The following is a 53472-nucleotide window of genomic DNA, read 5'->3' as shown; positions in this document are numbered from 1 at the left end:
AAAACCCCTCCTTTCTTGCTAATAAATTCTTCGTTGTATTTAATTACCCATAGAAGTTATTTTAACATAAAACGCAAAAGTTTTCCACAATCTGTGGAAATGAATTCACATTGTTCTTTGAAGTTTTCCACAGATTGTGAGTAAAGCGGTTTTTCTGTGATTTATTAAGGTTTTTTTATAAAATAAGAGTGGATAACTCTGTGACTTGAAAGAATAAAAATAACAGCCTTATTTAAAGCTATCAATAATTCTTTGATATTCTTCTTGACTTGAAAAGTGAATACAGATTTTTCCAGATTGCGATTGCTTAGAAAATTGGAGTGAGATTTCTGTACCGAATATCTTTTTTAATCTGTTTTCTTCTTCTTTGAGAAAAAGTTGGTACTTGTTTTTTGCTGAAGTCTTTTTTTGATGTGGATGCAATTGTTTTTCTAGCTGTCGAACTGAAAGTTCTTGAGATAGGATTTTAGTGAACCACTGATTTTGCTCTTTTTCTGATAAGTTGATAAGTAAACGAGCATGTCCTTGAGAAATTCTTCCTTCTTTTATCGCTTCCATAATATTAAGAGGTAAGTTTAATAAACGGACAGAATTTGTAATATAAGGACGTGATTTTCCCATTGTTTGAGCGATTTCTTTGTGTGTCAACCCTTTGTCAATTAAATATTGATAAGATTGTGCTTCTTCTATAGGATTTAAGTCTTCTCGTTGTAAATTTTCAATAATGGCTTGCTTCATCATTTCATCATCTGTTACTTCTTTTATAATAGCTGGTATATTAGTTAAGCCTGCTAATTTAGCAGCTCTAAAACGCCTTTCACCAGCTAATAATTCATAACCAATTATTGGAGATTTTCGTACAATGATGGGCTGAATAATCCCATGTTCTTTTATAGAATTAGCAAGTTCAGCAATTTTTTCTTCTGAAAATTCTTTTCTTGGTTGATAAGGATTTGTTTGGATGTCATTGAGTGTAATATATTGATATTTTTCCATGTTTATATAGAATAACACACCTTTACAATTCTGTAAAGATGTGTTAATAAAGTGTCAATTATTTGAATCTAAATCTTTTGTAGATTTTGTCAGCTTAATAGTAGTTGTTGTTTCTTTTCCATTACGATAAAATGTAATTTTTATATCATCACCAATTGAATGTTTGTATAAAGCAGATTGTAAATCACTTACTGAGGAAATGTCTTTGCCATCTACTTTTGTAATAACATCATATTTTTGAAGCTTTCCTGCTGCAGGCATCCCAGCTTGAGCTGAACGTACAACAACCCCACTAGTTACTTTGGATGGGAGTTTTAAGCGTGATAAATCTGAATTAGACAGATTAGTGATGTCGATCATTTGGATTCCTAGAGCTGGTCGTGTAACAGTTCCGTTTGCTTCTAATTGATTGATAATATTAATAACATCATTAGATGGAATGGCAAAACCTAATCCCTCAACAGAAGTTCCACCGTTGCTAGCAATTTTACTTGAAGTAATACCAATTACTTGTCCTTGGATATTTACAAGTGGACCACCAGAATTCCCTGGATTGATAGCTGTATCAGTTTGGATAGCTTGTGTTGAAATAGTTTGACCGCTTTCAGATTTTAAAGACACATTACGATTTAAGCTAGAAATAATTCCTTGTGTCACAGTATTAGCATAATTTGATCCGAGTGGACTTCCAATCGCAATAGCTGTTTCACCAACAGTTAATTTACTAGAATCTCCAAACTCAGCAACTGTTTTTACTTTATCAGCACTAATACGAACAACAGAGATATCAGAATAAGTATCTGAACCTATAATTTCTCCAGGAACTTTATTCCCATCAGCCAAACGAATATCAACTTTTTTAGCACCATTAATAACATGGGTATTGGTCACTAAGTAGGCGTATTTTCCGTCTTTTTTATAAATAACCCCAGATCCTTCACTAGCCACTTGTTGAGAATTATCGTTATTAGTATTTGAATCATCATTTCCAAAAACACTATTTTGAGAATTATTATTAGCATAGGTAATAACAGATACAACTGCATCCTTTACTTTGCTTACAGCTTGTGTTGTAGAATTTGTATTTTTATAAGCAGTAGTAACTTTGTTAACCTTAGTTGTTGTAGAACTATTTGTTGATAATTTTGATGAGGTTAAGTTTCCAAATAAACCACCAATAAAACCTATAGCTAAGACCATGAAAAGCCATAATAATTTTTTTGTAAAATTTGAAGAATTTTTCATATCTTCCTCCTAGTTATTTCAATTACTGAAAGTATAAATAATTTATCTTAATTATAACTTAAATGTTTAACCTTATCCACAAATTGTGGATAACTTTCAAAATCTGTGACTTTCTTAGTAATTTATAAGGTTTTTGAAAGAAAATTTAAAGTTTTATCTTGTGAATAAGATGTGAAATAACTGTGGATATGATAGAATAGAAATATGAAAATAAAACTTGTAACTGTTGGAAAATTAAAAGAAAAATATCTTAAAGATGGGATTGCAGAGTATGCAAAACGCTTAAAACATTTTACTAAATTTGAGTTGATTGAACTTTCAGATGAAAAAACACCTGATAAAGCAAGTTACTTAGAAAATCAAAAAATTCTGGAGAAAGAAGGGAATCGTATTTTATCGAAAATAACTGATAAGGAATTTGTGATTGCTTTAGCTATTGAAGGTCAACAATTTCCGTCAGAAGAATTTAGTAAGATATTGAGTGATATAACCATTCGTGGAATTTCAAATATTACTTTTGTGATTGGAGGAAGCCTTGGCTTAGCTAATACTGTTAAAAAAAGAGCTAATTTATTGATGAGTTTTGGAAAATTGACTCTTCCTCATCAATTGATGCGATTAGTTTTAGTAGAACAAATTTATCGAGCATTTATGATTCAACAAGGAAGTCCTTATCATAAGTAATCTTGACGTTGTGGACTTTTTTTGTTAAAATGATAAAGCATTGGTCTCATAGCTCAGCTGGATAGAGCATTCGCCTTCTAAGCGAACGGTCGCAGGTTCGAATCCTGCTGGGATCATATAAGTTTAAAGGCACGAGAGAAGCGTGCCTTTTTCTATATCTGTGTAAAAAGTCTTTTGAGATGTAAAAATGTGTTTTTTGGAGATTTTTTCAATTTGGTTTTAAAAATTTTGTATAATTACTTTGTAAGATTTCTTACAAAAAACAAACATTAAGGAGAATTTATGAAAAAATTTTTTAGCAAAAAGGAAATAACTAAAGTGGAAGTTGAATCATTTAAAGAACTTACTGATGAACAGTTAAATAAAATTGTTGGTGGAGATAGTCGAATAAGAATGGGATTTGATTTTTCTAAACTTTTTGGTAAATAAATATTTAGGAGTAAGTATAGTGAAAATAGAATTTATACACTGGATTATATTCTCAATTATAGAAGCTGTTTCTGTTGTATATTGTTATAAGAAAATAAGTAGAGTGAATAAAGTGAATATTCACTTTACTTTATTATGTTTAGGAATTGTATTTTTGACTGATTTTACTACAATAATACATTATTCGGTTAGATATATAATGTTTTTTATTCAACCATTATTTTTTTATTTATACTTTGTTAAAGTAAAAAAAGTTAAAAAACATTCGTCTTTATTTTTAGCACTATTTTTATCTTTAGCTGTATCAGGTTCTGAAACCTTCTTTTCAGTCATTATTTCTTCTGTCACAGGTGATGAGTTTGTTGATAGATACTGGGGATTGTTCTATATTTTTATCAATATTATTTCTTTAATTTTTATTTTAAAAACTATTGATTATTTTAAGTTTAATTTTAAATATTTTAAAAAGGTTGATTTCAAAGATAAGATTGTACAATTAAATTTTTATCTATTATTTATTCATCTTTTATTAAATGTATCGCATTGGCTTAGTAACATGAAAAATTTAAATAGTTTTTCTAGTATGATTGCTACAATTTGCTTTTTAATGTTTATGTCAATTTTATTCTACTTACAATCTATTCGCGAAAAATATGAAAAAGAAGAACAAATTAAGCAAAAAGAACAGGAACAACTGCAATTACAAAAATATACAGATGAAATTGTTAATCTGTATAATGAAATTCGAGGTTTTCGTCATGATTATGGTGGGATGTTGGCAAGTTTTCAATCAGCTATTCATACAGGTGATATAAAAGAAGTGGAGCGAATCTATCAGGAGGTTCTCGTAAATGCTAATTTACAGCTTCGTTCTGATAAATATACGTATTTTGATTTAAATAATGTTGGAGATTCAGCACTTAGAAGTGTTATGACGCAAACATTATTTAAGGCACGAGATTACAATATAGAATTAACATTTGAAGTAAAAGATTTTGTTAAACCTTTGCCAATTAAATTGTTAGATTTAGTTAGAATGACAAGTGTCCTTTTAAATAATGCAATAGAGGGAGCGGCAGAAAGTTATCAAAAAACGATGAATGTTTCTTTAGTAGATCTGGATACAGAAACGATCTTAGTTATTCAAAATTCACGTAAGAAAAGACCTCTAGATTTGGAAGAAATTTACCAAACTGATTTTTCAACAAAGGGTGTGGGACGCGGTTTAGGTTTAAGTAATATTAAAGAAATTATTAATAACTATGAAGGAATTATTCTGGATACTAAAATCGAAGATGAATATTTTATACAAGCAATGAGAGTAAGGAAAGAAGGTCTATAATGAAAGTACTAATATTAGAAGATGAAATTACACATCAAGTTAGAATGGAAACAACATTGGCAGAAATAGCTAAGGAAATGGGGATTCCGATAAAAGTTAAAATAACTGGAAAAGTAAGAGAATTTAAAGAATATATTGAAAACGATGAAGTAAATCAATTATATTTTTTAGATATTGATATTAAAGGTGAAGAAACAAAAGGGTTAGAAATAGCCAAATTTATACGGCATCACAATCCTTATGCCATTATTGTTTTTGTTACAACAAAATCAGAATTTGCTACTATGACGTTTAAATATAAAGTATCTGCATTGGATTTTGTTGATAAAAATTTGAATGATGCTGCTTTTAAAAAACATATAAAAGACAGTATTGAATATACAAAAGCAACGTTGATTGAAAATAAAGATATGGTTGATTATTTTGAATATAGTTTCCGTGGTGGCGAAGTTAGAATGCCTTTTAATGATATTTTATATATTGAAACGACAGGTTCTTCTCATAAATTAAGAATTGTTGGTAAAAACTTTTTTAAAGAATTTTATGGTACGATTGCAGATATTCAGGAAAAAGACGAGAAAACACAGCGCTTCTTTTCACCTCATAAATCTTATCTAGTTAATATTGGGAATATTAAAGGTTATGACAAAAAAACGAGAGAAATTATTTTTTATGAAGATCACCGTTGTCCGATTACTCGAATGAAAATTGGAAAGTTGAAATCTATTTTAGAGGAGTCAAAAGGATGAATAAAAACTAAATTTTTAAATAAAAACTATTGACAAAGTTTTCCAAACTGGTATAATAGTATATGTTCTGTGAAAGAGCATATATGGTCCGTTGGTCAAGGGGTTAAGACACCGCCTTTTCACGGCGGTAACACGGGTTCGAATCCCGTACGGACTATATTATCCGGCATAGCTCAGTTGGTAGTAGCGCATGACTGTTAATCATGATGTCGTAGGTTCGAGTCCTACTGCCGGAGCTACGAAGCATTCATAAAGGATGCTTTTTTATATTAGTAATATATAATAAAACCCAAACTGTCTTTTTGTTCAGTTTGGGTTTTTAATTATAACAATTTTTTCTTTCGTATCTTATTATAAATAATAAAGAATGAAATTCCAGATAAAAATGCTATACTACCTTCTTTTAGGCCATTCGGGATAAATGTCAATTTAATTTTTCCCTCTCCTTTTTTTACATTAACCTTCATAAAGCCATTCTGTGCTCTTGAAATTTTGATTGTTTTCCCATTTTGCGTTGCAGACCAACCTTTATCATAAGGAATGGTGAAGAATAAAGAACTATTTCGTTGAGCTTGATAATATGCTGTTATTGTATTATATTTTGTTGTTACTGATACTTTTTGTTGTTGAATCTTGTTTATTGCTTGTTGAAAACGATTTGTATCAAGAGTATAAAATTCAGGACTATCAAACGAAACTTTTGAATTATCTGGAAAAGTTACTTTTACAGTTATGGTTTGCTTTTGATTAAAGTATCCAAGATTAAAAAAAGGAAAGACATTATTAGTACCATAATGCATTTTTTGATTGTTGTTTACAGTTATATCAACTGATTTTTTGTTGTCATTTGAGAAAGTTAAGTTTGGTAAAGTTAAATAAACTTGACTATTTGCTGGAACTTCTAAAGTATAAGAGACACTGGCAAAAGAATCATGACCATTTTTATCTACTTCTGCAACTATTCTATTTCCAACCTGTTTAACATTATGATTACTTGTAGGAGTTAATCGGTGATAGTATTTTAAATTTAATCCAGAAAGTTGATTGAGAAAACGAGTTTGATTATCTAACGTTAAATGATTAAACTTTACATCTTTGTAAATTGAATTTGTTAGAAATGCTAGTGAATTAGCATTTCTATTTTCATAGAGTGTTAAATTATCTTTAGTCTTAATAGACGAAAAACCATATTTCTGAGGATTATTTGTTGAAATATTATATTTTACTCCTAATAAGCTATCCATAATAATACTATTATTTTGATAACGTAAATTTAAATTCGTTCCAGATGATTTGAAACCGAGTTTATCAAGAATAGAACTAGCTGCAGTATTACGAACAGAAGAAAATTGAGAGATACCATTATAATTGTACTTCATGCTGTCATTTCCAGTTTGAATAGACAATTTTTCGGTTCTAAAGAAATTTAAGTTTTTCTTTTTACTATATTTAACGAGTGAATCAATAGATGTTAAATCTTGTTCATAAGCATTCCTACTTGCAAAGATCCATTCCTTTGCAATTCCTTCCATTTGATAAAAGCTATTTAAACTAAGTTCAAAACAAACAAATAATAAAGTAGAAACTGTAAATATTTTAGAAGGGATATATTTTTTTGTATAAGCCCAAAAAATTAAAAGATAGGCGACTAAAAACTCTAATGTTAAGATAAAATTAACGGAACCTAAAAATTTGTAATGTTTCTTAAAAATAAAAGTAGAAATAAACCCAAATCCTAAGATAGAAAAACTAACTAGAATATTTGTTAGTTTAAATTCCTTTAGACGTTCTAAACTTTCTGCAGCTAAGAAGATAATGACAATGGAAAATGTCCAAGAATAACGATGTAGAAACATATTTGGCGCATGCATACCTTGCCAAAATAAATCTAACGGTTGTAAAGAAAAGCTAGCTACTAAAATTGTAATTAAAAGAAAATAAGCAAGTTTCACGTGAAACTTAATAGATCGTAATGTAAAAAATAGAACTGCTAACAATAATGGAATGAGACCAACATAAATCATAGGAATAGAGCCATATTTAGTTGTGTCAAAAGCTCCAATGAAGTTTTTGGCAAAAATATCTAAATACCAACTTTTTTCAGTCAGTAAGGTTGTCACTTTTGTTAATTTTTCACCATGAGTTTTTAAGTCTAGAAAAGTTGGTAAAATCATGATAAGACTCGTTATCCCAGCTAAAATTGATACAATTGTAAAGTCCAGGAAAGATTTAATCCTAGTTTTAAAATCCCATGAAATTTGAACAATATACCATAGAATAAGAAAGAGAACCATCATGTATCCAAAATAATAATTTTGAATGAAAAGAATTGACAGAGATGTAAAGTAAAGAACATAACCTTTTTGGAGTATCAAATAATGTAAACCAAGTAAAATAAGCGGAATAATGATGAAAACATCTAACCAAGTTTTTATTTCAAGTTGACTAACTGCAAAACTCATTAAAGAATAGGATGTTGACAGTATTAAAATATAATAAGGACAAATTTTTTTGAATATATTTTTAATGCTTATGAAACAAGTCAATCCCATCGAACCAAACTTTATCAGAGTAAATAAATATACTGCATCTGGCATATTTTTTAAATTGAAAAAGTAAACTAAAGGTGATAAAAAACTTCCAAGATAATAGCTAGATAAAGCATAAAAATTTAATCCAAGTCCACTTGTAAACGTGTAAAAAATACTGTCTGTACCATGCAAAATATTTCTTAAAGTAACATCGAAAATGACATACTGATGAAAACCATCTCCCAAAAGTGGAGAAGTGTCACTTTTCCAATAAATTCCATTTATAAAATAAGTTAAAAACAGGATAAAAAATGGGATAAAAAACGCAAATAGATAATAAGGTTTAAGAAGTTTTTTGATTTTTTTCATAGGTTATTATAAATAATAAAATGCTAAAAATTAAGGAACTGAATCTTTTATCAGCTCCTACTGTCGAAAAGGTTTAATCTTTCCAAAGGTTCTTGACTTTTTCTTGTACTTCTTGATTTTCTAAAAATTCATCATAAGTTTCGTCAATACGATCAATGACACCATTTTTAGAAAGAACAATAATGTGATTAGCAAGTGTCTGGATAAATTCATGATCATGACTAGCAAAAATAATAGATTCTTTAAAGTTTTTCAGACCGTCATTTAGGCTAGAAATAGATTCTAAGTCTAAGTGGTTGGTTGGATCATCTAATATCAAAACGTTTGATTTGAGAAGCATGAGTTTTGACAGCATGACACGAACCTTTTCCCCACCTGACAAAACATTGACAGGTTTGTTAACTTCATCACCAGAGAAAAGCATACGCCCTAAGAACCCTCGAAGGAAAGTATTGTCATCATCTTCTTTACTTGCAAATTGACGGAGCCAGTCAAGAATAGATTCCCCACTAGCAAAGTCTTTGCTGGTGTCTTTTGGTAGATAAGATTGACTAGTTGTAACGCCCCACTTTACAGTTCCTTTATAGTCAATATCTCCTATAATAGCTCGAATCAAAGCAGTTGTTTGAAGGTCGTTTTGTCCAATCAAGGCTGTCTTATCTCCAGGACGCAGAATGAAGCTGATATTATTAAGAATAATATCGCCGTCAATCTTGACAGAAAGATTTTCGACTGTCAAGAGGTCGTTTCCGATTTCACGTTCTGCTTTGAAGTTAATAAATGGATATTTACGGCTTGATGGGACAATTTCTTCCAATTCAATTTTGTCAAGCATTTTTTTACGAGAAGTTGCTTGCTTAGATTTTGAAGCATTAGCAGAGAAGCGAGCAACGAATTCTTGCAGTTGCTTGATTTTTTCCTCAGCTTTAGCATTGCGGTCTGCTAAGAGTTTAGCAGCTAATTCACTAGATTCTTTCCAGAAGTCATAATTACCAACATAAAGTTTGATTTTACCGAAGTCTAAATCAGCCATATGGGTACATACTTTATTAAGGAAGTGACGATCGTGAGATACAACAATAACGGTGTTTTCAAAATCAATCAAAAAATCTTCTAGCCAAGAGATGGATTGGATATCAAGACCGTTTGTTGGTTCATCTAGTAACAGAACGTCTGGTTTACCAAATAGAGCTTTAGCAAGAAGAACTTTTACTTTATCTCCATTTGATAATTCGTTCATATTTTGGTAGTGGAGGGTTTCAGGAATATGAAGATTTTGTAGCAATTGAGAAGCTTCGGTTTCGGCTTCCCAGCCACCTAATTCAGCAAATTCACCTTCTAATTCAGCTGCTCGGACACCATCTTCATCAGAAAAATCAGGTTTCATATAAATGGTATCTTTTTCTTTCATAATATTATAAAGATGCTCATTCCCCATGATAACTACGTCAATAACTCGATTTTCTTCATAGTCAAAATGATTTTGTCGAAGGACTGAGAGACGTTCATCTGGTCCGAGTGAGATATTTCCAGTAGTTGGTTCGATATCGCCAGCTAAGATTTTTAAAAAAGTTGATTTTCCTGCACCATTAGCACCGATTAAACCATAAGTATTTCCTTTTGTAAATTTGATATTTACATCATCAAATAATTTTCGATCACTAAATCGTAGTGAGACATCCGATACTGTAAGCAATATTTTTCTCCTAACTCTGTAATTAGTTTCATTTTACTAGAAAATTTGACTTTTTTCAAATGATTCAGGGATAAAATATTACATTTTAGAATATAGAGAAGTAAGAAAAAATAAATAGATTTATAATAAATTTATAAATTTTTAGGAGGAAAAAATGAAAATTTTATTAATAAATGGTTATCAAAAGCATGATTTCTGTAAAGGAGAATTAAATTTTAGTTTGTATAATGTTATGTTGGAAAATTTACGACACAAACATGATATTCAGTTATCGTCAGTTGAGGACTACAACGTAATAAACGAAAGAAATAAATTTTTGTGGGCAGATTTGATTATTTTTCAATTTCCTATTTATTGGTTTAATGTGCCTGGAAAGTTAAAGCTGTATATGGATGAAGTTTTTGAATATGGTCAATTTTATTCGTTTGCAGATACTTATGGTCAAGGTGGTTTAATGAAAAACAAGGAGTACATCTTATCCACAACTTGGAATGCACCAGAAGAAGCGTTTAATAATCCGACTACATTTTTTGATGGAAAAGATGTTGATGATATTTTGATTTCATTTCATAAGACCATGGAATTTTGTGGTTTAAAGAAAAGAAAAACACTATCTTTCCATAATGTTGTAAAAAATCCTCAATTTGAATCTTACAAACAAACAGTGGAAGATTATTTTTTAAAAGAATTGTAAATATGATGTAAAGGAATAGTAAAGTGTTAGTTGTTTTTAATTTTAAAAATCAGATGTCAATCAAGCAACAATTAGAATTGTTAGAGAAGTTCAATCAACCAATAAACAAGCAGCATCAATTGATTATAGCTCCTATTATACCAAATTATGATGAGTATCATTTTGACATCGCAGTTCAAAATTTGTCAATTAAAGGAAGAAATGTAGGTGATTTATCACCTAAACATTTAAAACATTACAATATAAACTATGCTTTTGTAGGCCATTTAGAAAGGCAAAAGTGTTTAAATGAAACAACAAGAATTATTCGATCAAAGCTTGACAATGCTTTACAGAAAGATATTGTCCCTATTATTTGTGTAGGAAATCATGAAAATCCTATTTTTGAATGCGCAACATATTTAGATGGTTTGAATCTTCAGGATAAACATATTATCATAGCTTATGAAATATTAAGTGCAACATTAAAAGGAAAAAAGGATTATTCATTTACAAAAGTTGAAGAAAGTTTCCAAGATTTAAAAGATTATTTAGATAATTCAAGTGTAAAGCTTGGGTTTACATATCAGTTGATTTTTGGTGGTGGTGTAAACTGTAAAGATATTGAACAGATTTTAACCATTGGATTTGATGGTATTCTTATCGGAGATAGGATTGAAAGTTTGGTTGAAACACACCAATACTTACTAAAAGATACTCTTGTATTGATGTAAAAAACAAGGAGAAGAAAAAATGAAATCAATTTTAGTAACAGGTGGAGCTGGATATATTGGCTCTCATACTGTAAAGGCACTTTTAGATGCTGATTATGATGTGCATGTTTTGGATAATCTAGCATCAGGTGTCAGGGATGCGGTGGATGTAAGAGCGCACTTTAAAGAACTGGATGTTTATGATGAGCTGGCATTAAAAGATTATTTACAATCTCATAAAATTGATGCTGTATTGCACTGTGCAGGGGAAATAGTTGTTAGTGAAAGTATTGAAAATCCTAGTAAATATTTTGCGGCTAACGTAGCAGGCATGAACCATGTTTTAAAAGTATTATCAGAAGTAGGCATCAATAAGATGATTTTTTCATCAACGGCTTCAGTTTATGGAAATAATTGTATGGATAAACCAGCAAATGAGGATACGCTATTAAATCCAGTAAATCCTTATGCAGAGACAAAACTGATGGGAGAACGTATGATTTATTGGATGGCCAATCGTTATAATTGGAAATATGTTATTTTTCGTTATTTTAATGTTGCTGGTGCTGCTATGGATGCTTCAAATGGTTTGAGAGTTAAAAATCCGACACATATCATCCCTAATATTAATAAAACGGCTCTGGGACAAAATGATGCTTTAAAAATTTTTGGCGATGATTATGAAACGAGAGATGGTTCATGCATCCGTGATTATATTCATGTTTTAGATTTAGCTCAGGCACATGTAAAGGGACTTGACTATTTGTTTACAGATTCGTCAACGTCACAGATATTCAATCTAGGAACTGAACATGGTTACACTGTCAAGGAGATATACAATACTGTAGAGCAAATTTTACAGAAAAAAATTCCTCATGAAATTGTCGCACGTCGTGTCGGTGATCCAGCAAGTGTGTTAGCAGATACTGCTAAAGTAAGAGAATTTTTAAATTGGCAAGCCTGTTATTCTTTGAAAGATATTATATTATCTGATTATAATTGGCGTGTGAAAGCTGGCAATTCCATTGTCGAATAATTTTTAGAAGTGTAGAAATAGTTTCTACACTTTTTTCTTGAAAATGGTATAATATTATCAAGAAAATTCAAGGAGAATGTGATGTCAAAACCTATTATTTTAACAGGAGATCGTCCAACAGGGAAGTTACATATTGGTCATTATGTAGGAAGTTTGCGAAATCGTGTTTTATTGCAGGATGAAGGGAAATATGAATTATTTGTATTTTTAGCTGATCAACAAGCTTTGACGGATCACGCTAAGGATCCTAAGACAATTGTGGAGTCAATCGGGAATGTGGCATTAGACTATTTAGCTGCTGGCTTAGATCCTGAAAAGACAACTATTTTTATTCAAAGTCAAATCCCAGAGTTGTCAGAACTGTCAATGTATTATATGAATCTGGTATCACTAGCTCGTTTAGAACGTAACCCAACTGTCAAGTCAGAGATTGCTCAAAAAGGATTTGGTGAAAGTATCCCGACTGGTTTTTTAGTTTATCCAATTGCACAAGCAGCAGATATCACTGCTTTTAAAGCAAATTATGTTCCAGTAGGTAATGATCAAAAACCAATGATTGAACAGACTCGTGAAATTGTGCGTTCTTTTAATCATACTTATAGTTGTGATGTCTTGGTAGAGCCTGAAGGCATTTATCCTCAAAATGAAGCTGCAGGGCGTTTACCAGGGCTTGACGGGAATGCAAAAATGTCTAAATCTTTAAATAATGGTATCTATTTATCTGATGATATGGATACTCTACAAAAGAAAGTGATGAGCATGTATACGGATCCTGACCATATCAAGATTGAAGATCCTGGTAAAATTGACGGTAATATGGTTTTTCATTATTTAGATGTATTTGGTCGTCCAGAAGATATGCGAGAAATTACAATAATGAAAGAACACTATCAACAAGGTGGACTGGGAGACGTGAAAACAAAACGCTATTTATTAGAAATTTTAGAGCGTGAATTAGGTCCAATTCGTGAACGTCGTGTTGAATTTTCAAAAGATATGGGAGAAGTCTATACTATGTTACAAAAAGGTAGTGATAGAGCACGGCAAGTAGCTAGTCAAACACTTTTTGAGGTAAAGTCTGCTATGGGAATTAACTATTTTCAATAAAAATGAGCAAAACTATCACCTAACGTGATGGTTTTTACTTTTTACTAAAATAGAGATTGACAAATACAGATAGAATGGTATCATATTAACAATAAATACGAGCTATGCTCAATAAATAAAGAAAAGAGGAATTTGTGGATGTCTAACTGGGACGTTAAATTTTTGAAAAAAGGTTTTACTTTTGATGATGTATTACTCATTCCTGCTGAGAGTCATGTTTTGCCAAATGATGCTAATTTACAAACAAAATTGGCTCAAAATTTGACACTCAATATTCCAATTATCACTGCAGCAATGGATACTGTTACAGAAAGTAAAATGGCCATTGCTATTGCTCGTGCTGGAGGTCTTGGTGTTATTCACAAAAATATGTCTATTGAGCAACAAGCAGATGAAGTTCGGAAAGTTAAACGTTCGGAAAATGGAGTTATCATTGATCCATTCTTCTTGACTCCGACTCATACGGTATCAGATGCAGAAGAATTGATGGAGCGTTATCGTATCAGTGGAGTTCCTGTTGTTGAAACTCTTGAAAATAGGAAGCTAGTTGGGATTATTACAAATCGTGATATGAGATTTATTATGGATTATAATCAACCTATCTCTGCGCATATGACGAGTAAAAATCTTGTGACAGCTCCTGTTGGAACAGATCTTGAAACGGCAGAACGGATACTTCATGAACATCGCATTGAAAAATTGCCGTTGGTTGATGACTATGGTCGTTTGTCCGGTTTGATTACAATTAAAGATATTGAAAAAGTAATTGAATTTCCAAATGCAGCCAAAGATGAGTATGGTCGTCTTTTGGTTGCTGGTGCAGTAGGAGTTACTTCTGATACATTTGAGCGTGCAGAAGCTTTATTTGAAGCAGGGGCAGATGCCATTGTCATTGATACAGCACACGGACATTCAGCGGGAGTACTTCGGAAAATTGCTGAGATTCGTGCACATTTTCCAGAACGAACGTTGATTGCAGGAAATATTGCCACTGCAGAAGGTGCGCGTGCGTTATACGATGCTGGAGTTGATGTTGTGAAAGTTGGAATTGGTCCAGGTTCAATTTGTACCACTCGTGTCATTGCTGGAGTTGGTGTACCTCAAGTGACTGCGATTTATGATGCTGCACAAGTTGCCCGTGAATACGGGAAAACAATTATCGCAGACGGTGGCATCAAATATTCTGGAGATATTGTAAAAGCTCTGGCTGCGGGAGGTAATGCAGTCATGCTTGGTTCAATGTTTGCTGGCACAGACGAAGCACCAGGTGAAACGGAAATTTTCCAAGGTCGTAAGTTCAAAACTTATCGTGGAATGGGTTCCATTGCTGCTATGAAGAAAGGCTCAAGTGATCGTTATTTCCAAGGTTCTGTCAATGAGGCAAATAAGTTAGTTCCAGAAGGAATTGAAGGTCGTGTAGCTTATAAAGGCGCAGCAGCAGATATCGTTTTCCAAATGATTGGGGGGGTTCGTTCTGGTATGGGCTACTGTGGAGCAGCTAATCTTCAAGAACTACATGATAAAGCACAATTTATCGAAATGAGCGGAGCTGGTTTGAAAGAAAGTCACCCTCATGATGTTCAAATAACGAATGAAGCTCCAAACTATTCTGTTCAATAAAATTATAAAAGCTCTGCACTATATGATGTAGAGCTTTTATAATTAACTAAGTTGACATCGTTGTAAATTTTAATAACATACACTTTACATGTTTTTTTTTGTTAAATTTCCTTCGTGAATTGAGAAAATTTTAATATCAGAAGGCATGTTTTGTAAATGTTCTAGAGTTGTTGTGGTGATAAATGTTTGGATATTTTGGGAAATAGATTCAAGTAGATTAAGTTGACGGTTATTGTCAAGTTCACTCATGACATCGTCAAGTAGAAGAATTGGTTTTTCTTTAGTAACAGTTTCCATAAGCTCAATTTCTGCCAATTTGAGAGATAAGACTACGCTTCGATGTTGTCCTTGACTACCAAAATTAGCATTCATATCATTGATATAAAAAGCAATATCATCTCGATGGGGACCAACTCCAGTAGTTTTTTTAAATAAATCTCTGCTACGACTTTGTTTTAATGCAATTCGAAAAGCTTCTTCTAGTTTATTGAAATCTGAAAGTCGAATAGAAGAGCAGTATTTAATAGTTAAATTTTCTAAATTATTTGAGAGTTCCAAATGTTTTTGCTGACCAAAGTATTCTAATTTTTTGAGAAATTCTATTCGATGCTGCATAATGCGGCAACCAAACTCTACTAACTGATCATCCAAGACAGTTAAAAAAGTCTCATCTATTGTTTTTGCTGTCTTTAAATAAGTATTTCTCTGTTTTAGAACATGATGATAATGTGATAAATCAGATAAATAAATTGGTTTAATTTGCCCCAACTCTATATCAACAAATTTGCGTCTAAGGGCTGGAGCTCCTTTAATCAATTGTAAATCTTCTGGAGCAAACAAAACAATATTCATATTTCCAATGTAATCTGATAATTTGCTTTGTTTTAGATGATTAACCTTTGTAATTCTTCCTTTTGGTGTCAAGTCAATCTCTAAAGAAATCTTTCCAGTTTGCTTGACAAGTTGTCCAGATACTTTTAAGGTGTCTTTAGAAAAATAAATTAAATCTTTATCTGAACGAGTTCGATGACTCCGTGTCAATGCAAGAAAATAGATAGCTTCTAAAATATTTGTTTTTCCTTGAGCATTTTGACCTAGAAAAATGTTGAGTCCAGGATGAAAGTCTATTTCAGTTAGCTCGTAATTGCGAAAATGTTGAATTTGTAAGTTTTTTAACCACATATTTAAATACCTGGGAAGCGGATAGGAGCTTTTTTATTAGATTTATTGGCTTTTTGATTTACTGTTGCTGGTTTACTTTTTTTGATACTTTTGTTCATTTCTTTTACAAGAGCACCGACTCGTCTTTTTTCTAAAAGCTCTTTTTCGTGCTCAATTCTTTCCTCCTCATTTGGTGCAGTCAATAGTATTTCTAATTTTTGATTTGGAAGAGTGATGATATCGCCAATACGAATTTTCTTTCCGCGACGAGTTTCGAGATCTCCATTAAAATAAACTTGATTTTCTTGAAGAAAACTTTTAATAGCACCACCACTTTGAATGATTCCAACTTCTTTTAATAATGCTTGTAAAGTAATATATTCATCAAATAATTTGTATTTCATAATTCACCTCAATCTTTGTCATTATATCATAATTGGGTGAAAAGATGATATTAAAATTATTCAAACGTATCATGAAGAAAACGTTTTAAGATGAAAGAATAATACTTGAATGAGAAATTAAGCACTGTTTCGTGATATAATAGAGGTCAATAAAAAAAGAAGATGAGGGACGATATGGAGTTGGTTTCTGGAGTAGATCTCCATTTTATAACATCCAAAAAATTTAAAACCAATCGAATAAAAATAAGATTTTCAGCTCCAATGTCTATGGATACGATAGCGGGACGCGTACTGGCTGCAAATATGCTCGAAACAGCTAACGAAATTTATCCCACGTCACAGATCTTTCGTGAGCGATTAGCAAATCTTTATGGTGCGAACTTTTCAACAAGACTATCACGAAGAGGACTCATTCATTATGTAGATTTAGATATTTCCTTTGTTAGTGATGCATTTTTAAGTCGTAAAAATACATTAACAGGAGAGATACTTAATTTTTTAAAAGATAGCTTGTTAAAACCTTTAGTAGATGGAAGGGCTTTTAATCGAACTGTTTTTGAAGTTGAAAAGAAGAATGTACTTAACGATTTAAAAGCTGAAATTGAGGATCACTTTTATCACGCTCATCAAGAACTGAATAAATTATTTTATACAAAGCAAGACATGCAAATTCCTCATTTTGCCACATTAGATTTGGTTGAAAAAGAAACTCCAAAAAGTAGCTTTGCAGTTTTTCAAGACATGCTTCAAAATGATAAGATTGACATATTTTTTATAGGTGATTTTAATGAGATTGAAGTCTATGAACATTTAAAGATGTTTGGTTTACACCCTCGTCAACCTGAGTTACACTTACATTATCATCAAGAATTTTCGAATGTTTTAAAAGAGGGATTGAAACAAAATGATGCTCATCAATCCATTATTGAATTAGGATATCATTTTTCAGTTCAATATGGAGATAGGAATCATATCCCTCTTGTTGTATTGAATGGACTTTTAGGTGGTTTTGCTCATTCAAAATTATTTGTTAATATTCGTGAGAAAGAAAGTTTAGCTTACACGATTTCAAGTAGTATTGATATTTTTTCAGGTATGATGCGTATTTACGCTGGAATTGACAGGAAAAATAGGACTAAAACAGTCAGTTTAATTTATCGACAAATTGCAGATTTGAAAAAGGGACGTTTTACAGATGAAGACTTAAATCAGACTAAAAAAATGCTTCGAAATACGATGCTCCTTTCTTTAGATAGGCAAAATACATTGATAGAACGAGCTTATATGGCGTCTGTTTTGCAGAAAAGATTTATGTCAATTGATGTTTGGTTAAATGCTTTAGAAACAGTCACTAGAGAAGATATTATCGTCATTGCAAAACAACTCAAACTACAAGCAGTTTATTTCATGGAAGGAAAATAATGCAAATTTTAAAAATGGAGAGAAAGGATTATCCGGCAGTTGGGGAAGTAGTCTATCAAACTACTTTGCAAAATGGTTTAAGAGTGTTTCTTTTACCCAAACAAGACTTCAATGAAACTTATGGGATTATGACAGCAAATTTTGGGTCAATTGATACTTGTTTTATTCCGCGCGGTTCTAATCAAGTTGTTCAATATCCTGCAGGAGTTGCTCATTTTTTAGAACATAAATTATTTGAAGATGAAAATGGCCAGGATATTTTACAACAGTTTGTTAAGTTAGGAGCTGAGAGCAATGCCTTTACAAGTTTTACTAAGACCAGCTATCTTTTTTCAGCGACGGACAATATTTTAGAAAATGTGAGATTGTTGCAAAGTTTACTAGAAAATGCTTCTTTTACCGAGGAGTCAGTTCAACGTGAACAGGGAATTATTCAACAAGAAATTAGCATGTATCAAGATAATCCAGATTATTGTTTGTTTTTTCATACTTTAGCAAATCTTTATCCAGACACTTCATTAGCAGAAGATATTGCAGGAAGCATTGAATCAGTTGCGGAAATAACAGTTGAGGATTTGAATGAAAATTTTGAAACCTTTTATCATCCATCCAATATGAGCCTATTGTTGATTGGCAATTTTGACTTAGAAAAGACTATTACTGTTATTCAAGAGCAACAAGAACATCTGGATTCTTTTGCTAAACAAGGACTCATTCAACGCTCTTCTCTTACGTTAAATCCTATTATTGCTACTGGAAGTGTACGAATGGAAGTGGCAAGTTCTAAGCTAGCAATCGGGTTACGTGGAAATCAATCGTTAGCGGAAGTTGATTTATTTCGTTATAAAATTGGTTTAAAACTGCTATTTGCAATGATGTTTGGCTGGACATCTAAAAGATTTCAAGCGCTTTACGAAGTTGGAAAAATAGACAACTCTCTATCGTTAGAAGTTGAGGTAGAAAAAGATTTTCACTTTGTGATGTTGACAATGGATACTAGTGAACCAGTTACTCTATCTCACCAATTTCGTTCGGCAATTCGGGATTTTGAAAAAGATCCTGATGTGACAGAAGAACATCTTGATACTATAAAAAGTGAAATGTTTGGTGATTTTTTGCATGGGCTCAATTCGCTAGAGTATATTGCAACTCAATATAAAACCTTTTCAGAAGGTGAGAATTTATTTGATTTACCCAAAATATTGCAGACAATTAGTTTAGTTGATGTGATTGAGATAGGACATTATTTTATTGATTCTTGTGACATGATTGATTTTACTATTTTTCCAAAATGATTTCATGTTTTAGTGAAATTTGGTAAAATAGTGTTTAATAGAAAGAAGGCTGAGGCGTATGAGAAAAAAAACAATTGGTGAAGTCCTGAGATTGGCTCGTATCAATCAAGGGATGAGCTTAGAAGATTTACAAAAGAAAACAGATATTCAGTTGGAGTTACTAGAAGCTATGGAAGCTGATGATTTTGATCGTCTCCCTAGTCCTTTCTATGCTCGTTCTTTTCTAAGAAAATATGCTTGGGCTGTTGATTTAGATGAGCGAATTATTCTTGAAGCTTATGAAGAAGGAAGCATGATTACTTATGATGAAGTGGACATTGATGAGGAAGAGAATTTTAGAAGCCGAAGAACGAAAAGGCAGCGAACTTCTTTTTTGCCATTATTCTACTTAACCATTCTAGCATTAGCTATTTTAGTCTTTGTTAGTTATTATGTTTGGACATATGTTCGTCATAATTCGTTAACCACAAATCCTTCATCAAGTTATAGTGTTGTAAATAAACAAACAACTACTTCATCTAGCTCAAATGATGGATCTACTTCTAGTGAATCTTCTAACAGTTCCAAAACAAATTTGACTGTATCGGGAAACGGCAGCAACTTGACAGCGATATTGACAGGAGCAGTCAAACCTGTCAATTTAAAACTATCTGTTAATGATACAACTAGCTGGGTAAGTGTTACAGGTACAGACTTAGAAGGTGGTGCAACATTAAGCCCTGAAAATCAAAGTGTGTCAACCACTATTTCACCAGGAACTACATCAACAATTACTCTTGGTGTGGTTCAAGGTGTGACAATTACAATAGATAATCAGCAGATTGATACATCAGGCTTGACAAGTTTGACAGGTACAATTACACTTATAATAAATAATTAAGGAAATGAAAATGAAAAAAGAAAATATTCCCAATGCTTTAACTTTGTTACGGATTGCTTTAATTCCAATTTTTATTTTAGTTCTATCCTTAAGTTACTCTGTTGGAATGCATGTTTTTGCAGCGATTATTTTTGCAGTAGCTAGTATTACAGATTATTTAGATGGCTATTTAGCTCGTAAATGGAAAGTTGTAACAAACTTTGGGAAATTTGCTGATCCTATGGCAGATAAGTTATTAGTAATGTCAGCTTTTATTATGTTAATTGAAATGAATATGACACCTGCTTGGGTTGTTGCAATTATCATCTGCAGAGAGTTAGCTGTGACAGGTTTGCGGTTATTATTGGTTGAAACTGGGGGGACAGTCTTAGCTGCTGCTATGCCAGGAAAAATAAAAACATTTACGCAGATGTTTTCCATTATTTTTTTGTTATTGCACTGGACATTGCTAGGACAAATTTTGCTATATATTGCATTGATTTTTACGATTTATTCGGGTTATGACTATTTCAAAGGAAGTGCCTATCTCTTTAAAGATACATTTAGATAATATGAAAAATATCATTGACGTTCAGCATTTAAAGTATAAATATGATAATCATGTAGAGGACTATATTCTTAAAGATGTGACGTTTCACGTGAAACAAGGAGAGTGGTTGTCTATTGTAGGTCATAATGGCAGTGGCAAATCTACGACAATTCGTTTAATAGACGGTCTGTTAGAAGCAGAAAGTGGCGAGATTATCATTGATGGAGATGAATTAACTCTTGAAAATGTATGGGAAAAGCGCCGGCATATTGGGATGGTTTTTCAAAATCCAGACAATCAATTTGTGGGAGCAACCGTTGAGGATGATGTCGCTTTTGGTTTGGAAAACCAAGGGATGGATTACCAAACGATGTTTGACAGAGTTCAAGAAGCGTTAGATATTGTTGGAATGCAAGACTTTAAAGAACGTGAACCAGCAAGACTTTCTGGTGGGCAAAAGCAGCGTGTGGCTATTGCTGGTGTGGTTGCTTTGCGTCCTGATATCGTTATTTTAGATGAAGCAACTAGTATGTTGGATCCAGAAGGGCGTTTAGAGTTAATTCAGACAGTTAAAAAGATTAAAGATCAACATGGTATGACTGTTATTTCTATCACACATGATTTGGATGAAGTAGCTCTTAGTGATCGAGTTTTGGTGATGAAAGAAGGACAGGTAGAATCGACTAGTACACCAAGTGAGCTTTTCTCACGAGCGGATTTAGAGGATTTAGGTTTAGATGAACCTTTTACAAATCAAGTAAAAGCAACTTTGATGAATTCAGGCTTTCAATTGCCAAAGCGCTATTTAACAGAAAAAGAATTGCAGGATTATTTATGGGAATTACTTTAGAAAATGTTAGTTATACTTATCAAGCAGGCACTCCCTTTGAGAGTCCTGCACTTTTTGAAGTCAATTTAGAAATAAAAAATGGATCATATATTGCTTTGGTTGGTCATACAGGTAGTGGAAAATCAACTATTTTACAATTACTGAATGGACTTTTAGTGCCAACTGAAGGAAGTGTTGTGATTAATGATGTCAAAATTACTTCGACATCTATAAACAAGGATATTAAACAAGTACGTAGAAAAGTAGGATTGGTTTTTCAATTTGCTGAAAGTCAGATTTTTGATGAGACAGTTTTAAAAGATGTTGCTTTTGGTCCACAAAATTTTGGAGTATCAAAAGATGATGCTGAACGTTTAGCACGTGAAAAATTAACTCTTGTCGGAATTTCAGAAGAATTATTTGAACGTAGCCCATTTGAATTATCTGGAGGACAAATGCGTCGAGTAGCCATAGCTGGTATTTTAGCGATGGAGCCAGAAATTCTTGTCTTGGATGAGCCAACAGCCGGTTTAGATCCCGCTGGACGAAAAGAATTGATGAGCTTATTTAAGCGATTACATGAAGCAGGAATGACCATTGTTTTGGTAACACATTTGATGGATGATGTTGCTAATTTTGCGGATACTGTCTATGTGATGGAAAAAGGAAGACTAGTCAAAAGCGGAGAGCCTCGGCAAGTTTTCCAAGATGTAGCATTTATGGAAAGTATTCAACTAGGAGTTCCCAAAATTACAAAATTTGCACAAGAATTAGAAAATAGAGGGCTAACTTTTCCATATTTACCTATCACTATAGAAGAATTTAAGGAGGTATTCCATGGATAGTATGATTTTGGGGCGATATGTTTCTGGAAATTCAATCATTCATCGACTAGATCCTCGCAGCAAACTTTTGTCAATGTTTTTCTTTATTTTAATTATCTTTTTAGCAAATAATATTGTAACTAATGGCCTATTGTTCATCTTTGCAATATTACTAGTTGGGCTTTCAAAGATTCCTTTAGTTTTTTTCCTTAAAGGATTAAGATCTATGGTCTTTTTGATTGCTTTTACTACTTTATTCCAACTATTTTTTACATCTGGTGGCTCGTTGTTATTTCAATTTGGCTTTATAAGAATCACAGAGGTAGGTTTAGCTCAGTCAGGCATCATTTTTAGTCGCTTTCTTTTAATTATTATTTTTTCTACTCTCCTAACTTTAACAACCATGCCACTTAGTTTGGCAGACGCAGTTGAATCATTATTGCGGCCTTTAGCAGTATTAAAGGTACCCGTTCATGAAATAGGGTTGATGTTGTCAATGAGTTTACGCTTCGTCCCTACTTTGATGGATGACACAACACGGATTATGAATGCTCAAAGGGCGCGTGGGGTTGATTTTGGTGAAGGAAGTGTTGTTCAAAAGGTAAAATCAATTATTCCTATTTTGATTCCGTTATTTGCTTCTAGCTTTAAACGTGCAGATGCTTTGGCAACTGCTATGGAAGCGAGAGGTTATCAAGGTGGTGTAGGAAGAAGCCGTTACCGTCAGTTGAGGTGGAAAAAAGAAGACACACTTTCTATTTTTGCTATGTTTGTCTTAGGTTTGATGTTATTTTTCTTAAAAAGTTAAAAAACTTATATTATTGTTAGCAAAAAAACGCCTTTTAAAGCGTTTTTTGCGTATAAAATCAATATTTCTGTAATCTTTGTAATACAATTATAAGATTAGAGTAATATTTTATGTGTAATATAGTATTATACGAAAAAAGGAGAAATTGATATATACATGAAATCAATGAAATTAACGTTATCAGGACTTCTTACTGCAGTTGCTTTTTTTGCAACAGGAACTATTGCAAGTGCTGAATCTTATACTGTTAAATCAGGCGATACTTTATCAGAAATTGCTAAAGAAAAAAATACATCAGTTGAAAAGTTAGTTGAGCTCAATAAAATTAAAAATCCGGACTTGATTAAAGTTGGACAAATTTTAGAGCTTGATGAAGAGAATCTTTCAGCAGGTTCGACAGAGGCTGCAACAGAAGAAGCTGTAACTTATGAAGATGTGACGTATAATGCACCTGCTGCTTCAACTACTTATTCGCAACCAGCTACAGCAAATCATTCTTCAAATGTTGTTCTTTCTAATGGTAATACAGCAGGAGCGACAGGTGCTTATGCAGCTGCTCGTATGGCAGAATTAACAGGTGTTCCAGCGTCAACTTGGGAACAGATTATTGCTCGTGAGTCAAACGGACAAGTGAATGCTTATAACCCATCAGGAGCTAGTGGTCTTTTTCAAACAATGCCAGGTTGGGGTTCAACAGCTACAGTAGATGATCAAATTCAGGCTGCTTATCGTGCATATAGTGCACAAGGGTTATCAGCTTGGAATTACTAAGTGGAATAACAAGAACGGATTAATTAAAAGATGAATAAATCAAGTAAAGATTTATTCATCTTTTTTGTATATCGTAAATATAGTTTACAACTTATGTAAAGTATTATTTATCAATGCTGTTAAAAGATTTTGTGGTGAATTTGAGATAAAATCTGCTCCATTGTTAATTAATTCATCTCGATATCCAAATCCCCACAAAACTCCTAGAGTGTTCATTCCAACGGATTTTCCACCTATCATATCAAATTTGGTATCTCCGATGATAACAGATTGGTTAAGGTTGGCATGAGAATAGTTTAAAGCGCGTGTTAAAACATCGGCTTTATGGTAAGAATTCGGAAGTGAGCCAAAGATGCCATTGAAATGCTTATCAATTTTTAGGTATTGTGCCATTTTATTAGCCATCACTTCATTTTTACTAGTAGTGATATAGATATGATAATCTGAATTTTCTAATTCTAATAAAAGTTCCTTTACACCATGGTAAAGCTGAGTTTCAAACACACCTTTATTTTTATAATATTCTCTAAATAAAGCAATAGCATGATTGATATCAGCTTCTGGAACAACAGAAGCAAAGCTTACTTCTAAAGGTGGTCCAATGAAGGTATCTAACTCTTTGCTATCAGGGGTTTTGATATTTAACGAGGTGAATGCATAGTGGAAAGCATTTTTGATTCCTGCTGAACTATCAACAAGTGTTCCATCTAAATCGAAAAAAATATACTTAAAATTTTGCATAGTCTGTATTTTTATAAGGGAGACAGTCTGGAAGACTGTTGAGGTTGCGAATGAAGAAAAAGAAGGTTTTGTTAAAAGTACTCTTCTCAGCTTGAAAAGTGAACAGTGTTAAGATTTGTCTTGCAAATCTTATCAGCTTCAAAGCGCTACTTTGAGCAACAGTTATTGCAGCGTTGGTGTCTTATACAGTGTACTTTGAAGCTGGAGGTTGTTATCCCAGCTTTTTTGTATAAAAAGAGGTCAATCTCCAAAAATTTCTTTAGACAGTTTACGACCAGTAGGTGTAGTTGCTAAGCCACCTTCAGCAGTTTCGCGAAAAGCAGTTGGCATGCTAACCCCGACTTGATACATAGCATCAATCACTTCATCAACGGGAATTTTAGATTCAATTCCTGCTAAAGCCATGTCGGCTGCAATGAAAGCATAACTAGCTCCCATAGCGTTTCGCTTGACACAGGGAACCTCTACCAAACCTGCAACGGGATCACAGATTAATCCAAGCATATTTTTAATGATAAAACAAATTGCTTGACTGGCTTGAAATGGTGTGCCCCCAGCTGCTAGAACAAGTGCTGCTGCACTCATGGCTGCTGCTGACCCGACTTCAGCTTGACAGCCTCCTTCGGCTCCTGAAATGGATGCATTATTAGCGATAACTAGACCAAAAGCTCCAGCAGTTAATAGAAAGTCTAGTTGTTGTTTTTCAGTAAGTTCTAATTTTTCAATAGCTGATGTAAGAACGGCAGGTAAACAACCAGCACTTCCAGCTGTTGGTGTTGCACAAACTAGCCCCATTTTAGCATTATATTCATTGACAGCAATAGCATTTTTTGCTGCCGTTAAGACAGTGTAATCTGAAAGTGCTTTTCCTGATTGAATATATTTGTGAAGTTTGGTTGCATCACCACCTGTTAAACCACTCCGAGATTTACTTTCATCTAATCCCATAATGACAGAGGCTTTCATAACTTCTAGATTTCTGGTCATCAACCGTAAAACTTCATCTCGTTCACGCCCTGTCAGTTCGTATTCAGTAGCAATCATAAGTTCGGCAACGCTGCCTTGAAAGTCTAAATCAGCTTGTTCTACTAATTCTTTGATTGAATAAAACATAAGTTCTCCTATTTGAAGAAATTGACATTGTGGAGATGAGGAATTTTGCGAATTTCTTCTATTGCTTCCTCGCAACTGCGATTGTCAACTTCGATAATCATAATTGCTTTTTCACCAGCTTTTTCTCTTGTGACATTCATTTGTGCAATATTGATGTTGTAACGAGAAAGTGCTTCAGTAACATGAGCAATCATTCCAGGTATATCTTGATGAACGATAATGATGGTCGGAGTGTTCATACTGAGCGAAACAGAGAAACCATTTAATTCAGTCACTTGGATATTTCCACCACCAATAGAAATACCAGTAACGCTAATCGTTTTCCGATCATTTTTAACGGTTATTTTAGTTGTATTTGGATGTGGAGCATTGCTATCTTTTTGAATCGTCCAGACAATTTTAATGCCTCTTTTATGAGCAATCTCAAGGCTGTTTGGAATTTCAGGATCATCTGTGTCCATCCCAAGAATCCCAGCCACCAGAGCTAGGTCTGTACCATGTCCCCGATAAGTTTTTGCAAAAGAATTAAATAGTTGAAATTCAACTTCTGTTGGCTCGTCATCAAAAATTGATGAAACAATTTTTCCAATACGAACAGCACCTGCTGTATGACTGCTAGACGGACCAATCATCACAGGTCCAATAATATCAAAAACAGATTGAAATTTTAGTGAGTTCATCGTAACTCCTTATAAGTTCATTGTCTTCATTATATCAAAGTTCAGTATATTTTTCTGCCTTTTTAATTGATAAAATGGATGTGACCCAACCTCTAGACTTGCTTCAATGTAACTTTTCTTATAGTAACCTTAAAGCAAAGAAATATAGGGTGGATTTTAGTCTTTCTTCAATTTGTTTGTAATATTTTTAATGAAAGGAAAAACCAAGAGTAATAATTAAGGTATATGATAGTTCTATCATAGAAAAGGAGAATTTAAATGATGTTGAATTTAAATAGCACAAATAAAAAAACAAAAGTAGGTTTAATGAGTTTAACAGCAACAGCGCTGTTCTTTCTTCCTACATTTGCAAATGCAGATAGCTATACAGTAAAATCTGGAGATACTCTTTCAGCTATCGCTGCATCACATAATACAACAGTTGATCACATTGCTCAGAAAAATAAGATTAGCAATATTCATCTGATTAGTGTTGGGCAAGTATTAGAGTTAGATGATACCACTACAACTACTACGGCATCAAGCAATTCTACAACTACTACATCTGGTCTGAGTGCTGAAGATGCAGCAGCAAAAGAATGGATTGCACAAAAAGAATCAAGTGGTAGTTACACAGCACAAAATGGACAATATTATGGTCGTTACCAATTGAGTTTATCTTACTTAAATGGTGACTTATCAGCAGAAAATCAAGAAAAAGTAGCAGACGCTTATGTAGCAGGTCGTTATGGTTCTTGGTCAGCTGCTAAGGCTTTCTGGCTAGCAAATGGTTGGTATTGATGAATACGAGAAATAATTGAGGTTGGGACAAAATGTTCCAGCCTGTTTTTTACGATAGAAGTTGCAAAGTCATTCACTAGATTCCAAGAAACTCTTTTGATGGAGTATCCATTGTTCAATCACTGTCTCAATAGTTGTTATCTATCACATTTTTAGTTTACAGTGGTGTAAAGGTAGAACTATTTGGCTGTTGAAATTTGTTCTTAAACTTATTTCATGTTATAATAAAGCTTGCTCTAAGCGACCTTCAATCGTTGAAAGCACAGCACGACCTTCAATCGTGAAATAACGAAAAGATGGGAGAATACAATGAGTGATAACTCTAAAATTCGTGTCGTTGTTGGTATGAGCGGAGGTGTTGATTCATCAGTAACTGCTTTGCTCTTGAAAGAGCAAGGTTATGATGTGATTGGCATTTTCATGAAAAACTGGGATGATACAAATGAATTTGGTGTTTGCACAGCTACAGAAGACTACAAGGATGTAGCAGCTGTTGCAGATCAAATTGGCATTCCTTACTACTCTGTCAACTTTGAAAAGGAGTACTGGGATCGCGTTTTTGAATATTTCTTGGCAGAATACCAAGCTGGTAGGACTCCAAACCCAGATGTCATGTGTAACAAGGAAATCAAGTTTAAAGCCTTCCTTGACTATGCTTTGACACTGGGAGCAGATTATGTTGCAACTGGTCACTATGCGCGTGTGAAGCGCGATGAAGATGGGACTGTTCATATGCTGCGAGGAGTGGATAATGGCAAAGATCAGACTTATTTCCTTAGTCAGTTATCACAAGAGCAACTACAAAAGACAATGTTTCCGTTGGGACATTTAGAAAAGTCTGAAGTTCGAGCAATAGCTGAAAAAGCTGGTTTGGCTACAGCTAAGAAAAAAGACTCAACTGGTATTTGCTTCATCGGCGAAAAGAATTTTAAAGAGTTTCTGAGTCAATACTTACCAGCCCATCCCGGCCACATGATGACTCTGGATGGCCGAGATATGGGTCAGCATGCTGGGTTGATGTATTATACTATTGGCCAGCGAGGTGGTCTTGGAATTGGTGGTCAGCATGGTGGTGATAATGAACCTTGGTTCGTTGTTGGAAAAGATCTCAGTCAAAATATTCTTTATGTTGGTCAAGGCTTTTATCATGACAACTTAATGTCAACCAGCCTTGACGCTAGTCAGGTTCATTTCACAAAAGAAATGCCAGAAGAATTTACTATGGAATGTACTGCTAAGTTTCGCTATCGTCAGCCAGATTCTAAGGTGACAGTTACTGTAAAGGGTGACAAGGCAACTGTCAACTTTGCAGAACCTCAACGTGCTATTACACCTGGACAAGCTGTTGTTTTTTATGATGGAGAAGAATGTTTGGGTGGTGGTTTGATTGATAATGCCTATAAAAATGGTAAGCTTCAACAGTATATTTAGATTGACATATTTTAGCAATCTGCTAAAATAGATGTAGCAATAACTATGATGGTCAAAGCTCATGGATGTTGCAGGCTTTTTGTCCTGCACTTCTAGAGGTTTGACTTTTTTGGTGAAAAAATAAGGAAAGAAAAGATGACATACAATTTTACTGAAAGTTATGATATTGTCGTAATTGGAGCAGGGCATGCAGGTGTTGAGGCTTCACTAGCAGCCAGCCGGATGGGCTGTAAAGTTTTACTTGCGACAATCAATATTGAAATGTTAGCCTTTATGCCTTGTAATCCTTCTATTGGAGGTTCTGCTAAGGGAATTGTTGTACGGGAAGTGGATGCTCTAGGCGGAGAGATGGCTAAGAATATAGATAAAACTTATATTCAGATGAAGATGCTTAATACTGGGAAAGGGCCTGCTGTTCGTGCTCTTCGTGCTCAAGCAGATAAAGAACTCTATTCCAGAGAAATGCGTAAGACGGTTCAACACCAAGAAAATCTGACTTTGCGTCAAACCGTTATAGATGAGATTCTAGTTGAGAATGGGAAAGTCATTGGTGTGAAAACAGCTACGCATCAAGAGTTTGCTGCAAAGGCAGTTGTTGTAACGACCGGTACAGCCCTGCGTGGAGAAATTATTATTGGGGATTTGAAGTATTCTTCTGGTCCTAATCATAGTTTAGCTGCAATTAACTTAGCAGATAATTTACGTGACTTAGGGTTTGAAATTGGACGTTTTAAAACAGGAACGCCACCACGTGTAAAGGCGGCGTCAATTGATTATGATAAAACAGAAATTCAGCCAGGAGATAAGAAGGCAAACTATTTCTCTTACACTTCTAGAGATGAAGATTATATTAAGGATCAGATTCCTTGTTGGTTGACTTATACTAATGCAGGGAGTCATGAAATTATTCAAAATAATCTTTATCGTGCACCAATGTTTTCAGGAATGGTGAAGGGTGTTGGTCCACGTTACTGCCCGTCAATTGAGGACAAAATTGTTCGTTTTGCAGATAAAGAACGCCACCAACTTTTTTTGGAACCAGAAGGACGAGATACAGAAGAGGTTTATATTCAGGGGCTTTCAACGAGTTTGCCAGAAGATGTTCAAAAAGACTTAGTGCATTCTATTAAGGGACTTGAAAATGCTGAATTGATGCGAACTGGCTATGCGATTGAATATGATATGATTATGCCACATCAGCTTCGTGCTACTCTAGAAACTAAGAAAATCTCAGGTTTGTTTACAGCTGGGCAAACGAATGGGACGTCTGGTTATGAAGAAGCAGCGGGACAAGGCATTGTTGCAGGAATCAATGCAGCTCTAAAAGTTCAAGGAAAACCGGAACTGATTTTGAAACGCAGTGATGGTTATATTGGAGTCATGATTGATGACTTGGTCACTAAGGGAACGGTAGAGCCGTATCGTCTTTTGACTAGTCGAGCCGAATATCGTCTCATTTTACGTCATGACAATGCGGATATGCGATTGACTGAAATTGGACGTAAAGTAGGATTGGTTGATGATGAGCGCTGGCTGCGTTTTGAAATTAAGAAACATCAATATGAAACTGAAATGAAGCGTTTGAATTCTATTAAATTAAAGCCAATTAAAGAAACGAATGAAATGGTTGAAAAATTAGGCTTTAAACCATTGACAGATGCAGTTACAGCGAAAGAATTTTTACGTCGTCCAGAAGTTTCATATCAAGATGTTGTCAATTTTATCGGCTCAGCAGCGGAAGATTTAGATGAAAAAATTATTGAATTGATTGAGACTGAAGTTAAATATGAAGGCTATATTTCTAAAGCATTGGATCAGGTTGAAAAAATGAAGCGCATGGAAGAAAAACGCATTCCAGCAACTATAGATTGGGATGATATTGATTCTATTGCTACAGAAGCTCGTCAGAAGTTTAAGAAAATAAATCCAGAAACTATTGGTCAGGCTAGTCGGATTTCTGGTGTCAATCCTGCAGATATTTCTATTTTGATGGTTTATTTGGAAGGTAAATCACGAAGTATTTCGAAAAACCAGGAAAAAACAAAAAAATAATGATGAAGATACTTGTTCAATAGTATGAACAAGTATCTTTTTCGTGAAAAATGTTTGACAAGTTTGTAAACTATTGAGTTAGTAAAGTTGAGAAAACAGTGACAGAACTTGTTTTTCCTTGTAAAGTAGACCAAGTGGTAATAGAAAGATTGATGTCTAACAAGATATTTGGCTTGCTTTATACAGGGAAAGCTCGCTTTTTTAGAGCTTTTATGGTAAAATGGCGGTTAAGAGGTTTATGATGGAAAAATTTCGTTTTACTCCAATCCATTTTGTAATCATGGGCGTTATTTCCTTTGGAATTTTAGCTATTTTATTAAGAGTTCTTGGTAGCGGCATTTTGATGTTAGTTGTGCTTTTTTTGGTGCTGGCTATTTTGATTTTTCTATTGATTTTCCAACAAAAAAGTTATGAACTTAATGAAGTAGAACAAATCCAGTATGTAAACAATCAAGCAGAAAACAGTTTGGCGTCATTACTTGAAAGGATGCCAGTTGGTGTTGTGAAAGTAGACCAAGCATCTGAAAATGTTGAATGGTTTAATCCCTATGCAGAGTTGGTTCTCACCAATGAAGATGGTGAGTTTGATATGGATTTACTGCAAAAAATCACTAAAATACCATTTGAAAATACAGGATCGTATGCAACGATTGGTGATACCAAATATTCAGTGTATCTGGATCAGGCTTCGAGTGTGTTTTACTTTTTTGATGCGTCTAGCGAATATGAAGCAACTACAGAACTCGTGACGACAAGACCAGTTATCGGTATTGTTTCAGTTGATAATTATGATGATCTGGAGGATGTTGTGTCAGATTCAGATATTAGTCATATTAATAGTTTCATCGCAAAGTTTGTTGCTGAATTTGCCGAAAAATACGCCATGTTTTCTCGTCGTGTGGGGATGGATCGTTTTTATATTTTTACAGATTACACAGTTTTGGATCAGTTAATGCAAGATAAGTTCACAGTGATTGATCAGTTTAGGGAAGAGGCGAAAAAGCGGGAAATTCCTCTTACTTTAAGTATGGGATTTTCGTATGGAGATAGCAATCATGAACAGATTGGTAAAGTAGCTCTGTTAAACTTGAACCTTGCTGAAGTTCGTGGTGGTGATCAGGCTGTTGTAAAAGAAAATGATGAGTCAAAGAATCCAGTTTATTTTGGTGGTGGATCAGCTGCATCTGTGAAACGGACGCGTACTCGCACGCGCGCTATGATGACTGCTATTTCAGATAAGATTAAAAGTGTGGACCAAGTTTTTGTGGTTGGGCATAGAAATTTGGATATGGATGCACTGGGCTCTGCTGTTGGAATGCAAGTATTTGCTAGCAATATTATTGATCAGATCTATGCTGTCTATGATCCTCATCAAATGGCTGCTGATATTGAGCGAGCAGTTCATAGATTGCAAGATGAAGGAGAGACCAATCTTCTTTCGGTCGCTGATGCGATGACAATGGTAACGAATCGCTCTTTACTAATCATGGTGGATCATTCAAAAACAGCTCTGACCTTATCAAAGGAATTTTATGATTTATTTCATCAAATTATCGTCATTGACCACCATAGAAGAGACCAGGATTTTCCAGAAAATGCCATTATTAGCTACATTGAAAGTGGAGCAAGCAGTGCTTGTGAATTAGTGACAGAATTGATTCAATTCCAAAATTCTAAGCATCGACGTTTGAGTAAAATGCAAGCTAGTGTATTGATGGCTGGAATTATGCTGGATACGAAGAAATTTTCTTCGCGTGTCACTAGTCGAACATTTGATGTAGCAAGTTATTTGCGCACGCGTGGAAGTGACAGTGTAGCCATTCAGGATATTTCTGCCACAGACTTTGATGAGTACCGTGAGGTGAATGAGCTAATTTTAAATGGTAAGAAAATCTTGCCAAATGTACTTGTAGCCACTGGAGCAGAAGAAAAATGCTATGATACAGTTGTTATTAGTAAAGCTGCAGATGCTATGCTAGCTATGTCGGGAATTGAAGCGAGTTTTGTTGTCAGCAAAAATAAACAAAATAGTATATCGATATCTGCTCGTAGTCGTAGTAAAATCAATGTACAGCGGATTATGGAAGAGCTTGGTGGAGGCGGTCATTTTAATTTGGCAGCAGCGCAAATTTCTGACCAGACAATCGCACAAATCATCCAACGGTTGAATGAAATTATTGTTCATGAAGTACTAAAAGATAAGGAGTTAAAGAAATGAAAGTAATTTTTTTAGCAGATGTTAAAGGAAAAGGGAAAAAAGGCGAGATTAAAGAGGTGCCAACTGGTTATGCACAGAACTTTTTGATTAAAAAAAATCTTGCAAAGGAAGCAACTGCTGCAGCTATTGGTGAACTTCGTGGTAAACAAAAATCAGAAGAAAAAGCGCATGCAGAAATGTTAGCTGAAGCACAAGCCATTAAGGAAAAGCTGGAAGCAGAAAGTACAATTGTTGAATTTACTGAAAAAGTAGGACCAGATGGACGTACTTTTGGTTCTATTACCAATAAAAAAATTGCTGAAGAATTACAAAAGCAATTTGGAATTAAGATTGATAAACGATTGATTCAAGTCAAGAATCCTATTCGTTCTGTTGGCTTGATTGATGTGCCAGTGAAAATTTATCAAGATGTGACTAGCGTTATCAATTTACGTGTAAAAGAAGGCTAATAAAGAAGATTATTTTTTGAGAGAGGAGGTCTTATGGCAGATATTGATGAATTGCGAGTACAGCCGCAAGACATTTTGGCAGAACAATCTGTTTTAGGTGCGATTTTTATTGATGAGAGTAAGCTAGTTTTTGTTCGTGAATATATCGAGCCAAACGACTTCTTTAAATATGCCAATCGCTTAATTTTTAAAGCGATGATTGATTTGGCAGATCGAGGTGATGCCATTGATGCAACGACTGTTCGTAATATTTTAGACAGTCAGGGTGATTTGCAAAACATTGGTGGTTTGTCTTACTTGGTTGAAGTTGTAAATTCAGTGCCGACTTCTGCCAATGCTGAATATTATGCTAAAATTGTAGCAGAGAAGGCTGTTCTGCGGCGGTTAATTTCACGTTTGACAGACTCTATCAACCTAGCTTATGATGGTGCTAGTCCTGCAGATGAAATCATTGCTGGAGCGGAAAAAGCGTTAATTGATGTTAGTGAAAATGCTAGTCGAAGTGGTTTTAAAAATATCAAAGAGATTTTGAATCTTAATTTCGGTAGTTTGGAAACACGCTCCCAACAAACTTCTGATATTACAGGGATTGCGACAGGTTATCAAGATTTAGATCATATGACGACTGGTCTCCATGAAGAAGAGCTCATCATTGTGGCAGCTCGTCCTGCGGTTGGTAAGACTGCTTTTGCCCTCAATATTGCACAAAATATTGGAACCAAGTTAGATAAAACAGTTGCTATTTTTTCTCTAGAAATGGGTGCCGAGAGCTTAGTAGACCGGATGTTGGCGGCTGAGGGTTTGATTGAATCGCATTCAATCCGAACGGGACAATTGACAGATGAAGAATGGAGCAAGTATGCGATTGCACAAGGAAATTTAGCAGAAGCTAGCATTTACATTGACGATACACCAGGAATTCGGATTACAGAGATTCGTTCACGTGCTCGAAAATTAGCGCAAGAAACAGGAAATCTTGGCTTGATTTTAATTGATTACTTGCAATTAATTACAGGGACTGGTCGAGAAAATCGTCAACAGGAAGTTTCTGAAATTTCTCGTCAATTAAAGATTTTAGCAAAAGAGTTGAAAGTTCCAGTCATTGCGTTGAGCCAGCTTTCGCGTAGTGTGGAGCAACGTCAGGATAAGAGACCAGTTTTGTCAGATATTCGTGAGTCTGGTTCAATTGAGCAGGATGCGGATATTGTAGCTTTTCTTTACCGTGATGACTATTATGAACGGGGCGGTGAAGAAACTGAAGGGATTCCAAACAACAAAGTCGAAGTGATTATCGAAAAGAACCGTAGCGGTGCACGTGGTACGGTGGAATTGATTTTTCAAAAAGAATACAATAAGTTTTCAAGTATTTCTAAGAGAGAGGAATAGATAATGAGTGATGCATTTACAGATGTTGCAAAAATGAGAAAAATTAAAGAAGAAATCAAGGCCCATGAAGGAAAAATGGTAGAAATGACTCTTGAAAACGGTCGTAAACGTCAAAAAAATAAGCAAGGTCGTTTAATCGAAGTCTATCCTTCTTTGTTTATCGTTGAATATACCAACAATAGTAGTAATCCAGGTGAAATTGAAAATACTTACGTCGAATCCTATACTTATTCGGATATTTTAACAGAGAAAAACTTGATTCGGTATTTAGATTAAGATAAATTTATTTTAATGTAATGCGGCTGGAGTAAGAAATGATTAAAAATCTAATTTTTGATTTTGGCAATGTTTTAATTGAATGGAACCCTGCTAAGATTTTAGCTGCTTTCGTAGAGGATGAAGAAGATCGTAAGCGTGTCAAAACGGCTGTTTTTGGCTCGGGAATTTGGGCTCAGACGGATATTGGAGAATTAAGCTTGAAACAAGCCATTCGGAAAGCTCAAAAATTGCTAGACGGTTCGTATGCTCCTACTGTTGAAGCTGTTTTTACTCGTTGGTATGAGGTAATAGATAGCTGTTATCAGCTACAAGAGAAAATTTTTGAATGGGTTCAGATGGGGTATAGTATTTATATTTTATCTACTACCAGTGAGATCTTTTATATAGTTGAAAATGCCGGTTTATTACCAATGACAAAAGTATTGACGGGGAAAATCCTTTCTTATGAAGTAGGATGTGCAAAACCAGATAAAAGTATCTATCAAAAATTACTGACCCAGTATACATTGCAAGCTAGTCAATGTGTGTTTATAGATGATCTACAGGTTAATCTAGATACTGCTAAAAGTCTGGGGTTTGAAACTATTTTAGCAACATCTGAACGGCAAAATATAATTGCGATAGAGGAATTATTGAAAAAGAAAGGTTCTTTCCATAGAAAGAAATAATCTGACAAAATCCGTCTTTACAGATAGGATTTTTTTTGATATAATGGCTTTTGTGTGAAATAGCAGCAGGAGAGCATGAAGCTCGTCAACAGAACATAGCTATAAAAGTAGCCTTGGCTGTTTAGGCGAAAATGTTCTGCACGAATCAGGGCTTTCTAAGTGACTATTTCCTCAAAAATACTTTATAGGAGGACATTTTTATGTCACGTTATACAGGACCATCTTGGAAACAAGCTCGTCGTTTGGGTCTTTCTCTTACTGGTACAGGTAAAGAATTGGCTCGCCGTAACTATGTACCTGGTCAACATGGGCCAAACAACCGTAGCAAATTGTCAGAATACGGTTTGCAATTGGCTGAAAAACAAAAACTTCGTTTCACTTACGGTGTAGGTGAAAAACAATTCCGTAACTTGTTCGTACAAGCTACTAAAATCAAAGGTGGAATCCTTGGTTTCAACTTCATGCTTCTTTTGGAACGTCGCTTGGATAATGTTATTTATCGTCTTGGACTTGCAACTACTCGTCGTCAAGCTCGTCAATTCGTAAACCACGGTCATATCCTTGTTGATGGAAAACGCGTTGATATCCCATCATACCGCGTAACCCCAGGTCAAGTGATTTCAGTTCGTGAAAAATCATTGAAAGTACCTGCAATTCTTGAAGCGGTTGAAGCAACTCTTGGACGTCCGGCATTCGTATCGTTTGATGCTGACAAATTGGAAGGTTCATTAACTCGTTTGCCAGAGCGCGACGAAATCAACCCAGAAATCAATGAAGCGCTTGTCGTTGAATACTACAACAAACAACTTTAATCTAAGACTTATCCGAAGTTGGGAAGACTCCCAGCTTCTTTTTTATGACTCATTGAAAATATCAAAAAAGAGAAAACGAATTTGAACTGCACCCCAAAAGTTAGACAGAAAAAGGGGGTCAGTACAGTTGTTTTCTCTTTTCTAGTTTTAAAAGTGATGAGCATTTTTGTCTTGAAGTTTTTCTCATTTTAACACTAAATGGCTTTATTCGTTAATATTTGAATAATCTTGATAGTAGCAAAATAGAATTATCTTCTAATCCAACATTTTTAAAAGAAAATCTGCCATTTGTTCAGGGCTCTCTTTTTTCCCTCTAGCAATCCACATTTGACAAACCCCAAAAAAGGCGTTTGTCAGGTAAACATAGCTATATTCTTTCTCCACTTGGCTGAGTAGTTTGCTACTGAAGCGCTCTTGTAGGTCTTCAGCCAGCATAATTTGAAATTTATGACGTAAAAATGTTTGGATTTCTTTTGTTCCGTTTTCTGTCAATAAAGCAGAAAGGAGGGATTCGGGTGTGAGAAAATCAAAAACTTCTATAATCGCGCTACGCTTGTCTTGAGCATACTTCTCAAAAATGTATTCTAACTTATGGAAAAGTTTCTGTTGATAATGCTCAATCATATCATATTTATCTTTGTAGTGTGTATAAAAACTGCTGCGACTGATACCGGCCGTTTTTGTCAACTTGACAGTGCTAATCTGATCGAATGATTCGTGTTTAAGCAGATCGACCATTGCATTTTCAATAATCATTTTCGTTTTTTGACGTTTGTTACTTTCTACCATATGCCTTTCCTCTTTTGAACAATTTTATACAACATGTATAAAAATGAATTTTTTCTCTTGTGAAAAATTTCAGAAACTGTATAATCTATTATATCAAATATTTAGACACTCTGTATAAAAATATTTCAAAAATTAAAATTTTTATACAGAGTGTCTAAGATAGAGGAGAAAAAATGTTCAACGAATGGAAAGCAATTTTTAAAAAACCACTCTTCATTATTGTCATGATTGGTGTTTCCTTGATTCCGGCTCTTTATAATGTTATTTTTTTGAGCTCAATGTGGAATCCTTATGGAAAAGTATCGGAATTACCAGTAGCAGTGGTGAATAAGGATCAACATGCAAGATTTAACAGTAACACGTTGTCTGTTGGGGATGATATGGTGAAAAGCCTTAAAAAGAATGATGCTTTAGATTTTCATTTTGTATCTGAAGTAAAGGCAAAGAAAGGTTTGGAGAAGGGTGATTATTATATGATTATCACGCTTCCGAGTGATTTATCCCAAAAGGCAGCTAGTATTCTGGATAATAAACCACAAAAAATGCAGATTGATTATCAAACGTCTAGTGGACATAGCTTTATTGCTAGTAAGATGAGTGATTCGGCTATGACGCGACTTCAACAAACTGTCGCAAACAATGTGACCAATACGTATATGACTTCTCTTTTTAAGAGTATGAATAAATTGAGAAAAGGTATGACAACAGCTGCTTCTGGTAGTGGTCAACTCGCTTCTGGTGGTCAACAATTGAAAGATGGTAGTCAAACCTTGACAGATAATTTACAGACTTTATCTAGTTCTAGTATGACGTTTGCGGATGGTGCTAATACATTAACGACAGGTTTGGGAACGTATACTCTTGGTGTGCGTCAGTTGTCAGACGGGATTGGTACCTTGTCAACACGCCTTTCAGCTTATACATCAGGTGTCGGTCAATTAGCTTCTGGCTCAACAACATTATCAAAAGGGTTGACAGACTATACAAATGCTGTTGGTCAGTTGGCGGACGGTTCAGAACAATTTTCAGATGGCTTAAGCGACTATACTAATAGTGTGGCAAATCTTGCAGGTGGTGCCAATCAATTAAATGACCAATCAAAAAATTTATTGGCAGGAGTCAATCAATTAACCGCTTCTAATGAGGAAATTCAAAAATTATCAAGCGGTGCGCATCAACTAGCTACGGGTCTGAACACTTTGATGGCGACTGTTAAACAATCTGGTATAACAGCTGAGCAAGTTCAAAAACTACAAGCTTTGCAAACAGGTTTAACTGCTGTTCAAACTGCTCTGTCAACAGGTTCAGACTTGTCAGCTGCTAAAGCGAGCATGACAACTGCTTTGAATGATATGGAAACAACTGCAAATATGCTTGTCAATAGTGTTGCGACAGATAAGGCTACGATTACAAATAACGTAGCTGCTACAGCTGCTTATCAAAAATTAAGTGCTAGTGAACAAGCAGAAATCAATACCGCTATTTCACAAGCTCCAAGCCAAACTTCTACAGCCGTGACAAAGATGTTGACAACGATTCAAGCGCTCAAGGCGCAAGTGGAAAATTTGCCAGATCAATCTTCTAACCAACAAAGCATCGCTGTCATCGAACAAGCCAAAGGTGCTCTTTCAAGTCTCCAAACGAGTGCACAACAATCTCAAGAAAGCATTCTTGCGGCATTACAACAATCAACTACAGGTGCTAGTCAAGTGGCAGCAGGAGTTGACCAATTGCAAAGGAGTTTAGCAACGGGTGCTGGTCGATTGGTGAAAGGTGTGACAGACTATACAAATGGAGTGGCTCAAATTACGGCAGGAGCTAACACCTTATCTAGTCATAACGAGCAACTAACATCTAGCATGGCGAAAATTAGTTCAGGTTCTAAGGTTTTAGCTAGTAAAAACAGTCAATTGACATCTGGAATGGCAAAGGTTGCTTCTGGAGCCAATCAATTAGCTGGTAATAATGGTCAAATTGAGGCGGGCTTGGCAAAATTGGCAGACGGAGCCAATCAATTAGTTAGCAATTCTGCGGCACTAGTGTCAGGAGTAGATAAGTTGTCTGATGGTGCTGGTAAAATAGCAGATGGTTCTACGAAGCTGGCGGATGGTAGTTCAATGATGACGTCTAATTTGGGAAGGCTGGTGTCGGGTGTGGACACCTTGACAGCAGGTTTGACAGATACCAAAAATCAATTATCTATGGTGACAACCAATAAAGCCAATGCTAAAGCTCTCGCAAATCCATTGACAACGAAGAAAATAGATAAAGACCATGTTGGTAAAAATGGTATCGGTATGGCTCCATACATGATTTCTGTGGCACTTTTTGTAGCAGCGATTTCAACCAATATCATTTTTAACACGTTGCCTTCTGGTAAGAAACCTGAGACACGTATGGAATGGCTGAAAGCACGTATTCAGGTCAATGGCGTTATTTCTCTCTTGGCAGGTTTATTGGTGTATGGTGCAGTGCACATGATTGGCTTGACTGCCAATTATGAATGGGCGACGCTTGGAATCATTCTTTTAACGAGCATGTGCTTCATGGCGGTGGTGACGGCTCTGGTAACGTGGAACACTAAGCTTGGTGCTTTCACTTCTTTGATTTTGTTATTGTTGCAACTAGCCTCTAGTGCAGGGACTTACCCACTTCCGTTGACGGACAAGATTTTCCAAAATATCAATCCTTGGTTGCCAATGAGTTACTCTGTTTCGGCTTTGCGTCAAACAATTTCGATAACAGGGAAAGTCGGTGGACAAGTTGCCTTCATGACAGTTGTTCTGCTGCTCTTTGTCGGTCTTGGTTTCTTGGTCTACAGTCCGAATAAAAAAGAATTAGTCTAATCTAAAAGCTCTTGTATCTTGAATACAGGAGCTTCTTTTTTAAATTAAACCAAAGTGAGCAAGGGCGTGTGGAATGCCATTTTCATCATTAGAGCGCGTGATGAAAGTGGCTGCTTCTTTGACGGTTGCTTGGCTATTGCCCATTGCAATTGAATAATCCACTCTTTCAAACATTGATAGGTCATTGAGTCCGTCTCCGAATGCGTAAGTCGGTGCTTCGTCTGCCAGCAAGGTCAGCAGGTGCTGAATCCCAGAGCCTTTGTTACAGCCGTGCGGCGTGATGTCTATCGAGTAGGGGCTGTTACGGAAAAAGTGGAGTTCAGGGATTTCTGTCTGATACTGGGTGTCTTTTTCAGGCTCCTCACTAAAAATGAGCAACATCTGACAAGGCTGGTTTTGGTAAATGGTCGGTCCAACTTGGGGCAGGTCTTGATGGAAATAACGGAAATTCTGCTGAACAGTTGAACTGAGTGCTGTCACACGCATTTCTCCTTGTGAATAAAAACCGAGGCCGTGCTTATTTTCTTTTGCCAATTGCAGGAGTTTGAGAATGCTGGTTTGTGCAATCCGTCCTTCAAACAGGAATTGCTTCTCATGGAGAATTTCCATTCCGTTTAGCAAAATGGCAGAATGAATCCCAGCGTCTTCCAGAACCGTTCCCATTTCTCCGCGGCCACGTCCGGTACAGACAATGGGAAGAAAGCCATTGGCTCGTAGTTGAGCAATGGCTCTTTTATTTTCTATCGGAACTTGTCCCTGACTATTTACTAAAGTACCATCAATATCAAAAAATACAAATCCGTTGTAAGTCATTTACTTCTCCGTTTCTATTGAAGTGGTTGAAATTCCATGTGAAATATGAGAGAAATAGGAAGTACGATGCTGTTTGACTTCTTCTTTCAAGTTTTCGAGCAAGGTCGTTTCTTCTGTCAGCTCAAGCAACTGGAGCCCCTTCTGGATAAGAGCGTCGTCTCCTTGGCAAATACCCAGGCGAACCTGAGCAAACCCGAGTTTGTCGTATCGTTTTGTTTGCTTGGCGAGCGGTAAGATCATCTCGGTGATACGCTGGCAATCGTCAAGGCGGTTGTTGTAAAGGTAGATGGTCGAAAGGTTGGCTAAAATGGAGAATTGTGTACTGTGAATTTCTTTGTAATGCTTATACTTGTTGAGACTGGCTAAGATTTTTTCCGTTATATTTTGAATGGTTTCTAGTGGGAAGAAGTAAAGAATAACACTTAGTAAATTTAAGTCACTTTCATAAAAAGTATCTCGTTTTTCTAAATCTGTCCATAACTGTTGGGCTAAAACTTGTGCTTGACTACTGATTTTATTTTTTCTAATTTCAATTAGTATATTTGCCATACGCAAAATATTGCTAACGGGAATATCATGATGAGCTTTCAAGTAGTCCTCACACTGTTTGGTTAAATCCAATAATTGTTCTGTTTCAACGACAGACAAATAATTTTTAAATTGTAAGATGATCTTCATTCTGGGATTTGAATGATAATAATCACAAATATATTCAAATTCCCCAAAGCTCATGTCAATCTGGTGGAGCAGAAATTCCATAGTTTCATAGCTGGGAACGGAATGATTGCTTTCAAATTTTGATAAATTTGAACGAGAGATCCATTCTCCACAGACTTCTTGCTGAGTAATGCCTTTTGATTTTCTGATATTTTTATAAACGGTACCAATATCCCAACGCATAATGTTCTTCCTTTATTTTTTTGTGAAAATAGTAGACGTTTTGTGAATGTCTGTCCATAATATTGTACCATATGAGCAGAAGGAGAGAAAGCGATGAAGAAAAAACTATTTTTGAATCTGATATTTATTGCTATTGTTGCTGTATCTTTAATACCGTGGGTACCAATTGGATTGGGACAATATTAGAATTAAATGCATTTAAACTGAAGAATAGAGGTGAAACCAATGTACTATAAGTATTGATGTAATTAGTATTGTTTTTTTAAAAGTATTTGTCTTTATAAAGAAAAAGGTATATACTATGAAAAAATTATATAAAATTTTCCTTACGATTGCAGCAGCTTTTATGATCGGTGCAACAGTTATACCGTCCTCAACTTCTGTTATTTATGCGAATAGTATGAAATATGAAGAAGTAGTTCCTTTCCGGGATCGAGGTGTATGTGGAGATATGAACAAGAATAGCTATACTTACAAAAGATATTGTTTGAAAGATGGGAGTGCTTCGGCTACTCTTACACCAGCGCAAAGAGATTGTTTATGGGCTTTAGGGCTTGGTGTATTTAGCTTTTCAACCACATGGTATTCTCTGCTTATGGCGTATGGACCAGTAGTATATCAATGCTTAAAAGCATAGCGAAATAGACTTATTATTTCTGTGTTAAAAAAGGAGTGAAAATAATGGAGAAAAAATATTCTTTTGACAAATACTTTTATAAGAAATATCATTTCTATTTTTATACAATTGTATTGATACTGTACTTTTTATATTTCTCACATGATGATGTGATAGGTGATATTCTATTTTTGGGAGCATATATAATTCTGCTTTTAACGACAATAATAAAAAAAATCCCAAAAGATTAAGGAGAATTTTTATGAAATGTATTCGCATGAGTCTATACTTCATTATTATTTGCACAACTCTCTTTTTCCTCTCTGCATGCACCTCTTTATCACAAGCTTCTGAAAGCTCTACAGTTTCAAGTGTTTCTCAGGTTTCAACAAGTGAAAATGAGGTAGAACACGATTTAAAATTGACAAAATTATACAAAGAAATTGTAAAGAGCTTTCAAGAGACGAATGCAGAAAATGTTTTAAACAATAAATTAACAAAGGGAAATTTGCTCTATTTTGGTCGTGAGACGTGCCCGTTTTGTAGAGAATTTCTTCCGGTCTTGAAAGAAACATCAGACTTGTATCATACGCCTTTTAAAATTTATTACTTAAATACAGAAGATTCTCATAAGAATTCTCAAATAAAGAAAGCTATGGAAAAATATAATGTGACTGGTGTACCTACGCTGATTTATTTAAAAAAAGACAATGGTTTTGAAGTCTTGAATGAAGAGCAGACGACTTTACCAGAATGGTTTAATATAATAATGAAATATTGAACTTTTTCAAAAAACACTCCTCTTTTTCAGAAAATTTCCCATTCATGTTATACTAAATGAGATGATTTTTCATTCGTTTGAGGGTCAGATAGCTTGCTTTAAAACAGGTTTGCTTTGTCCGAGGGTCGGACAGCTTGCCTTAAAACAGGTTTGCTTCATCCGAGGGTTGGACGGCTTGCCTTAAAACAGGTTTGCTTCATCCGAGGGTCAGACGGTTTGCCTTGAAACAAGTTTGCTTCGTCCGAGCCTCGGACAGGATAAAGAAAAGTCATTCATCTTATCTGAGGGTCAGATAAGAAAAAATATTTTTTTAATAAGGAAAGGATTTTATGCCAAAAGGAAAGTTAGTTAATGTTCAGGTGAGCAGTCTCCGTCATGCGGAATTCACGCAGTTTATCACTCGTTTTTTAGATGATGTGGAGAAAGAAGCGCTCGACTTTAAAAATGAGGATGTCATTACCGCTCTCGTCAAGAAGATAAAGGCAGCTTTGCCTGCTTATCAAGCCTCTCTCGGTCAGATTCGGGCGAGTGAAAAGTCAGCTTCGATTAGTGCGGCTGACGAATTGCGCGACGCTGATTTGCAAGCTCTTCGCGATGCGCTGAAACCTTATCGGGCAGCCAAGCGGGAAGAGGAAAAGGCAGCTTATGCCAGCTTGAAACGCTTGTTTGACCAATACAAAGATGCTCATCAGAAGCATTACGAGGAAGAAACTGCCCTCGTTGTCAGCTTGCTGGACAAGCTAAAGACAGCCCCATATAAGGAGCAAGTGGGGACTTTAGCGCTTGGGAAATTCGTTGAAAATCTGACCGAAAGCCACTCAGCTTTTGAACAACTCTTTGCCTCTCGTTCCCAAGAGAAATTGCAAAAAGTGAGCTATGATGTCAAGCGATTGCGCAAAGAAGTGGCGACGCCTTACCAACAGTTGGCGGACTATGTGGTGATTTTGCACCAAGTCAAAGACGATAGCTTTTATGCGACCTTCCTTTCCGTACTCAATAACAGCCGCAAACACTATGCGGATATCCTTGCCCGTCGCAAGGGCAAAGAGCCTAAAGCAGAAGCAGGAAAAGTAGCAGAAATCAACTAACATTTCTCCTTCATCTTACTTGAAGTTTTTCTGTCAGAGCGGTAGGATAAAGACGAAGAAGAGGAAGAGCAGAGGATTAGAAAGTGTGATGGGATGATAAGATTTCATTTTAATAACGAATTTTGGTTTCGGTGGCGATTTTATCTGTTGAGCATGATGATATTCTTTTCCTCGGTCGATCCTTATGCGAAATGGGACGTATTCAATGTGATTTATTTTACTGTACTGGGAATATTTTTGCTCTTACAGATCTTTGTGCCAGAGTGCTCTCATAAGCGATCTTATCCAGTAGGCAGCTATCATTTTAACTGGGAATTTTATAATGATATTTCCTTGTATATGATGTTTTATTTTTTACGTACTTTCTCTTCTGGTCCAATAAGCGGTGATACCGTGTGGTACTGGATTTTGCTGATAGCAGATATTCTCGTTATTTGTACTTTTCTTATCAAAAGAGAAAAAGCAGAGAAGAGTGAAGAATAAGATGTGACAACTTCTATTTTCTATTTCATTCTACAGACATCTATTAAACACCTCCAGAAAATGGGGGTGTTTTGTTTTCTTTAAGTTTTCTTTAGCTTTCTTTTAAGGATTTGCCCGTAAACTACGTAGATAAAGAACGACAAAGGAGAGCAATCTCATGGCTAAAAAAACATTTAAAGATAAATTTCAACGGATAGAAACCAAGTATGTCATCTCAAAGGAAACGTTGGCAGATTTGCTAAAGGAGTTTGAAGCGTATATGGCAGAAGACGAGCATGCCTATTCAACGATTGGCAACCTCTACTATGACACGCCGACCTATCAGATGATTCGGGAGTCTTTGGAGAAGCCTTATTTCAAGGAAAAATTGCGCGTGCGGACTTATCACGCTAGCCCTCAGGCTGATAGCCAAGTTTTTTTGGAAATCAAGAAAAAAGTGCGTAAGGTTGTGTATAAACGTCGGATTGCGACTGAGTTGTTGACAGCAGAGCGATACCTCGCGGGGGAATGCCAGCTTGAGGATTCGCAAATTAAGAAAGAAATCGAATGGCTCTGCAAGCGGTATGGAGGTGTGCAGCCCATGATGTATATTTACTATAACCGCTACTCTTTAAAAGGTTTGGAAGATTCAAATGTGCGGATTACCATCGATTATGATGTCGCTTATCGAACGAAAAAATTAAGTTTGTTAGCAGGAAAAGATGGCAAGAACCTGCTACCTGACAACCATGTTATCATGGAAATTAAGGTACCTGGGGCGTATCCACTCTGGCTGGCAGAAATTTTGGACTGCTACCACGTTTTTCCAAAATCTTTCTCAAAATATGGAGTCGCCTATAAGAAAACAACAGACTATAAAGGAGTAATCAGACATGTTCGATCAGTTATTTAATAACGTTTTTACAGGAACAACAATTAATCCAGCCAGTATGTTTGGTACGATTGGTGTTGCCCTTGTGCTGGGACTGATATTAGCCAAGGTTTATCAGTACAAAACCATTTACAACAAGTCCTTTATGATGACTTTGGTTATGCTACCGACTTTGATTGCTATTGTCATTTTTTTAGTAAATGGTAGTCTGGGAGCAGGGGTTGCGGTAATGGGAGCTTTCAGCTTGATTCGCTTTCGTTCAGCACCGGGTGGTGCTAAGGAATTGCTGGCGATTTTCCTTGCGATGACGATTGGGATTGCTGTCGGCATGGGCTATCTTATTTTTGCTAGCGTCTTTACAATCATTATGTCGGTGGTTATGTTGTTGCTGGAAACGGTGAATTTTGGGCAGATGAAGCATTCTATGCGTCAAGTGACTGTTGTCATTCCAGAAAGTTTGGATTATGAGATGGTCTTTGATGACATCTTTCAAAAGGCGACCAACTATGTTGAACTGGCAAATGTCAAAACGTCTGATATGGGAAGTTTGTTCAAGATTAAGTATATTGTCCAATTAAATGGTACGATGACAGAGAAAGAATTGGTAGACGCTCTGCGGACGCGAAATGGGAATTTAGAGATTGCCATTAGCTGCTATGTCACAAAAGAAAATGAACTATAAAAGGAGGACAGCCATGAGAAAATCAACCTCAAAACGAAAACAGTTCAAACGTTTGATTCTGCTTGTCCTATTGACAGTTGCTTTGGGAGCATGTGGTGCGAAAAACGGTAGTTCAACCAGTACCAATTCCTCTAGCACCAGTAAGGTAACGACCGTTAAACTGTCCAATTATTTTACTAAGCGTGACCAAGATGCTTCTTATGATGAATCAAAAGCAACTAAGATTAGTCTGAGCGGTTCATCTGCTAAGGCTTCTGGTTCTGGTGCAGAAGTGTCGGGATCTACGGTGACAATTACTAAAGCTGGGACATATATCTTGTCTGGTTCAAGTGAAAACGTTCAAATCATTGTGAAAGTTAAGAAAAAAGATAAGGTTCAGCTCGTGCTGAACGGGGTCACGATGACTGGAACAGATGCTGCAATTGTCGTAGAAAATGCAGATAAGACTTTTATCACTCTTGCAAAAGATAGCAAGAACACTATTTCGGATTCTGCCCATCACAAGAATACAGACTATGACGCTGCGATTTACAGCAAGGACGACCTCACTTTCAACGGTTCTGGTAGTCTGACGGTCGAAGGCAATTATGGCAATGCTATTGAGTCCAATGATGATTTGCGCATTACAGGCGGAACCTACACAATCAAAGGCTATAAAAACGCCCTTTCAGCGAATGACGCAATCAATATCAAAGATGCGACAATGAATTTGACCGCAACGGAAGACGCCATTCACGCGGACAATGATGAAGACACATCGCTAGGCAATTTCTATATCCAGTCTGGAAAGATTACCATTAACGCTGGAGATGACGGTATTCACGCTTCTAATACTGCTCTTATTGACGGCGGTACGATTAAGGTGGAAAAGAGTGAAGAAGCGCTAGAAGGCAAGACCGTAACCATTAACGGTGGAGATTTAGACCTGACAGCAAATGACGATGGTATCAATGCCGCAGACGGTAGTAGCAGCGAGAGCGCTCCGGGACAAGCAACCGCTGGTGTCAGTCTGACCATCACAGGTGGCAAGGTCAAGGTTAATGCCCAAGGTGACGGCTTGGATTCTAACGGAGATTTGACCATTTCAGGTGGTGAAGTCTATGTGGACGGACCGACAAATGGTGGCAATGGCGCTCTTGACTATGACGGTAATGGCACCATTACCGGTGGAACCGTTGTAATGGTCGGCAGCAATGGCATGGCAATGGGCTTTGGATCAAATTCCAAACAAGCTTCCATCCTTGCGAATGTATCAGGTAGTGCTGGAGACAAGGTGACGATTACCGATTCGTCAGGCAAAGAAATCCTCAGCTATACCGCTGCTAAAAATTTCCAATCCGTTCTTGCCAGCTCAGCTACTATTAAAGACGGCGAAAGCTACACCATTACAGTCAATGGACAATCCACGACCGCAACAGCTAGCCTGACCACACAAAATGGAAACGGCATGGGCGGAGGTCCTGGTGGACGGTGATGATAGACAAAAGAGGCTAGGGGAACCCAACCTCTTTCGTTTGACTTTCACAATAAAACCAATCATACAATTTAAGAATAACACTAACGAACTGCTTAAACAATTCCCCTTCCTTGGCCTTCAATATAGCACAATAGCAAAAAACAAGTCTATTTTTGAAGGAAAATATATGCTATAATAAAATTAATGACATTAAAAAACTAGAGTTTCTTGCTCTAGCTTTTTATGTTACTAATTCTTCAAAATATCTCCTATTTCTGCCAAATTATCAACAGTCCAATCTGGAGTTTCTGCTGGGTTAGTTATGTGAGTCAAGCGACTAAAACCCTGCCGGATCCAAATAGTTCGCATACCAAGTTGTTTAGCTGGAAGAATATCATTGTCTAAACGGTCGCCAATCATCACAGCGTGTTCAGCCAAGCAGTTTGCTTGTTGGAGAGCCAGCTTAAAAATGGCTAGATTAGGTTTTGCCAGGCCAACATCGGCAGAAGAAATAATGAGATCTATGTAAGAATCAATACCAAAGTTTCTCAATCTTGCCAGTAGATTCGGTAATTGATTAGCAAGGATACCAATCTTGTAGTGTGAGTGAAGAGTTTTTAGCACATGTTTGCAGCCAGGATATAGCGTTTCTAAATCAGACTTCCAAGACGGACATTTCAAGCCATAATATTTCAGAGCTTCTACATCGCCTTTTTTATTTTCCATAAAATAGTGGATCATAGTTTGATAAAATTCTGCATAAGAAATGTGAGTATCCGCAATAGCCTGCTCAATCCGATCTTGGTAGGCTTTTTCTTCGTTTACCAAAGTTGAGCCAATATCAAAGAATAACCAATGAATCTGTTTCATGCGAAACCTCTAATAAAGATTGATGTCTCCGCTGACAGCTTGGATAGTAAGAGAATCTGTAGAAGCCGTTGCTTGGTGGTGGATTGTGTTGCCAATGATTTGGTGGCTCGGCTGGAGCTGGTCAGAAATAGAAATGTCTCCGTGCACCGTTTCGAGATCATAGCTGAAATCATGGTGCAGCAGATGAAGTGAAATATCTCCGCTAGTTGTTTGAATGAAAGTCTTACCAGCAATTTCTAAAGAATGCGTATCGAAATCCCCTGACACAAGAGACAGCTTACAATCCGTCAATTTGACATGCGCTAGATGAATATCGCCACTGATAAGGGTAACATTGGTTTGTTGCAAATGGCAATGCCGCATAGTCAGATCGCCACTTGCAAGTTCGATATCTCCCTTTTGTGTTTGAAGACGAGAGATAGCAACATCACCTGAAGAAGATTGCAAAGAGAAGACTTGAAGAGGGTTTCCTCTTGGGATTTGAATGCAAACTGGATAACGATCCAGACCATTTTTCATGACATGAATAATCCAGTTCAAACCACTAGAGTTTGCTGCTCCTTTTTCTGTAATGTACCATTTCTTGTCACGAACAATCGAGCTTAACTGGTTGCTGCTCTTTCCGTTGTAGTATTTGATATGAAAGAAAGCATCAGGTGAAGGCTCAATTTGAATATCTTTAGTACTCACATCAATATGCAATTCAGAGACGGTTGAGTAATCTTCAAAGATATAAGTGTCGCTAGCATATTGTGAAGGATGAATATTCGGAGATGGTTGTTTTGCTGGATTATCAGAATTTATCTCTTCTGTCGAATGTACTGAAAGCGAGCGAATAATCTCTTCTGCTGCGTCTCTAGGATCTCCTAACTCTTTAATGACTAGTGCTTCATTTTCAGATCCAGCGTCTTCAAAGTATTCCGTAAAATAATCCATCGCTTCTTTATAGTCTGCCTCAGGTAATGTTTTTAAGTATTTCTCTAATGCGGCTAAATAATCAGTTCTTGTCATGACGAACGCTCCCTTCTATAATACCGTTGACTGTCGCTGTATACACTTTCCACTCCTCCTTAAGGGTACTTAATTGCTCCCGTCCATTTGGAGTAAGAGAGTAATATTTTCGTTTTCGACCTTGATATTCTTGAGAATAAGTTGTTAAGTAACGATTCTTTTCTAACTTTTTTAAAATAGGATATAAGGTTGATTCCTTGATATTGGCAATCAATTTAATCGTTTGGCTAATCTCATAGCCATAGGAATCTTCACTTTCCAAAATCGCTAGAATGAGAAATTCAATCAGGGTAGAAGATGTTGGAAAATACATGAGTCACCTCCTATGTATAATATTTTTATATATAATTTTTCTATACATAGTATAGTGCTTTTCACTTTCAAAGTCAAGAAAATATATAAAATTTTTATATATTTTTAAAATGTAAGTCTAAAACCATTTTCTTTTCTAGTTTTTTGAGACAGCACATCTGTGATTTCTCTAGGTTTGTTGTAAATAAACCTTAATTCTAGCTTAATTCATTAATTAAAGAATGTTTTGTATTGAAAAATTGCGCTAGAAAATGGTAAAATATACTAAGTCTATCTTAGAAGTAAGACAAAAGTGATGAATATAATGAAAAAACATAAAATAATTTTTAAATTTTTTGGGCAGACGCTACTTTATTTTGTGATATTTTTAGCCTTGCTTTATTTCTTTAATTATCTTGGCCAAGGTCAAGGTGGTTTTATCTACAATGAATTTTAGGAGCAGATTGTGACCAATTCAGTAATTAATGATATGATTGAAACGATTGAGTATTTTGCTCAGTCTCAACCAGATTTTCCAGTTTACAATGTCCTCGGAGAAGTTCATACTTATCATGATTTGAAAGTGGACTCAGATTCCCTTGCTGCAAAGATTGATAGCCTTGCGCTTCCTGAGAAATCACCAGTAGTAGTTTTTGGTGGGCAAGAATACGACATGTTGGCGACTTTTGTAGCCTTAACGAAGTCAGGTCATGCCTATATCCCGATTGATAGTCATTCCGCCCTTGAACGTGTGACAGCAATTGTGGAAGTGGCACAACCTAGTCTCATCATTGCAATCAATGAATTTCCACTGAAAGATAAATCGATACCAATTCTTGATTTAGCAACAGTTCAAGCAGCTTTTGCAGAAAAAAAGCCTTACCAGCTTACACATTCTGTTAAAGGGGATGATAATTACTATATCATCTTCACTTCAGGAACGACTGGAAAGCCAAAGGGTGTGCAAATCTCGCACGATAATTTGCTCAGCTTCACTAACTGGATGATTACAGATAAGGAATTTGCGACTCCAGAGCAGCCACAAATGCTGGCACAGCCACCGTATTCTTTTGATTTATCGGTTATGTATTGGGCGCCAACCTTAGCACTTGGAGGCACACTTTTTGCGGTTCCGTCTGCCATTACGCAAGATTTCAAGCAGTTATTTGAAACTATCTTGAATTTGCCGATTGCCATTTGGACATCAACACCGTCTTTTGCAGATATGGCGATGTTATCGGAAGATTTCAACGCTGAAAAAATGCCAAGCATTACGCATTTCTACTTTGACGGGGAAGAATTGACGGTTAAAACAGCACAAAAATTGCGTGACCGTTTCCCAAATGCGCGTATTATCAATGCTTACGGTCCGACAGAAGCAACGGTGGCTTTATCTGCCGTTGCCATAACAGATGATATGCTAGCAAACATGAAACGCTTGCCGATTGGTTATACCAAACTAGATTCACCAACCTTTGTTATTGACGAAGATGGAAACAAGTTACCAAATGGTGAGCAAGGCGAAATTATCGTTTCTGGACCCGCTGTGTCAAAAGGCTATATGAACAATCCAGAAAAAACAGCTGAAGCATTCTTTGAATTTGAAGGGTTACCGGCCTATCATACAGGAGATGTCGGCACCATGACTGACGAAAGTTTACTTCTTTACGGTGGTCGCATGGACTTCCAAATTAAGTTTAATGGTTTCCGCATTGAGCTGGAAGATGTCTCACAAAATCTGAACAAATCCAAATATGTCGACTCGGCTGTGGCTGTACCGCGATATAACAAAGATCATAAAGTACAAAATCTTTTAGCCTATGTTATCTTGAAAGACGGAGTGAAAGAACAATTTGAGCGTGAGATCGACATCACAAAAGCTATCAAGGACGACTTACAAGATATTATGATGTCTTATATGATGCCTTCAAAATTCCTTTATCGTGAATCTTTACCACTAACACCGAATGGGAAGATTGATATTAAAGGTTTGATTAGTGAGGTTAACAATCGATGATGGATTTCATAAGACAGATTCCTCATTTGGAACCGTACGGGGATCCACAATATTTTGTGTATATCATTTTAGCTGTTTTGCCTATCTTTGTTGGTTTGTTCTTCAAAAAGAGATTTCCCATTTATGAGGCCTTAGTTAGTTTAGCTTTCATCATTTTTATGTTAATTGGACCTAAATTAACGCAAATCTATGCTCTACTGTTTTATGTTCTTTGGCAAATGCTTTGGGTTTGGACTTATAAAATTTATCGAAAAACAAGAGATAGTAAGTGGATATTCTATTTACATGTTGCACTCTCTGTTCTGCCGCTTTTCTTTGTAAAGGTAACGCCAGCTATTTATGGTCATCAATCACTATTGGGCTTTTTAGGAATTTCCTACTTAACTTTCCGTTCAGTAGGAATGATGATTGAGCTTCGAGATGGTGTGCTCAAAGACTTTAGTTTATGGGAATTTTTACGTTTCATGCTCTTTATGCCAACTTTTTCAAGTGGACCGATTGATCGCTTCAAACGTTTTAATCAAGACTATGAAAAGATCCCTGAGCGTGATGAATTGTTGGATATGCTTGAGAAATCAGTGCATTATATCATGCTAGGTTTCTTATATAAGTTTATTTTAGCACATATCTTCGGCTCTATGATATTACCGCCTTTGAAGCAGTACGCATTACAAATGGGTGGTTGGTTTAATCTACCAACGCTAGGAGTAATGTATATCTTTGGACTGGATTTGTTCTTTGACTTTGCAGGCTATTCAATGTTTGCCCTTGCTATTTCCAATCTAATGGGAATTAAAAGTCCGATTAACTTTAATAAGCCTTTTATTTCGCATGATTTGAAAGAATTTTGGAATCGTTGGCATATGAGTTTATCATTTTGGTTCCGTGACTTTGTCTTTATGCGTCTGGTTACAGTACTTATCCGAAACAAAGTTTTTAAAAATCGAAATACCACTTCAAGTGTAGCTTATATAATCAATATGCTAGTCATGGGCTTTTGGCACGGAGTCACTTGGTATTATATTGCTTATGGACTCTTTCACGGTCTAGGACTTGTTATCAATGATGCTTGGGTACGAAAGAAGAAGATCATCAATAAAGAGCGGAAAAAGAAGAATTTACCTCCCTTGTCAGATAACAAATGGACGCAAGTAGCGGGAATGTTTATCACCTTTAATGTTGTAATGTTTTCATTCTTAATCTTTTCAGGATTTTTGAATGATTTATGGTTTAAAA

At 35.5% G+C, this 53472-nt stretch carries 51 protein-coding genes and 3 tRNA genes (1 of these 54 cut by a window edge); 39 read left to right on the top strand and 15 right to left on the bottom strand.

Annotated elements, in window-relative coordinates; all coding sequences use genetic code 11:
- Window positions 1–228: 228 nt before the first annotated feature.
- Window positions 229–996 (bottom strand): ParB/RepB/Spo0J family partition protein, encoded by a 768-nt coding sequence (locus H8787_RS09935; protein ID WP_003071657.1) that lies wholly within the window; start codon window positions 994–996, stop codon window positions 229–231.
- Between the two features lie 54 nt (window positions 997–1050).
- Window positions 1051–2241: a S1C family serine protease gene (locus tag H8787_RS09930; RefSeq protein WP_006270334.1), complete on the bottom strand. Its 1191-nt coding sequence runs from the start codon at window positions 2239–2241 to the stop codon at window positions 1051–1053.
- Window positions 2242–2445: 204 nt separating this feature from the next.
- Between H8787_RS09930 and rlmH the strand changes: the two genes are divergently transcribed.
- The 7 genes from rlmH to H8787_RS09895 all read left to right on the top strand — a co-directional run bounded on the left by rlmH (window position 2446) and on the right by H8787_RS09895 (window position 5681).
- Entirely contained in the window at window positions 2446–2925 is a 480-nt protein-coding gene (rlmH, locus tag H8787_RS09925) for a 23S rRNA (pseudouridine(1915)-N(3))-methyltransferase RlmH (RefSeq protein ID WP_187327967.1), read from the top strand.
- Between the two features lie 42 nt (window positions 2926–2967).
- Window positions 2968–3041: transfer RNA gene (locus H8787_RS09920), tRNA-Arg, on the top strand.
- Between the two features lie 166 nt (window positions 3042–3207).
- Window positions 3208–3354, top strand: a complete 147-nt coding sequence (locus tag H8787_RS09915; protein WP_037598243.1) for a ComC/BlpC family leader-containing pheromone/bacteriocin — start codon at window positions 3208–3210, stop codon at window positions 3352–3354.
- A 19-nt stretch (window positions 3355–3373) separates the two neighbouring features.
- Window positions 3374–4696 (top strand): GHKL domain-containing protein, encoded by a 1323-nt coding sequence (locus H8787_RS09910; protein ID WP_222848865.1) that lies wholly within the window; start codon window positions 3374–3376, stop codon window positions 4694–4696.
- Complete coding sequence (gene comE, locus H8787_RS09905; RefSeq protein ID WP_003071650.1) at window positions 4696–5445, top strand: competence system response regulator transcription factor ComE; 750 nt, start codon at window positions 4696–4698, stop codon at window positions 5443–5445. Before H8787_RS09910 ends, comE begins: the two co-directional genes overlap by 1 nt.
- An 85-nt stretch (window positions 5446–5530) precedes the next feature.
- Window positions 5531–5602: transfer RNA gene (locus tag H8787_RS09900), tRNA-Glu, on the top strand.
- 5 nt (window positions 5603–5607) lie between these two features.
- Window positions 5608–5681 (top strand) — tRNA-Asn (locus H8787_RS09895).
- A gap of 87 nt (window positions 5682–5768) precedes the next feature.
- On the opposite strand, the gene H8787_RS09890 is transcribed toward H8787_RS09895, so the two are convergent.
- Window positions 5769–8345, bottom strand: coding sequence for a YfhO family protein (locus H8787_RS09890; RefSeq protein ID WP_187327966.1), 2577 nt, complete (start codon window positions 8343–8345; stop codon window positions 5769–5771).
- A gap of 73 nt (window positions 8346–8418) precedes the next feature.
- Window positions 8419–10041 carry an ATP-binding cassette domain-containing protein gene (locus tag H8787_RS09885; protein WP_187327965.1) on the bottom strand — a complete coding sequence of 541 codons (1623 nt, stop codon included), beginning with the start codon at window positions 10039–10041 and terminating at the stop codon, window positions 8419–8421.
- Window positions 10042–10195: 154 nt separating this feature from the next.
- Here H8787_RS09885 and H8787_RS09880 point away from each other — a divergent pair, with 154 nt between their 5' ends.
- The 5 genes from H8787_RS09880 to guaB all read left to right on the top strand — a co-directional run bounded on the left by H8787_RS09880 (window position 10196) and on the right by guaB (window position 15190).
- Window positions 10196–10735, top strand: a complete 540-nt coding sequence (locus tag H8787_RS09880) for an NAD(P)H-dependent oxidoreductase (protein ID WP_006270338.1) — start codon at window positions 10196–10198, stop codon at window positions 10733–10735.
- 23 nt (window positions 10736–10758) lie between these two features.
- Entirely contained in the window at window positions 10759–11448 is a 690-nt protein-coding gene (locus tag H8787_RS09875) for a triose-phosphate isomerase (RefSeq protein ID WP_006268827.1), read from the top strand.
- A 19-nt stretch (window positions 11449–11467) separates the two neighbouring features.
- Window positions 11468–12463 (top strand): UDP-glucose 4-epimerase GalE, encoded by a 996-nt coding sequence (galE, locus tag H8787_RS09870; protein WP_065428450.1) that lies wholly within the window; start codon window positions 11468–11470, stop codon window positions 12461–12463.
- Window positions 12464–12544: 81 nt separating this feature from the next.
- The gene (gene trpS / locus H8787_RS09865) at window positions 12545–13570 is read left to right on the top strand and encodes a tryptophan--tRNA ligase (protein ID WP_006268883.1); all 1026 of its coding nucleotides are present in this window, start codon (window positions 12545–12547) and stop codon (window positions 13568–13570) included.
- Between the two features lie 138 nt (window positions 13571–13708).
- Window positions 13709–15190 carry an IMP dehydrogenase gene (gene guaB / locus H8787_RS09860; RefSeq protein ID WP_003071643.1) on the top strand — a complete coding sequence of 494 codons (1482 nt, stop codon included), beginning with the start codon at window positions 13709–13711 and terminating at the stop codon, window positions 15188–15190.
- Window positions 15191–15274: 84 nt separating this feature from the next.
- Here guaB and recF read toward each other — a convergent pair whose 3' ends face one another.
- A complete protein-coding gene (gene recF, locus H8787_RS09855; protein ID WP_049481244.1) occupies window positions 15275–16372 on the bottom strand; it encodes a DNA replication/repair protein RecF in 1098 nt (365 codons plus the stop codon).
- 2 nt (window positions 16373–16374) lie between these two features.
- Window positions 16375–16755: a S4 domain-containing protein YaaA gene (yaaA, locus tag H8787_RS09850; RefSeq protein WP_003071640.1), complete on the bottom strand. Its 381-nt coding sequence runs from the start codon at window positions 16753–16755 to the stop codon at window positions 16375–16377.
- A gap of 174 nt (window positions 16756–16929) precedes the next feature.
- Here yaaA and yfmF point away from each other — a divergent pair, with 174 nt between their 5' ends.
- The 8 genes from yfmF to H8787_RS09810 all read left to right on the top strand — a co-directional run bounded on the left by yfmF (window position 16930) and on the right by H8787_RS09810 (window position 24113).
- Window positions 16930–18177: an EF-P 5-aminopentanol modification-associated protein YfmF gene (gene yfmF, locus H8787_RS09845; RefSeq protein ID WP_006270362.1), complete on the top strand. Its 1248-nt coding sequence runs from the start codon at window positions 16930–16932 to the stop codon at window positions 18175–18177.
- Window positions 18177–19472, top strand: a complete 1296-nt coding sequence (yfmH, locus tag H8787_RS09840; RefSeq protein WP_187327964.1) for an EF-P 5-aminopentanol modification-associated protein YfmH — start codon at window positions 18177–18179, stop codon at window positions 19470–19472. Before yfmF ends, yfmH begins: the two co-directional genes overlap by 1 nt.
- A gap of 58 nt (window positions 19473–19530) precedes the next feature.
- The gene (rodZ, locus tag H8787_RS09835; RefSeq protein ID WP_003071635.1) at window positions 19531–20352 is read left to right on the top strand and encodes a cytoskeleton protein RodZ; all 822 of its coding nucleotides are present in this window, start codon (window positions 19531–19533) and stop codon (window positions 20350–20352) included.
- A 10-nt stretch (window positions 20353–20362) separates the two neighbouring features.
- On the top strand, window positions 20363–20902 hold the full coding sequence (gene pgsA / locus H8787_RS09830; RefSeq protein ID WP_006270330.1) for a CDP-diacylglycerol--glycerol-3-phosphate 3-phosphatidyltransferase: 540 nt from the start codon (window positions 20363–20365) through the stop codon (window positions 20900–20902).
- Window position 20903: 1 nt separating this feature from the next.
- Window positions 20904–21731 carry an energy-coupling factor ABC transporter ATP-binding protein gene (locus tag H8787_RS09825; RefSeq protein ID WP_006270357.1) on the top strand — a complete coding sequence of 276 codons (828 nt, stop codon included), beginning with the start codon at window positions 20904–20906 and terminating at the stop codon, window positions 21729–21731.
- Entirely contained in the window at window positions 21716–22555 is an 840-nt protein-coding gene (locus H8787_RS09820) for an energy-coupling factor ABC transporter ATP-binding protein (protein ID WP_006268841.1), read from the top strand. The genes H8787_RS09825 and H8787_RS09820 overlap by 16 nt, the downstream gene beginning before the upstream one ends.
- On the top strand, window positions 22548–23342 hold the full coding sequence (locus H8787_RS09815) for an energy-coupling factor transporter transmembrane component T family protein (protein WP_003071624.1): 795 nt from the start codon (window positions 22548–22550) through the stop codon (window positions 23340–23342). The genes H8787_RS09820 and H8787_RS09815 overlap by 8 nt, the downstream gene beginning before the upstream one ends.
- A 156-nt stretch (window positions 23343–23498) precedes the next feature.
- Window positions 23499–24113 carry a LysM peptidoglycan-binding domain-containing protein gene (locus H8787_RS09810; RefSeq protein WP_003038249.1) on the top strand — a complete coding sequence of 205 codons (615 nt, stop codon included), beginning with the start codon at window positions 23499–23501 and terminating at the stop codon, window positions 24111–24113.
- Window positions 24114–24197: 84 nt separating this feature from the next.
- On the opposite strand, the gene H8787_RS09805 is transcribed toward H8787_RS09810, so the two are convergent.
- From H8787_RS09805 to sdaAB, 3 genes are all read right to left on the bottom strand, one after another.
- Window positions 24198–24854, bottom strand: coding sequence for an HAD hydrolase-like protein (locus tag H8787_RS09805; protein ID WP_006270352.1), 657 nt, complete (start codon window positions 24852–24854; stop codon window positions 24198–24200).
- A gap of 240 nt (window positions 24855–25094) precedes the next feature.
- A complete protein-coding gene (sdaAA, locus tag H8787_RS09800) occupies window positions 25095–25967 on the bottom strand; it encodes an L-serine ammonia-lyase, iron-sulfur-dependent, subunit alpha (protein WP_006270347.1) in 873 nt (290 codons plus the stop codon).
- An 8-nt stretch (window positions 25968–25975) separates the two neighbouring features.
- Complete coding sequence (sdaAB, locus tag H8787_RS09795; RefSeq protein ID WP_003071619.1) at window positions 25976–26647, bottom strand: L-serine ammonia-lyase, iron-sulfur-dependent subunit beta; 672 nt, start codon at window positions 26645–26647, stop codon at window positions 25976–25978.
- 258 nt (window positions 26648–26905) lie between these two features.
- Between sdaAB and H8787_RS09790 the strand changes: the two genes are divergently transcribed.
- From H8787_RS09790 to rpsD, 9 genes are all read left to right on the top strand, one after another.
- Window positions 26906–27427, top strand: a complete 522-nt coding sequence (locus tag H8787_RS09790; RefSeq protein WP_037598280.1) for a LysM peptidoglycan-binding domain-containing protein — start codon at window positions 26906–26908, stop codon at window positions 27425–27427.
- A 309-nt stretch (window positions 27428–27736) separates the two neighbouring features.
- Complete coding sequence (mnmA, locus tag H8787_RS09785; protein WP_187327963.1) at window positions 27737–28858, top strand: tRNA 2-thiouridine(34) synthase MnmA; 1122 nt, start codon at window positions 27737–27739, stop codon at window positions 28856–28858.
- A gap of 135 nt (window positions 28859–28993) precedes the next feature.
- Entirely contained in the window at window positions 28994–30910 is a 1917-nt protein-coding gene (gene mnmG, locus H8787_RS09780; RefSeq protein WP_187327962.1) for a tRNA uridine-5-carboxymethylaminomethyl(34) synthesis enzyme MnmG, read from the top strand.
- A gap of 241 nt (window positions 30911–31151) precedes the next feature.
- A complete protein-coding gene (locus H8787_RS09775) occupies window positions 31152–33128 on the top strand; it encodes a DHH family phosphoesterase (protein WP_187328384.1) in 1977 nt (658 codons plus the stop codon).
- A complete protein-coding gene (gene rplI, locus H8787_RS09770; RefSeq protein WP_020998120.1) occupies window positions 33125–33577 on the top strand; it encodes a 50S ribosomal protein L9 in 453 nt (150 codons plus the stop codon). Before H8787_RS09775 ends, rplI begins: the two co-directional genes overlap by 4 nt.
- Window positions 33578–33610: 33 nt before the next feature.
- Window positions 33611–34963 carry a replicative DNA helicase gene (dnaB, locus tag H8787_RS09765; RefSeq protein ID WP_003071605.1) on the top strand — a complete coding sequence of 451 codons (1353 nt, stop codon included), beginning with the start codon at window positions 33611–33613 and terminating at the stop codon, window positions 34961–34963.
- Window positions 34964–34966: 3 nt separating this feature from the next.
- Window positions 34967–35239, top strand: coding sequence for a Veg family protein (locus tag H8787_RS09760; RefSeq protein WP_003071603.1), 273 nt, complete (start codon window positions 34967–34969; stop codon window positions 35237–35239).
- 38 nt (window positions 35240–35277) lie between these two features.
- Window positions 35278–35910 (top strand): HAD family hydrolase, encoded by a 633-nt coding sequence (locus H8787_RS09755; protein WP_187327961.1) that lies wholly within the window; start codon window positions 35278–35280, stop codon window positions 35908–35910.
- A 200-nt stretch (window positions 35911–36110) separates the two neighbouring features.
- Window positions 36111–36722 carry a 30S ribosomal protein S4 gene (rpsD, locus tag H8787_RS09750; protein ID WP_187327960.1) on the top strand — a complete coding sequence of 204 codons (612 nt, stop codon included), beginning with the start codon at window positions 36111–36113 and terminating at the stop codon, window positions 36720–36722.
- A 255-nt stretch (window positions 36723–36977) separates the two neighbouring features.
- Here rpsD and H8787_RS09745 read toward each other — a convergent pair whose 3' ends face one another.
- The gene (locus tag H8787_RS09745) at window positions 36978–37511 is read right to left on the bottom strand and encodes a TetR/AcrR family transcriptional regulator (RefSeq protein ID WP_003071598.1); all 534 of its coding nucleotides are present in this window, start codon (window positions 37509–37511) and stop codon (window positions 36978–36980) included.
- A 173-nt stretch (window positions 37512–37684) separates the two neighbouring features.
- Here H8787_RS09745 and H8787_RS09740 point away from each other — a divergent pair, with 173 nt between their 5' ends.
- The gene (locus tag H8787_RS09740) at window positions 37685–40357 is read left to right on the top strand and encodes a YhgE/Pip domain-containing protein (protein WP_187327959.1); all 2673 of its coding nucleotides are present in this window, start codon (window positions 37685–37687) and stop codon (window positions 40355–40357) included.
- A 39-nt stretch (window positions 40358–40396) separates the two neighbouring features.
- On the opposite strand, the gene H8787_RS09735 is transcribed toward H8787_RS09740, so the two are convergent.
- Together H8787_RS09735 and H8787_RS09730 are read right to left on the bottom strand one after the other, a co-directional pair.
- Window positions 40397–41170, bottom strand: coding sequence for a Cof-type HAD-IIB family hydrolase (locus H8787_RS09735; protein ID WP_049481271.1), 774 nt, complete (start codon window positions 41168–41170; stop codon window positions 40397–40399).
- A complete protein-coding gene (locus H8787_RS09730) occupies window positions 41171–42070 on the bottom strand; it encodes a helix-turn-helix domain-containing protein (protein WP_187327958.1) in 900 nt (299 codons plus the stop codon).
- Window positions 42071–42371: 301 nt separating this feature from the next.
- Between H8787_RS09730 and H8787_RS09725 the strand changes: the two genes are divergently transcribed.
- The 6 genes from H8787_RS09725 to H8787_RS09700 all read left to right on the top strand — a co-directional run bounded on the left by H8787_RS09725 (window position 42372) and on the right by H8787_RS09700 (window position 48065).
- Window positions 42372–42707 carry a hypothetical protein gene (locus tag H8787_RS09725; RefSeq protein ID WP_003071588.1) on the top strand — a complete coding sequence of 112 codons (336 nt, stop codon included), beginning with the start codon at window positions 42372–42374 and terminating at the stop codon, window positions 42705–42707.
- Window positions 42708–42948: 241 nt separating this feature from the next.
- The gene (locus H8787_RS09720; RefSeq protein ID WP_187327957.1) at window positions 42949–43467 is read left to right on the top strand and encodes a thioredoxin family protein; all 519 of its coding nucleotides are present in this window, start codon (window positions 42949–42951) and stop codon (window positions 43465–43467) included.
- A 329-nt stretch (window positions 43468–43796) separates the two neighbouring features.
- Window positions 43797–44555, top strand: coding sequence for a DUF6261 family protein (locus tag H8787_RS09715; protein ID WP_049492402.1), 759 nt, complete (start codon window positions 43797–43799; stop codon window positions 44553–44555).
- 640 nt (window positions 44556–45195) lie between these two features.
- Complete coding sequence (locus tag H8787_RS09710) at window positions 45196–45930, top strand: polyphosphate polymerase domain-containing protein (RefSeq protein ID WP_187327956.1); 735 nt, start codon at window positions 45196–45198, stop codon at window positions 45928–45930.
- On the top strand, window positions 45911–46591 hold the full coding sequence (locus tag H8787_RS09705; protein ID WP_187327955.1) for a DUF4956 domain-containing protein: 681 nt from the start codon (window positions 45911–45913) through the stop codon (window positions 46589–46591). Before H8787_RS09710 ends, H8787_RS09705 begins: the two co-directional genes overlap by 20 nt.
- Before the next feature lie 13 nt (window positions 46592–46604).
- Entirely contained in the window at window positions 46605–48065 is a 1461-nt protein-coding gene (locus H8787_RS09700) for a carbohydrate-binding domain-containing protein (protein ID WP_187327954.1), read from the top strand.
- A 231-nt stretch (window positions 48066–48296) separates the two neighbouring features.
- On the opposite strand, the gene H8787_RS09695 is transcribed toward H8787_RS09700, so the two are convergent.
- Genes H8787_RS09695 through H8787_RS09685 form a run of 3 tightly spaced genes read right to left on the bottom strand, consistent with a single transcriptional unit; the run spans window position 48297 to window position 50241 of the window.
- Complete coding sequence (locus tag H8787_RS09695) at window positions 48297–48917, bottom strand: HAD family hydrolase (protein ID WP_187327953.1); 621 nt, start codon at window positions 48915–48917, stop codon at window positions 48297–48299.
- Window positions 48918–48926: 9 nt separating this feature from the next.
- Window positions 48927–49928: a DUF4097 family beta strand repeat-containing protein gene (locus H8787_RS09690; protein ID WP_187327952.1), complete on the bottom strand. Its 1002-nt coding sequence runs from the start codon at window positions 49926–49928 to the stop codon at window positions 48927–48929.
- A complete protein-coding gene (locus H8787_RS09685) occupies window positions 49915–50241 on the bottom strand; it encodes a PadR family transcriptional regulator (protein WP_003075404.1) in 327 nt (108 codons plus the stop codon). Before H8787_RS09685 ends, H8787_RS09690 begins: the two co-directional genes overlap by 14 nt.
- A gap of 303 nt (window positions 50242–50544) precedes the next feature.
- Between H8787_RS09685 and H8787_RS09680 the strand changes: the two genes are divergently transcribed.
- The 3 genes in view from H8787_RS09680 to dltB are tightly spaced (at most 33 nt apart) and all read left to right on the top strand, a layout consistent with a single transcriptional unit that may run on beyond the window.
- Window positions 50545–50676: a teichoic acid D-Ala incorporation-associated protein DltX gene (locus tag H8787_RS09680; RefSeq protein ID WP_003026731.1), complete on the top strand. Its 132-nt coding sequence runs from the start codon at window positions 50545–50547 to the stop codon at window positions 50674–50676.
- Window positions 50677–50709: 33 nt separating this feature from the next.
- Window positions 50710–52236 (top strand): D-alanine--poly(phosphoribitol) ligase subunit DltA, encoded by a 1527-nt coding sequence (gene dltA, locus H8787_RS09675; RefSeq protein ID WP_195405486.1) that lies wholly within the window; start codon window positions 50710–50712, stop codon window positions 52234–52236.
- On the top strand, window positions 52233–53472 hold the 5' portion of the coding sequence (gene dltB, locus H8787_RS09670; RefSeq protein ID WP_003071567.1) for a D-alanyl-lipoteichoic acid biosynthesis protein DltB. 5 nt of this gene lie beyond the right edge of the window; only the first 1240 of its 1245 coding nucleotides appear in the window; the start codon lies at window positions 52233–52235; its stop codon lies beyond the right edge, outside the window. The genes dltA and dltB overlap by 4 nt, the downstream gene beginning before the upstream one ends.

Origin of the sequence: Streptococcus sp. NSJ-72, assembly GCF_014334035.1 — a bacterium.
GTDB classification, from domain to species: Bacteria; Bacillota; Bacilli; order Lactobacillales; family Streptococcaceae; genus Streptococcus; species Streptococcus constellatus.
This window is presented reverse-complemented; position numbering and strand designations above follow the sequence as displayed.

Coding starts and splice junctions, on each gene's coding strand:
- H8787_RS09935 (WP_003071657.1), bottom strand. CDS start 996: ATGGAAAAATATCAATATATTACACTCAATGACATCCAAACAAATCCT.
- H8787_RS09930 (WP_006270334.1), bottom strand. CDS start 2,241: ATGAAAAATTCTTCAAATTTTACAAAAAAATTATTATGGCTTTTCATG.
- rlmH (WP_187327967.1), top strand. CDS start 2,446: ATGAAAATAAAACTTGTAACTGTTGGAAAATTAAAAGAAAAATATCTT.
- H8787_RS09915 (WP_037598243.1), top strand. CDS start 3,208: ATGAAAAAATTTTTTAGCAAAAAGGAAATAACTAAAGTGGAAGTTGAA.
- comE (WP_003071650.1), top strand. CDS start 4,696: ATGAAAGTACTAATATTAGAAGATGAAATTACACATCAAGTTAGAATG.
- H8787_RS09890 (WP_187327966.1), bottom strand. CDS start 8,345: ATGAAAAAAATCAAAAAACTTCTTAAACCTTATTATCTATTTGCGTTT.
- H8787_RS09880 (WP_006270338.1), top strand. CDS start 10,196: ATGAAAATTTTATTAATAAATGGTTATCAAAAGCATGATTTCTGTAAA.
- galE (WP_065428450.1), top strand. CDS start 11,468: ATGAAATCAATTTTAGTAACAGGTGGAGCTGGATATATTGGCTCTCAT.
- trpS (WP_006268883.1), top strand. CDS start 12,545: ATGTCAAAACCTATTATTTTAACAGGAGATCGTCCAACAGGGAAGTTA.
- guaB (WP_003071643.1), top strand. CDS start 13,709: ATGTCTAACTGGGACGTTAAATTTTTGAAAAAAGGTTTTACTTTTGAT.
- recF (WP_049481244.1), bottom strand. CDS start 16,372: ATGTGGTTAAAAAACTTACAAATTCAACATTTTCGCAATTACGAGCTA.
- yaaA (WP_003071640.1), bottom strand. CDS start 16,755: ATGAAATACAAATTATTTGATGAATATATTACTTTACAAGCATTATTA.
- yfmF (WP_006270362.1), top strand. CDS start 16,930: ATGGAGTTGGTTTCTGGAGTAGATCTCCATTTTATAACATCCAAAAAA.
- yfmH (WP_187327964.1), top strand. CDS start 18,177: ATGCAAATTTTAAAAATGGAGAGAAAGGATTATCCGGCAGTTGGGGAA.
- rodZ (WP_003071635.1), top strand. CDS start 19,531: ATGAGAAAAAAAACAATTGGTGAAGTCCTGAGATTGGCTCGTATCAAT.
- pgsA (WP_006270330.1), top strand. CDS start 20,363: ATGAAAAAAGAAAATATTCCCAATGCTTTAACTTTGTTACGGATTGCT.
- H8787_RS09825 (WP_006270357.1), top strand. CDS start 20,904: ATGAAAAATATCATTGACGTTCAGCATTTAAAGTATAAATATGATAAT.
- H8787_RS09820 (WP_006268841.1), top strand. CDS start 21,716: ATGGGAATTACTTTAGAAAATGTTAGTTATACTTATCAAGCAGGCACT.
- H8787_RS09815 (WP_003071624.1), top strand. CDS start 22,548: ATGGATAGTATGATTTTGGGGCGATATGTTTCTGGAAATTCAATCATT.
- H8787_RS09810 (WP_003038249.1), top strand. CDS start 23,499: ATGAAATCAATGAAATTAACGTTATCAGGACTTCTTACTGCAGTTGCT.
- H8787_RS09805 (WP_006270352.1), bottom strand. CDS start 24,854: ATGCAAAATTTTAAGTATATTTTTTTCGATTTAGATGGAACACTTGTT.
- sdaAA (WP_006270347.1), bottom strand. CDS start 25,967: ATGTTTTATTCAATCAAAGAATTAGTAGAACAAGCTGATTTAGACTTT.
- sdaAB (WP_003071619.1), bottom strand. CDS start 26,647: ATGAACTCACTAAAATTTCAATCTGTTTTTGATATTATTGGACCTGTG.
- H8787_RS09790 (WP_037598280.1), top strand. CDS start 26,906: ATGATGTTGAATTTAAATAGCACAAATAAAAAAACAAAAGTAGGTTTA.
- mnmA (WP_187327963.1), top strand. CDS start 27,737: ATGAGTGATAACTCTAAAATTCGTGTCGTTGTTGGTATGAGCGGAGGT.
- mnmG (WP_187327962.1), top strand. CDS start 28,994: ATGACATACAATTTTACTGAAAGTTATGATATTGTCGTAATTGGAGCA.
- H8787_RS09775 (WP_187328384.1), top strand. CDS start 31,152: ATGGAAAAATTTCGTTTTACTCCAATCCATTTTGTAATCATGGGCGTT.
- rplI (WP_020998120.1), top strand. CDS start 33,125: ATGAAAGTAATTTTTTTAGCAGATGTTAAAGGAAAAGGGAAAAAAGGC.
- dnaB (WP_003071605.1), top strand. CDS start 33,611: ATGGCAGATATTGATGAATTGCGAGTACAGCCGCAAGACATTTTGGCA.
- H8787_RS09760 (WP_003071603.1), top strand. CDS start 34,967: ATGAGTGATGCATTTACAGATGTTGCAAAAATGAGAAAAATTAAAGAA.
- H8787_RS09755 (WP_187327961.1), top strand. CDS start 35,278: ATGATTAAAAATCTAATTTTTGATTTTGGCAATGTTTTAATTGAATGG.
- rpsD (WP_187327960.1), top strand. CDS start 36,111: ATGTCACGTTATACAGGACCATCTTGGAAACAAGCTCGTCGTTTGGGT.
- H8787_RS09745 (WP_003071598.1), bottom strand. CDS start 37,511: ATGGTAGAAAGTAACAAACGTCAAAAAACGAAAATGATTATTGAAAAT.
- H8787_RS09740 (WP_187327959.1), top strand. CDS start 37,685: ATGTTCAACGAATGGAAAGCAATTTTTAAAAAACCACTCTTCATTATT.
- H8787_RS09735 (WP_049481271.1), bottom strand. CDS start 41,170: ATGACTTACAACGGATTTGTATTTTTTGATATTGATGGTACTTTAGTA.
- H8787_RS09730 (WP_187327958.1), bottom strand. CDS start 42,070: ATGCGTTGGGATATTGGTACCGTTTATAAAAATATCAGAAAATCAAAA.
- H8787_RS09725 (WP_003071588.1), top strand. CDS start 42,372: ATGAAAAAATTATATAAAATTTTCCTTACGATTGCAGCAGCTTTTATG.
- H8787_RS09720 (WP_187327957.1), top strand. CDS start 42,949: ATGAAATGTATTCGCATGAGTCTATACTTCATTATTATTTGCACAACT.
- H8787_RS09715 (WP_049492402.1), top strand. CDS start 43,797: ATGCCAAAAGGAAAGTTAGTTAATGTTCAGGTGAGCAGTCTCCGTCAT.
- H8787_RS09710 (WP_187327956.1), top strand. CDS start 45,196: ATGGCTAAAAAAACATTTAAAGATAAATTTCAACGGATAGAAACCAAG.
- H8787_RS09705 (WP_187327955.1), top strand. CDS start 45,911: ATGTTCGATCAGTTATTTAATAACGTTTTTACAGGAACAACAATTAAT.
- H8787_RS09700 (WP_187327954.1), top strand. CDS start 46,605: ATGAGAAAATCAACCTCAAAACGAAAACAGTTCAAACGTTTGATTCTG.
- H8787_RS09695 (WP_187327953.1), bottom strand. CDS start 48,917: ATGAAACAGATTCATTGGTTATTCTTTGATATTGGCTCAACTTTGGTA.
- H8787_RS09690 (WP_187327952.1), bottom strand. CDS start 49,928: ATGACAAGAACTGATTATTTAGCCGCATTAGAGAAATACTTAAAAACA.
- H8787_RS09685 (WP_003075404.1), bottom strand. CDS start 50,241: ATGTATTTTCCAACATCTTCTACCCTGATTGAATTTCTCATTCTAGCG.
- H8787_RS09680 (WP_003026731.1), top strand. CDS start 50,545: ATGAAAAAACATAAAATAATTTTTAAATTTTTTGGGCAGACGCTACTT.
- dltA (WP_195405486.1), top strand. CDS start 50,710: ATGATTGAAACGATTGAGTATTTTGCTCAGTCTCAACCAGATTTTCCA.